We start from the raw sequence: 44,112 nt of genomic DNA, 5'->3' as shown, positions 1-44,112 counted from the left end.
GTGGGCACCCGCAGCGAGGAGGTCGGCCGGGCCCGGCTGCGCAAGTACGTCGTCACCGAGAACGTCTCCGAGACCGTGCCGGTGTCGCGCGAGGAGGTCCGGGTCGAGCGCGAGCCGATCACCGACGCCAACGTCGGCAACGCCATGGACGGCCCGGCGATCTCCGAGGAGGAGCACGAGGTCACCCTGCGCGCCGAGCGCCCGGTGGTGGAGAAGGAGGCCGTGCCGGTCGAGCGGATCCGCCTGAACAAGGAGACCGTCACCGACCAGGAGCGGGTGTCGGCCGACGTCCGCAAGGAGGAGATCGAGGTCGACGGCGCCCGGGACACCGACCGCCGCAGCTGAGCAAGGCCCTCCTCCCTCCCCGCCCCTCGCAGGCTCAGGGCGGGCCCCTGGGAGGGGGCCGACAACGACGAGGCCCCGCCGGCGCGCTGCGCCGGCGGGGCCTCGTCGTGTCTGCGGGGTGGCTCAGGTCCCGGTCGGGGTGACGCCGAACATCAGCACCCGGCGCTCGATGTCGTAGTGCACCGTCGCGGTGTTGGCCAGCAGGTCCTGCAGGTTGTCCGCATCGTCGGGGTCGAGGGTGAGGACCTCCTCCCACGCTCCCTGGTCCAGCACGAGCTGCAGCGTGTAGGTGCCGGGCTGCCCGGGCTCCCCCGCGATCCAGCTGAACTGGTAGTGGCTGAGCTGGCGGACCTTGACGCTGTTGTCGGTGACCGGCTGCGGTACCTCGGGCACGGCATCTCCCCTCCGTCTGGGCTGCGCGGTGGTGCGCGGCCGCTGCGAGGCGGGGGTACCCGCGACGGCGGGCGGCACCCCTTCGCCCGGCGTGTCCGGGGGATGAGGGCGCGCTCACCGGCGTCTCACGGCGTCGTCACCGGCGCGGTCCAGCGTTCCCGGGTGACCGTTCCCCTCCTGCTCTCCCCCGTCCCGGCACTGCGGCGCGACTGGCCGCCGTCCCTCCACCTGCTCCTGGGCGAGGCCGCGGGCGACGTCTGGACGACGGTGCTCGACGCCGCCGGCGGCCGGCTGCGCGGCCTGCGCGTCACCTCGGCCGGCCTGCAGCCCGACGGGGCGGCGGTGGTGCAGTACGCCGCCGAGGTCGGGTGGGACGACGGCCGGGAGGTCGTCCCCGCCGTCCCCGCCGTCCCCGCCGTCGTCCTCGTCGTCATCCGCGTCATTGTCCGGCAAGGGCGGCGGCGGGACGACATGCGCGGGACCGGAAGCGGGACCCGGACCGGGACCGGGGTCGGCGGCGCGGGGGCGGGCGGCTGCGGATCCGGCTGCGGTGACGAGCCGGGGACCTCGACGATCCGGATGGGCTCCGGAAGGGAGTCGCGCTCGCTGGCGGCGGGGCGCAGGGCCACCCAGCTCGCCACGACGACGGCGACCAGCGCGGCTGCCGCGAGGAGCGACAGCAGGGCCGCGTGCCGGCGCAGTCGGGTTCGCACACCTGCACGCTCCCCGTCGCGCTGCACCCGGCGGTGAGAGCCGCATGAGAGTTCCCTCATCGGTGCCCGGCCTCACCCGACGTGGTGAGGGTGGGCAGCCCGGGCTGCGCCGCGCGTGCTCCGCTGCCGATGCGGACGAGGTGTCCGTGTCCCTGCCCGAGCGCACCGCCGTGGCACCGTGCGAGTGGGATGCCCGGCTGGCCGCGGTCTTCGCCGACCCCTCGCTGCTGCGCCTGGTCTACCAGCCGATCGTCGACCTGCAGCGGGGCACGATCGCCGGCTACGAGACCTTGGCCCGTTTCAGCACGCCGGACGGCCGGCCCAGCAGCGAGACGCCGGACCGGTGGTTCGCCGCCGCGGACGCCACCGGGCGCGGGGCCGAGCTGGAGGCGATCGTCGTCCGCCAGGCCCTGGCCGTGCTGCCCACGCTGCCGGCGGACTGCTTCCTGACCGTCAACGTCAGCCCCCACCTGCTCACCCAGCGCGAGCTGGCCGAACCGCTGCTGGCCGTGGACGACCTGGCGCCGCTGGTGCTCGAGCTGACCGAGCACCAGGCGGTGGGCGACCTGCGGCCGCTCATCGACCTGCGCGACCGGCTGCGGGCCAAGGGGGCGCTGCTCGCCCTGGACGACGCGGGGTCGGGCTACTCGGGACTGCAGCAGATGACCCAGTTCCGGCCGCAGCTGATCAAGCTGGACCGGGCGCTGGTCACCGGTGTGGACGGCGACGAGGTGAAGCTGGCCCTCGTCGAGATGCTGGGCGAGTTCGGCGGGCGGATCGACGCCTGGCTGCTCGCCGAGGGCATCGAGACCTGGGGTGAGCTGCAGGCGTTCCTGCGGCTGCGGGTGCCGCTCGGCCAGGGCTGGCTGCTGGGGCGGCCCGGACCGCCGTGGGTGCAGCTGGAGCCCGCGGTGCGGGACCGGCTGCGGCGCCAGGCCGCGCAGGCGCTGCTGACCGAGCACGTGGCCGGGCTGGCCGAGCCGGTCCTGATCGTCGAGGACGGCGTCGCGCCGGACGGGGCGGTCGGCGTCGAGGTCGACGAGTACGGGCACGCGTGGTACCTGCTGCTGCCGAACCGCCGCGGCGGCGACCCGCCCGGCCACCGCCGCGCGCCGGTGAGCCTGCGCGTCCCCGCGTCCGCGGGGCTCAGCGAGGTCGCCCAGCGGGTGGCCGCGCGCCCCGAGGAGACCCGGTTCGACCCGATCGTGTGCGTGGACGCACACGGCGCCGCCCTCGGCATCGTCCGCGTCGAACGGCTGCTGGTGCAGCTGGCCGCGGCGCACGCCGGCTGACGGACCCCCGCCGTCCGCCGGACGGCGGTCTCTCCCCACCCCCGGAGGTACCCGTGAAGCAGTTCGCCTGTGGCGACGTCGTCCCCTCGTGCGGCCGGACGTTCACCGCGCCGACCGACGACGACATCCTCGCCGCCGTCGCCGGTCACGCCCATGACGACCACGGCCTCAGCGACATCCCGGCGAGCCTGATCGGCCAGGTCCGCGCCGCCATCCGCAACGCCTGAGCCTCGCGGCACGCCGGGCACCTGCTGGTCCGTCCACGACGAGCCCCGACCCCGTCCGGGTCGGGGCTCGTCGTGTCTGCACGTCCGGCGCAGGGCGTCGTCGGGTCAATAGGGGGGTGGGTCGGTGACCGCGACCAACCCGCTGGGAGCGGTGACGGTCAGGGTGCCGTCGGGAGCCAGGGCGTAGCTCCAGCCGGGCGCCTGGTGCTTGCCGCGGTGGTCGGCCGTGCAGAAGCCGGCCAGGTTGGCCGCGGCGGTCGGCCCGTCGGGATACCGCTCGACGTGGTCGAGCTCCCCGGCCTTGGGGATGCGGCGGCGGCAGCCGGGGAAGCGGCAGCGCCGGTCGCGGGCGCGGGTGAAGCGGTCCAGTGCCGCGGCCGGCCGGTAACCGTCGGTGGCGGGCGGAGCGCCCAGGCCGGGGCGGCCGGTGAGGTCGTGGCCGCAGGTCTCGGGCCGGCGTCGGCAGGCGGGACGCCCACAGGCGCCGACCCGGCGCAGCTCGGGCAGGTCGGTGAGGGCCAGCAGGGCGCCGCTGACGGCGTCGGTGACCGCGATGCGGGGCCGGTCGGCCAACCCACCGCCGGCGGTCGCCGACAGCAGGGCGGCGAGGTCCTCGCGCTGGCTGTCGGCGGCGGCGGCCAGCGCGGCCAGCGCGTCACCGGCCGCGGCGACCCGCCCGGCGGTGCCGGCCCGCCAGGCGGCCTCGTCGGCGGCGTCGGCCCGCTGCGCGGTGCGCACCGACTGCTGCGCGGCGCCCAGCGCCAGGCGAGCGGCGTGCACCGCCGCGCCGGCGTCCTCCACCGCGCGGTCGGCGGCGGCCCACCAGCCGTCACCGGCGGTGCCCACGGGCGTGTCCGGAACAGATAGCAGCGGGTCGCCGTCGTCGCCGCCCGGCGGATCCGGATCGTGGGCGTCGAGCCACTCGCCGGGATCGTGCCAGCCGCCGACGTCCCACCCGTCGGCCTCCGGGGGCCGGCCCGGCTCACCCGGTGCGGGAGCGTCGCCGAACGCGTCGCGCACCAGCTCGTCCAGCCACCGATCGAAGTCCGCGGCACGCAGCTCGGCGACGGCCCGCTCGATCGGGCCGCCCGCCACGTCCACCGGCTCGGGAGCGCCGCCGACGAGGGAGGACACGTCGGGTGTCGCGTCCACGGCGGCCCGGTCCGGGCTGGTGGTGGCGCCGGCAAGCGTGGCGCCGTCGGCAGGTTGTGCTGCCGGGTCGGCGACGGGGTCGAGGCCGGCGAAGGCGCGGGCCAGCTGGCGGGCCATCTCGGCGGGCACCGCGTGCCCGTCGACCTCACCGGGCTGGTCCCCACCCAGCGCGGTGTGCACCGAGGTGACGACGGTGAGCAGCGCCTGCACCGGCGGCAGCCCGGCCTCCCCCGGCCGCAGCACCAGGTCCAGCAGGCAGTCCACGAGCCGCTGCCCGCGCGTGCGCCCGTCCCCCGGCTCGGCGTCGAGGGCGTCGACACAGGCGGACAGCGCCCGGTAGAACGCCTGCCCCTCCGGTGTGCTGCACACCACCGTCACCACCGACATCCCCGGCGTGCGGTCCGCCCGCAGCGACACCCCCCGCTCGGCCAGCGCGCGGGCCAGGTCCCGCGCCGCCTCCCGGGCGTTCAGCCGGGTGACCACCCGCCGCACCCGGTCGGCCAACGCCGCCGGGGTGGTCACCCGGTTGCGGGCGGCCAGCCACGCCAGCAGGTCCGCCTCGACCGTCGCACGCAGCGCGTCGTCGGCGATCGGTGCGACGTGCTCGAGCAGGCACCACAGGTGATCCGGGTGCAGCAGGCCGCGCTCCAGCGCGTCGAGCACCCGCGGCAGCCGGGTCACCAGCGTCAGCGACCGCGCCAGCTCCGCCTCGGCCTTCGCCACGCTCACGTCCAGCGCGATCGACAGCTCCTGGGCGGCCCACTCGCTCACCGGCCGCAGCACCTCCGGCCGCGCCGCCCACCGCTCGGCGCTCATCGCGCCGCGCTCGCCCTGCGCCCGGTCCGTGCTCGCCGGGCGGGTCGCGGCGAACGCCGCCACCGCGCGGGCCCGCAGCGCGGTCTGCCGCGAGATCTCCCTCGCCGCGGCCTGCACCGCCCCCAACGGCCCGGACGCCCACCCGACGGAAGGCGCGCCAGCACCACGAGTGCCGGTCCGCGCCCCGCCGTCCATGCATTCGATCGTATGTTCGAACGCGCCCGCACCGCAAGAGCTAAGACGCAGGTCAAGGCGGCAGAACTCGTTCCCGGTCGGCGACGGGACGGGAGGGACGAACGCGGGCCGGCCGGGCCCGAGAAGGGCGACATCGACAGGAGCGGCACCGGAGCCGTCCCGAGCGGCAACGCGACGAGCCCGGTAGTCCGGGCCGGCGTACCGGCCCCGATCACCGGGCTCGTCCGAGGTGCTCCGCGTCAGCGGCCGTTGACCCCCAGGGAGGCCGGCAGGGTCAGCCGGAGGGTGTCCGGGACCTCCTCCGCGGTGCGCCGCGGGCTGGGCAGCAGGTCGATGACCAGACGGGTGGGCGCGAACGCCTCCGCGTAGCCGATCCGGGCCTGGGCGCCCCAGTGCCGGGCCGAGGCCACGACCGCGTCGGGTTCCACCATCGCCGACATCTCCACCTGCGAGGCGTGCGCGCCCAGGGCGGCGAGCTTGCCGGAGAGGTAGGCGGTCACGTCGACGAAGGTCGTCGGGTGGAAGGTGAGCGTGGACGGGCTCTGGTAGTGCATGACCCGCGACAGCCGGCGGGCGGCCGACAGCGTCGCGGCGGCGACGGCGCGGTGGTCCTGGTGGCTGTCGTCGGGCGCGTGCACGTACACGACGTCGGCGTCGGTCTCCTTGATCGCCCGCTCGACGACGGCGACCGTGGCGGCGTCGGGCGTCACGGTGCAGTCGACCTGGCCGCCCCACAGCAGCCTGGCGCCCAGGGTGCGCGCGGCCTGCTCCTGCTCGAGACGCCGGCCGGTGATCACCGCGTCGTCCCCGGGGCCGTTCTCGCCACCGGTCATGACCAGCATGGTGACGGCGTCGCCGGCCGCCGAGTGGGCCAGCAGGGTGGCGCCGCAGCCGAGCTCGATGTCGTCGGGATGGGCCCCGACCGCGAGGACCCTACGCATCGTCGCGTCCCGCAGCGGCCAGCGCCCGCTTGCGCGCCCGGTGCACGAGGGCGGCGCCGACGACGCCGGCAGCCACCAGCCCGATGGCCGGACCGGTGCCGTTGCCCTCCTCCGGCAGCTCCGTCGACGCCGGGCAGACCCGGGACGCGCCCGCTGCCGCCCGGTAGTCGAGCGTAAAGCCGTCGAGCACCCAGCGGGCGCCGGCGTTCAGGTCGGCCTGGCTCACCGTGGTGGTGAACGCGCCGTTGACCGTGCCGGGCTCGAACGACGTCGGCGGCAGGGACGCGAACTTCGACGGGGCGGCCTGGTTGTCGGCGCCGCGCGGGATCGTGACGGTGCTCGACGAGGCGTTCACGTAGCCGACGACGACGGTCCAGGACTTGTTGCTGTTCTCCTTGTAGCAGTTCAGCACCGGCTCGACCGTGTACGTGCCCGCCGCCGAGGCCGTCCCCGGCGAGGCGACGAGCCCCACCAGGCCGATGACAGCGACCAGGGCCGCGCGGGAGGCACGCGCGCGCAGGCGACGTGCCCTCGAAGACCTCAAGAGGCCGTCCATGACGTGAGTCCTCGTGTCCGGGGCGGCGGACCCGCCCGACGGGGTCTCATCGGCAGGTCCTGCCCGTTCCCGTAGCCCCAGCTGCCCCCTCTCACCCCAAGGGGTGGGACGGCACTCGTGCACCGTCCCGCGCCGCGACCTCCAGGGCGCGCGCCCGCCGGCCGGCCCGCCGGACCAGGACGACGCCCAGCACGCCGGCACCGGCCAGGGCGATCACCACGCCGGTGCTGTTGCCCTCCGCCGGCAGCTCCGTGGGCGACGGGCAGGCCGTCGCCGAGCCGAGGCGGGCGGCGAGGTTGGTGCCGTCCAGGTGCCACATCGGCCCGGCACCACGGGCGACGGTGACCGTGAAGACGCCGCGGTGGGTCCCCGGCCGGAAGGTGGTCGGCTGGGGGACGCCGTAGGTGACCGGCGTGACCTTGTTCCGGGGTCCCGACGGGATGCTCACCGCGGAGCCGGACGTGTTGCGGTAGCCGAACACGGCCGTCCAGGTGCGGTCGCCGTTGGTCAGGACGCAGTCCAGCAGGGGCACCACCGTGCCCTTGGCCGAGGCTGCGCCGGGTGTGGCGATGAGGGCCACGACGGCGACGACCGCCACCAGGGCGGCACGCCGGAGGAAGCCGCGGGCGCGCGGCGACGGTGGTCTGCTGTCCATGACCGGGTCCTCGTGTCCGGGGGCGGTCGGCCCGCCCGTCGTCCGGCGCATCGGCACGACGACTCCGGCACTGGAGCGTTCCGGACGAGGACCACCCGGTCGGGGGACGTCAGCCATGCGTCAGCGCCCCGATCAGGTCCAGGGCGAGTTCCGCGGCCTCGGGGAAGGTGTCGACGACGGCCTCGGCCCGCGGCTCGTCCGGCGCGGCGGCGTACTCCCCCTGCCGCACGCGGATCGACCGCGCGCCCACGGCCGCCGCCACGGCGACGTCCTTGCCCGGCCGGTCGCCGATGACGAGCAGCCGCCCGGGCGGCAGGCCGAGCCGCCCGGCGACGGCGAGCAGGCCGGCGGGGTGCGGCTTGCGGACAGCGCGACCGCCGAGCGAGTCGCTGACGACGACGACCGGCAGCAGCGGCCCGAGCCCGGTCGCGGCCACCTTCGCCGCCTGGATGGCCGGGTTGCCGTCGGTCAGGCAGGCCAGCGGGGCGGCCGCCACCAACTGCCGGAGCGACTCCTCCACCCCCGGATAGGGCGACAGCCGCGGCGGCGAGTGCAGCGTGAACGCCGCCACGAGCGGCGGCACCACCTCGGCCAGCGCCGACGCCGGGACGCCGACGGCGAGCAGTGCCCGGTCGATCGTCCCGCCGGCGTCGGAGCCGGCGGCCAGCTCGGACCGCAGCGCGGCGTGCACCGCGGCGCCGTCCAGCCCCGCGGAACCGGCCGCCACCCCGACCGCCGCCGCGGCGGAGGCGAGGTAGTCGGCCTGCGGGTAGAGCGTGTCGTCGAGGTCGACGACCACGCCCAGCGGCGCGGGTCCGCTCACCACGGCAGGCGGCCGTCGGTGAAGTCCGGCTCGTCGAGGGCCAGCAGGGCGTCGGTCCGCTCGTCGGCGAGGACGGCGGCCACCTGCGGCCCCGTCGTCCCGTCGCCGTAGGGGCACGGCACGGTCGCGGCCCGCTCCTGCCCCTCGGCGCTGGTGTGTCCGGCCGCGGCGGCCAGCACGGCGGCCGCCGCGCGGTCGTCGGCCAGACCGGCGAGCGTCGTCGTCCCGGCCTCCACGCCCTCCCAGCGCGGCGTCGAGCCGCGCAGCACCACCACCGGGACGCCGAGGTACGCCGCCTCCTCCTGGATGCCGCCGGAGTCGGTGACCGCCAGCCGCGCCGAGGCCAGCGCGGCCAGCAGGACGTCGTAGCCGACCGGGCCGGTGAAGGTGATGCGCCGGTCCACCAGCTGCGCGCCGAGCCCGGTGGCCTCGAGGCGCGCCGCGGTGCGCGGGTGCACCGGGAAGGTGACCGGCCCGACCCGCTCGGCCAGCGCCCGCACCACGCCGACGAGGCGGGCGAGACGGACCGGGTCGTCGACGTTGGTCGGCCGGTGCGCGGTCACCAGCACGCCGGCGCGCTCGGCGACCGGCACCCGCCGCACGCCGCGGGCCACGAGCGTGTCGATGACGGGGTTGCCGACGACGAACACCCGCTCGGCGGGGACGCCCTCGTCGGCGAGGAAGGCCGCAGCCCGCTTGGTCGGCGCGAAGTGCAGCTGCGCGGTGGCCGCGGCGACCCGCCGGTTGACCTCCTCGACGCTGCGCGGGTTGAGGCTGCGCAACCCGGCCTCGAGGTGCGCGAACGGCACCCCCGCGGCGCGGGCAGCCAGCGCGTAGGCCGGCACGGTGTTCGTGTCGCCGAGCGCGAGCACCAGGTCCGGCGCCACGAGGCGCAGCGCGCGGGACGCGTCGGCGTGCAGCGCGCCGGTCCGCTCGGCCGGGTCGGCCGGCAGCGCGAAGCGGTGCCCGGGGGTCAGCCCCAGCGCCGCCTGCAGCTGCGACCCCATCTCCGGGTCGGTGTGCTGGCCGGTGTCGACGACGCTGACCCGGTGCCCGGCGTCGGTCAGCGCGCGGACGACCGGGGCCAGCTTCACCACCTCGGGCCGGGTGCCGAACGGCACCAGCACGTGCCGCGAGCGCGTCATGCCGTCACCGCCAGCGGGGTGCACGGGTCGACGACGGGGCTGCCGTCGTCGCTGCTGTAGGTCTCGGCGAAGTAGCGGCTCATCGCGACGCCGGGCCGGAAGGAGAGCTCCGGCAGCGGCTCGCCGCGGACGCCGGCCAGGTACGCGCCGACGACGTCCGCCCCGGCCGCGAGGGTCAGCGGCAGACCGCCCGAGAACCGCGGGTTGATCTCCACGACGGTCGCGCTGCCGTCGTCGGTGACGAAACCCTGCACGTTGGCCGGCCCGGTCAGCCCCACCGCGGCCAGCGCGGCGGTGGCGACCCGGGTGACCGCGTCGGAGGCGAAGGTGCGGCCCTTGACCGAGATCCCGGCCTTCGTCTCCTCGCGCCAGCGCGGCACGACCACGCGGACGGCGCCGTCCCGGTCGACCAGGGCGTCGGCGGTGAACTCGCGGCCGGCCAGCCGGGTCTGGGCGATCAGGCCGTCGTCCGCACCGAGCACCGCCACCACGTCGTCCCGTTCGTCGAGCAGCCGCACGCCACGGCTGCCGCGCCCGGCCAGCGGCTTGACCACCCACGGGCCGGGGACGCTCGCGACCTCGCCGGGGGACGCCGCGGTCGCCGGGTGCGGTACGCCCGCGGCAGCCATGGCCCGGGCGAAGGCAGCCTTGTCGCAGCACACGTCGACGGCGGCGGCGTCCGGCAGCCAGGTGGCGACGCCGGCGGCGGCCAGCCGGCCGGCACCGGCGGCCAGGTACGGCAGCTCCTCGGCGACCGTGCTGATGAGCGCGTCGACGCCGTGCACGGTGCACACACCGACTACGGCCTCGACGAAGCGCGGGTGGTCGCCGCGCGGCAGGGTGACCGCCTCGTCGGCGAGGGCGCCACCGGCAGCGGCGCTGTCGGCGTCGCCGGCGACGACCCGGTGGCCCAGGGCGACCAGCCGGCGGACGACGGCCACGCCGGCGGGGCCACCGGAACCGGTGACGAGCACGGCGGCGTCGCCGCGGATCGGGGCGGTGGCCGGCGGGCGGGGCTGGGGCAGCGAGGGGGTCATCGGTCGTCCTGGCTCGTCGGGGCGGGAACGGGAGGTCCAGGGCGCAGCTGCGCCGGCACGGGAGGGCGCAGGTCGGCGCGGACGGGCAGCCGCGGCAGCCGTTCGGTCGGCGGCTCGTCGTCCGGACCGACCACGGGCACGGGCACCGGCACGGGTACGGGCCTGGGCGCGGGCACCCGCGCCATCGGCGGCAGGGGCGGCACGGGCCCGGGCACCCGCGCCATCGGCGGCAGGGGCGGCACGGGCGGGGCCACGGGCACCGGTCCGGGCCCGGTCTCGGGCACGGGCACGGACCCGGGTGCCGGCGGGGGCTCCGCGGCGGACGCCGGAACGACGTCGCGCTCCGGGTGCTGGAGCAGCCAGCCGCGCGCCCAGAGCCGCAGCGCGGCGACCCGGTGGTCGGTCACCGGCTCCCACTGGCGCGCGGCGATCGAGGTGGCGAGCGCGTCGAGGACGGCCGGTTCGTCGTCGTAGGTCGCCACCGCGACGAGGGATGCCGCGTGCGCGCCCAGGCCGTCGTCGGCCAGCGCGCGGACCCGGGCAGCCCGCTCCGCCGGGGGGAGGTGACCGATCCGGTAGTCGATGCGCGCGGCCTCGCGGCGCGCGCCCATCCACCGGGCGACCTGCCCGGGCAGCACGTACCGGTACATCAGGCCGGTGAGGTTGGTGCGCCGGGAGGCGCGGCGGACGTCGTCGTCGTCGAGCCGGTAGCCCAGGCCGGGGCGCGCCCAGCTGTCGGGACGGCGGGCGGTGTGCCGCCCGGCGACGTCCTGCTCGGCGCGCTCGGCGGTCGGCAGCGTGATGCACACCATGAGGAGGAAGCCGCCGAGGGTGGCGGCGAGGTTCCACACGGTGCCGACCCAGTCGTGGAACAGCACCAGCGCCGGCGTCCCCCACACGAGGCCGGCGAGGGTGGAGCCGACCAGCCGCAGGTGGTTGAGCGCCAGCAGCGCGGCGACGGCGACCACGAGCCCCGCGACGGCGTGCTGCCGGCGGCCGCGCAGGACGACGGCGGTCAGCGCGGTCAGGCCGAGCACCGACAGGATCGAGGAGCAGGACTCGGTGACCTCGGCCAGGATGATCTCGCCGTCGGGGCGGAACACCAGGACGTGCCGCTCCAGGGACGCCGACACCGAGTCGACGCCGAACAGGTTGAGCACGTCGGCCGCCCAGCGGGCCTCGTGCACCTGCAGGAAGCCGGCGCCGTAGCGGAAGCCGACGGCGCAGATGACCACCGCCAGCAGCAGGTCGAGCAGCACGGGGACCAGCCGCCGGCTGCTGCCCAGAGGACGTCGTCCCTGCCGGCGCCGGATCCGCTCGTCGACCGCCGCGGGCGCGGCCATCAGGAGCCCGCCCCGGCCGCCACCACCGGCGGGTCGACCCGCACCGTCGACGTCGCGCCCGACCGGGAGGTCTTCACCCAGGTGTAGGGGCGGCCCAGCATGCCGTCGACGTAGGCCCGCGTGGTGATCCAGATCGACAGCGCGAAGGCCGGCAGGAAGCCCAGCAGCCGCCACGCCGACCGCCGCTCCACCCGGCCGATCAGCAGGCCGACCGAGAGCTCGGCCAGGGGGCCGACGAACAGGAGCATCGACAGCGGCAGCAGCGCGACGATCGGCAGGTCGCCGATGCCGAAGGCGCGCAGCACGGTCAGCAGCAGGCCGATCCCGCTGAGCAGCGGCACGTGGTAGACGAGCAGGAAGAGCGTCGTCTCGACCTTCTCGACGAGGCTCAGGTGCGGCGAGCGCATCAGCGGGCGCCAGTAGTCGCGGAAGCACTTCTGGTGGCCGCGGGCCCACCGGTACCGCTGCTTCCAGAACCGCTGCGCGCTGACCACCGCCTCCTCGAAGTCGACGGCGGAGAGGTCGTAGCGCACCCGCTGGCCGGCCATGAGCACACGCAGCGTGAGGTCGGTGTCCTCGGTGACGGTGTGCGGGTTCCAGCCGCCGAGGCCGCGCAGCGTGGACATGCGGACGGCGCAGTTCGCGCCCCCGTACGCGGGCAGCTCGAACAGCGCCTGCCGGCCGTACTCGTTGACGAGGTAGCCGGAGAGGAAGTCGACGAAGACGGTCGAGGCCATCTGCGAGTCGCGGCCGTTGCGGATGACGCAGCGGCCCATCACCGCGCCGACCACCGGGTCGCGGAAGTGCCGGACCAGCCGCCGCAGCGCCGTGGGGTCGGGTTCGTGGTCGGCGTCGAAGACGACCGCGATCTCGGCGTCCACCAGGTGCAGCGCGTCGTTGAGCGCGCCGGACTTGCCGCCGCCGGAGCCCGGCGGGCGGTGCAGCACGCGCAGCCGCGGCTCGCGGGCGGCCCAGGCGTCGAGCCGGGCGCCGGTGGTGTCGTCGGAGCCGTCGTCGACGACGACGAGGGTCAGCCGGTCGGCCGGGTAGTCCAGCGCCAGCAGCGCGGTGACCATCCCGTCGACGACGAGCTCCTCGTTCTTGCAGCCGACGAAGACGGCGACCGAGGGCGTGTAGCTGTGCAGCCCCACGTCGGCGGCCAGCATGTCGTGCTCGGCCCAGCGCGCGGCGGCGACGGCGAAGCCGAGGTGCCGGCAGAAGTAGACGCCGAAGGCGACGTTGAGCACCCCGCCGATGACGCCGAGGGTCTCGTCGAGGCCGTGGAAGAGGGCGGCCAGGGTGAAGCCGCAGGCGTAGGCGAGCAGCACCAGGGGCCGCCCCTCCGGCCGGGCGGCGTGCGGGTCCCCCGGGGCCGCTGCGGGGACGGCTGCGGCCGGCGGGAGCGTGGTGCCGAGCGTGGTCGTGCCGCGGACCGCCCTCACCCCCCGCCCCTGTCACCTGCGGTGGAGGCGGACTCCACCGTTCAGCTCCATCGGCAGCCGGAGGGCGCAGGTTGAGCCGAAGGGCGCCGGGCCGGCCGGGGCGCGACCGCCCCGCCCGGGTGAGGACTCCCCGGGCGGCTCAAGGTCCCCGGCGTCGGTGCCGTTGGGCGGGGACGTCGGCCGAGGCGGACGGCGATCACCGGGGACGACACGTGGAGGGACCGATGGTGGTGAACCGGTCGGAGGCGCTCGCCCCACTGCGGTCGGCCGTGGCGCGCGAGGCGGCCGTGGTGGCGGTGCTGACAGTCCTCGTCGCGGTGTCCAGCGGGATGTGGGACCTGCCCGGACGGATCACCGACTGGTCCCGGTCGGCCGTCGGCCCCCTCGACGACGTCGTCCTGCTGCTGGCCGCGTCACACCTGTTCATGGCCGTCTTCGGGTCGCGCCGGGCCCGGGAGCTGAAGGCCCAGTACGCCCGCCGCGTGCAGGCGGAGGACGAGCTGCGCGCACGCGCCCGGACCGATCCGCTGACCGGGCTGCTCAACCGCGCCGGGCTGGCCGAGGAGCTGCGCTCGGCGGTCGAGGGCGCGGCCGGCGGCGGCTCGCCGCCCGCCGTGGTCATGCTGGACCTCGACCGGTTCAAGGAGGTCAACGACACCCTCGGGCACGCCGTCGGGGACGCCCTGCTGTGCGCCGTCGCCGAGCGGCTGACCGGGGAGCTGCGCCGGGACGACGTGCTCGCGCGGCTGGGCGGGGACGAGTTCGTCCTGGTGCTGCGCGACGCCGACCCGGACACCGTCGAGCACACCACCCGCAGGGTCCTGGCCGCGTTGCGGCGGCCCTTCGAGGTCGACGGTCTGGCGCTCGAGGTCGACGGCAGCCTGGGGGTGGCCACCTCCGGTACCGGCCCGACCGAACTGCTGCGTGCCGCTGACGTGGCCATGTACGCGGCCAAGGCCGACCGCAGCGGGGTCGTCGTCCACTCCCCCGACCTGGACCGGCACGACCCCGCGCAGCTGGGCCTCTTCGGGGACCTGCGCCGCGGCATCCGCGACGGTGAGCTCCGGGTCCACTACCAGCCCAAAGCCACGCTGGCCGACGGGCGGGTGATCGGGGTGGAGGCCCTGGTCCGCTGGGACCACCCCCAGCGGGGCCTGCTCCCCCCGTCGGAGTTCATCGGCGTGGCCGAGACGACCGGGCTGATCCGCACGCTCACCGACGTCGTCCTCGGCCGGGCGCTCGGGGACTGCCGCCGTTGGCGGGCGGAGGGTGCGGCGCTCAGCGTGGCGGTGAACCTCTCCGCCCGCGTCCTGCTCGACACCGCCCTGCCCGACCGGATCTCAGGCCTGCTCGCCGAGCACGGCCTGCCGGCGGACTGCCTGGAGCTGGAGGTCACCGAGAGCGCGGCGATGCAGGACCCCGGACAGGCCCTCGACGTGCTGCAACGGCTGCGCGCGCTCGGCATCACGCTGTCGGTGGACGACTACGGCACCGGGCACGCCTCGCTGTCCTACCTCAGCCGCCTGCCGGTGAGCACGCTGAAGATCGACCGCTCGTTCGTGTCGACCATGGAGGTCGACGGCACCGATCAGGTCATCGTGCGCAGCACCATCGAGCTGGCCCACGCCCTGGGGCTGCGGGTGGTTGCCGAGGGCGTCGAGACCCGGGGCACGTGGGAGCGGCTCGTCGCACTCGGCTGCGACGAGGCGCAGGGCTACTGGCTGGGCCGGCCGGGACCGGCCGAGGACGTGCTCGCGCGGGTCGCTGCGATCGAGGCCTCGACGTCCGGCGGGGTCGTCCTGTCCGCCGGCGCCTGACCGCCCGCCGTCGGGCGGTCCGGCACCGGGGGCAGGGCACCGAGGGTCAGACCGACGGGTCCAGGACGCGCAGGTCGCGGACGTAGACGGCGGTGCCGTGACCGAAGCCCGACACCAGCGGCTGCACGCGGGGCGCGACGGCCGCGACCAGGCCGCGCGGCGTCACGGGCACCCGGAGCGCGTCCCCGGCGACCGACAGCACCAGGACGCCGGCGACCAGCGCCAGCAGCGGCACCGTGGCCAGCGCCGCGGCCAGCCCGGCGTGCTCGGCGAGCAGGCCGATCAGCGGGGGTCCGCCCAGCAGCCCGGTGTAGCCGACCGTGGTGGCCAGCGCGATGCCACGCGCACCGCCGAGGACGCCGGCCCGCGAGATCGCCAGCGGGAAGACGTTGGCCAGGCCGAGCCCGACCAGCACGAACCCGCCCAGAGCCGTCGACACCGAGGTCGCCGTCACCGCTGCTGCGCCCCCGGCGGCCGCCAGCACGGCGCCGCCGGCGAGCAGCCGCCGCTCCCCCAGCGCCGCCACCAGCCGGCCTCCCGCGAGGCGGCCGCAGGCCATGGCGAGCGAGAAGCCGGCGTACCCGGCGGCGGCCAGCGAGGTCGTCGCGCCGAGCTCGTCGCGCAGGTGCAGCGCGCCCCAGTCGGAGAGCGCGCCTTCGCCGAAGGCGGTGCACCCGGCGATGGCGCCGAGGACGACGAGCACCGCGGTCGGCCGCGGCCCGCCGTCCGCGCCGGCGGGCCCGGGTGCCGCGGACCGTGGGCCGTCGGCGCGCACGAGGGCCCGCGCGGCCCAGGCGGTGACGAGCAGGCCGAGGGCGCCGACGAACACCAGGTGGGCGGCGACGCCGGCCACGGTCGCCAGCAGCCCGCCCAGCAGCGCGCCGGCCAGGCCGCCGAAGCTGAAGCCGGCGTGCAGACCGGACAGCAGCGGCCGGCCGAGCCGCCGCTCGACGGTGACGCCGACCGCGTTGGCCGCGACGTTGACCATGCCGGTGGCGCCGCCGAAGACGAGCAGCGCGGCGCACAGTGCCGGCAGCGACGTCGCCAGGCCGGGCAGCACCAGGGAGACGCAGAGCAGCAACGACGCGGCGGCCGTTACGACGCCCGCGCCGAGCCGGGCGCACAGCGCGCCGGTGACCTGCATGGCCGCCAACGCACCGATGGACAGGCACAGCAGGGCGACGCCGAGCGCGCTGTGCCCGATGCCCACGCCGGCGGCGACGTCGGGCACGCGGGCGGCCCAGCTGCCGAAGACGGCGCCGTCCAGCGCGAAGACGGCGGCGACGGCAACCTGCAGGCGGGGCAACGTCGGGACGGTCGGTACGGCCGCGGACACCGGGGTCCGGACACGCGAGAGCAGGGGTGAGGTGGACACGGGGACCTCGCAGGAGGGAGACACGGGCCACCGCACCGGGTGGCCGCTCGAGGGGCGGGGAGAGCACACGACCTCGGGCACCCACGTCCACGGTGGCAGCTCGCGCCGCGTCCCGCCGTCAGCACGTCTGTGCAGGTGGCCACACCACCGGCTCAAACGTCACGGTGGTCACCTCCCGCCCCGCCGGGGTGAGGTCCACGGCACGTTCGTCTCAACAAGACCGGTCGCGCAGCCGATGGTCGGGCACGACAGATCGGCTCGACGCGGGGACGGAGACCACGATGCGAACCAGCCTGCGCCGGAGGGTGGGGGTCGTCCTCGGCGTCACCCTGCTGCTGACCGGCGGCGGCGTCGCGGTCGCGTCCTGGCTCGCCTCCGGCACCGGCCAGGGGTCCGCGCGCGCCGCGAGCGTCACCGGGCTCGTCGTGAGCGCCGGCAGCCCGGTCGGCGCCCTCTACCCGCTGCCCGGGGGCACGACGCCGGCGACGGGCTACGGCTCGGGCACCGTCGGGTCGGTCGCCACCACGGTGAGCAACCCCAACCCGTTCCCGGTGACGATCACCTCGGCCGTCGTCGGCTCGGCGACGGCCAGCCCGGTGGGCGGCCGGACCTGCGCCGCCGGCAGCGTGCTGCCCGCCACGACAGCGCCGATCTCCCTGGACCCCCCGGTGACCCTGGCGGCGGGCTCCGCGCCCACCCCGGTGACCGTCCCCGGCGCGGTCTACATGGTGGCGACGGCCGAGGACGGCTGCCAGGGCGCCTCCTTCAGCGTCCCCGTCACGGTCACCGGCGCCTCCGCCTGACCGCTCGTGCGCGACCGCCTGCCCGCCGTCCTCGCGCTGCTCGCGCTCGCGAGCGGCCTGCTGTCCCCGCCCCCGGAGGCGGCCGCGGCCTGGACCGTCGCCGGCGGGGCGGTGCTCCCCGCCCAGGCCGCCCAGATGCCGGCCGGGGACACCACGGCGCCGTCGGTGACCGCGGAAGGCACCTACCAGTCGGCTCGCACCTTCACCGTCACCTGGCCCACTGTCCGGCCGTTCGGGGGCCGGCCGGCGACCGGGTACGTGCTGACGCGGACCACCACCCTCAGCAACCCGCCCATGGACACCGGCAGCTGCTCGGGCGTGGTCGCAGACGGCGTTCCCGGCGTCTACGTCCCGGCCGACCCCGGAGCGGCCACCCAGGCCTGCACCGACACCACGCGACGCTATCTGGGCAGCGTGCAGTACACCGTCGCCCCGGTCTGGGGCCGCTGGGTCGGCAACCCCTCACCGGCCTCGACTGCGGTGCTCTGACCGGCGTCCCGGCGCCCGGCCGGCGGGTCAGCCGGCCGGTGCCGTGGAGAGGTGGACCGTGGCCCGCCGGCCTCGACGGCCTGCAGCGTGCGCAGGTGCAGCAGCGCTGGCTGGCCGGCCACCATCCGGGCGGCGTTGGCCAGCGTGCGGGTCGCCGCGGCCCCCGTGCGCCGGCCGGAGGCGGTGGCGTCAGGCGGCCGACGCCGACTGCTGGTCAGCGGCGACCAGGTGGCACCCGCTCGTCCCGACCGGCGTGACGGGGAAGCCCATCGCGGTGAGGACGTCGGCGACCGCAGCGTTCATCGTCCGCTCCACCGCCGCCTCGACCACCTCGCCCCGGACCCGCTCCAGGCTCATCCGGTCGTGCTGGCGCCAGGTGACGAGGATGCCGCGGCGTGCCGGGTCGGGAGTCAGGCACACGCCGCCGGCCGGGCTGTCCCCCGCGGCGTCGTGCAGGCTGAGCCCGGCCTCTACCAGCGCCGCGCTCACCTCCACCAGGAGCGTCGTCAGCGCGTCGGCGTCCGACAGCAGCTCGTCCCAGTCGTCGGCCAGCCGGTCCAGCTGGCTGCCCAGCTCGGTCAGCCAGGCGCGCTCCTGCGGCGACTGACGCCGGACCAGCGAGCCGTCGGCCCGGCGGGCGCCGTGGACCACCTGCACCGTCGCGGGGAACCCGCCGGAGACCGCGGCCCAGTCCGCCTCCATCCGGCCGGGGAAGGGGCCGGCCAGGACGACCGTGCCCGCTCGGTCCTGCGGCTCGTCGACCAGCCACCACGCCGCCGTCCCGCGGCCGGCCGGGTGCGCCGTCCCCTCGCCCTCGGCACGCTCCCGCCCGGTGGGGGCCGCGGCGTCGGCCGCCTGCTGCCGAGCACGGTGCGCCCGCTCGGCCTCGTAGCGGGCCGTCGAGCTCCTGCCCAGGGCGACGACCAGCACGAGCAGCGCGAGGAGGGCCAGCAGGGCCTCTCCCAGCTCCAGCATCACGACTCCACACCTCCGCAGTGCGATCCGGCCGCCGCGCGGGCGGCGGACCGGCTGGTCATCGACGTCGACCGGGGACCGCGCTCACCAGGCACGCCAGGCCCCCTGTGGTCCCGCGCCCCAGAGGGCCGCCCGCCGCACCCAGTCCCGCAGCCGCGCGCGGCCCCCCGGCCGCTGCCGGTCGGCCGCCCGGGGCGCGGGCTCCGCTGCGGAACCGAGCGCGAACAGGTCCAGGAGGAGGGCGAGCCCGTCGTCGGCCGGGAGGTCCTCGGTCCCGGTCGGGGTGCGGGGGATGGTGGTGCTGGGCGTGCTCACGCAGGTCTCCTCGGGCGGGTCCCGCCGCGGCCGGGGAAGGGCCGCGCGCAGCCGGAAAACTAGGGCTCGCGGGGCCGCGGACCACCCGCCCGGACACCCCGCTCCCGGCCCCGTCACCGCATCGTTGTGGAGGCCGTGCGCGGGGGTCGGCGACCCCTCGCTGCGGACGCCGTCTTGTCGACAAGCGCCCTGTCCACGAGCGTGGGACGGCCGCTGCGGCACGCGGTCACGCCCGGACGCCGGTGCGACACCCGCGTGTCGCGAACGGCCGCCGTCACCCGGACGGGCGCGCGGCACCCCGACTGACACCCCCATCCGGTAGACAGCGGACCGTCGCCGCGAGTGCGGGGACGGCCGCTCGACAGAGGGAGTTCCGATGAGCACGGCCACGGGGCCCGGCACGCAGTCGTCCGCCCAGCATGCCGCCGACAGCCACGACCTGATCCGCGTCCACGGCGCGCGCGTGAACAACCTCAAGGACGTCAGCGTCGAGATCCCGAAGCGCCGGCTCACGGCGTTCACCGGCGTCTCCGGCTCGGGCAAGAGCTCCCTGGTGTTCAGCACCATCGCCGCGGAGTCGCAGCGGCTGATCAACGAGACCTACAGCGCGTTCCTGCAGGGCTTCATGCCGACGCTGTCGCGGCCCGAGGTCGACCTCCTGGAGGGGCTGACGACGGCGATCATCGTCGACCAGGAGCGGATGGGCGCCAACCCGCGTTCCACCGTCGGCACCGCCACCGACGCCAACGCGATGCTGCGGATCCTCTTCAGCCGGCTCGGGCAGCCCTACATCGGCCCGCCGACCGCCTTCGCGTTCAACGTGCCGACGCGCAAGGCGAGCGGCGTCATGAGCACCGAGAAGGGCGGCCGGGTCGAGAAGAACGTGGTGCGGGAGGCCGTCTACCAGGGCGGGATGTGTCCGCGGTGCGAGGGCATGGGCGCGCTCAACGACTTCGACCTGACGGCGCTCTACGACGGGTCGAAGTCGCTGAACGAGGGCGGCCTGATGGTGCCGGGCTACAGCATGGACGGGTGGTACGGCCGCCTCTTCCAGGGCATCGGCCTCGACCTGGACAAGCCGATCGGCAGGTACACGAAGAAGGAGATGCAGGACCTCCTCTACAAGGAGCCCACCAAGATCAAGGTCGAGGGCATCAACCTCACGTACGAGGGCGTGATCCCGAAGGTCCAGAAGTCGATGCTCTCCAAGGACGTCGACGCGCTGCAGCCGCACGTCCGGCGCTTCGTGGAGCGGGTGGTGACGTTCACGACCTGCCCCGAGTGTGACGGCACCCGCCTCAGCAGGGAGGCCCGGTCGTCGACGATCGGCGGGAAGAGCATCGCCGACGTCTGCACCATGCAGATCAGCGATCTCGCCGACTGGGTGCGGGGGCTCGACGCGCCGTCGGTCGCACCGCTGGTCGCCGGGCTGCAGCACCTGCTCGACTCGTTCGAGGAGATCGGTCTGGGGTACCTCTCGCTCGACCGGCCCGCGGGCACCCTGTCGGGCGGCGAGGCGCAGCGCACGAAGATGATCCGGCACCTCGGCTCGTCCCTCACCGACGTCACCTACGTGTTCGACGAGCCGACGATCGGCCTGCACCCCCACGACATCGAGCGGATGAACCGGCTGCTGCTGCAGCTGCGCGACAAGGGCAACACCGTGCTGGTCGTCGAGCACAAGCCGGAGGCGATCGCGATCGCCGACCACGTCGTCGACCTCGGCCCCGGCGCCGGCACGGCCGGCGGCGAGGTCGTGTTCGAGGGCACGGTCGACGGGCTGCGGGCCAGCGACACCGTCACCGGCCGGCACCTGGACGACCGCGCGTCGCTCAAGTCCGACGTGCGGACGCCGTCCGGTGCGCTGGAGGTGCGCGGCGCGCGCACGCACAACCTGCAGGACGTCGACGTCGACATCCCGCTCGGTGTCCTCGTGGTGCTCACGGGTGTGGCCGGGTCGGGGAAGAGCTCACTGGTCCAGGGTTCCGTCGCGGACCGGGAGGGCGTGGTGGTGGTCGACCAGGGCGCGATCCGCGGCTCCCGGCGGAGCAACCCGGCGACGTACACCGGGCTGCTCGAGCCGATCCGCAAGGCGTTCGCGAAGGCCAACGGCGTGAAGCCGGCGCTGTTCAGCTCGAACTCCGAGGGCGCCTGCCCCACCTGCAACGGCGCGGGCGTCATCTACACCGAGCTGGGCGTCATGGCCACCGTCGAGTCCACCTGCGAGGAGTGCGAGGGCAAGCGCTTCCAGGCGTCGGTGCTCGAGTACACGCTGGGCGGTCGCGACATCGCCGAGGTGCTCGCGATGTCGGTGACCGAGGCCGAGGAGTTCTTCGGCGACGGGGAGGCCAGGACGCCGGCCGCCCACGCGATCCTCGACCGGCTCGCCGACGTGGGACTCGGCTACCTCACGCTCGGCCAGCCGCTGAGCACGCTCTCCGGTGGTGAGCGGCAGCGGATCAAGCTGGCCGCGCAGATGGCCGAGAAGGGCGACGTCTACGTCCTCGACGAGCCGACCACCGGCCTGCACCTCGCCGACGTGGAGAACCTGCTGGGGCTGCTGGACCGGCTGGTCGACTCGGGCAGGTCGGTCGTCGTCATCGAGCACCACCAGGCGGTCATGGCGCACGCCGACTGGATCATCGACCTCGGCCCCGGCGCCGGGCACGACGGCGGGCGGGTCGTCTTCGAGGGCACCCCCGCCGACCTGGTCGCCGCCCGCTCCATCCTGACCGGTGAGCACCTCGCGGCCTACGTCGGCGCCTGACGTCAGCGGCGGGACGCCGTCCCCAGGGGCACACTCGCGCTGGCACGCTTGCCGGCATGGACGGACGAGGCGCGCGGGAGATCGTCGAGGAGATGCTCCGGCGTCAGCAGGCAGGCGACGACACCTTCCTCGACGAGTTCGTCGCCGTCGACATGGTCAACCACGCGGCCGGCCCCCAGGGCCGCGATGGGCTGGCCCGGATCCTGCGCACCCTCGACCACGACCTCGGGCCGGTCACCCTCGAGCAACACCACCTCATCGGGAACGGCGACATCGTGGCGCAGCACCTCACTCTGCGCGGCACCCATCGGGAGTCGACGATGCCGCTGCTCGCCGACGTGCCCCCGTCGGGTCGTCCCATCGCGTGGACGTTCATCCACATCTGGCGCGTCGCCGACGGGCTGATCGTCGAGCACTGGGCGTGCCGGGACGACATGGGCCTGCTCGAGCAGGTGCGCGGCTGATCGCGTCAGTTCGGGCCGGGACTGCCGCTGCCCTTCCTCGCGCCCGTCGAGGAGCACCACAGCTCCGGTGCTGTCACGACCAGTCAGCCGCGGTGAGACCGTCGGGATGGCCGGCAGGCCACTGGACCAGCTCGATCCGGTTGCCGTCGGGGTCCGTGATCCAGGTCGTCAGGAAGTCCGCTGAACCATCGGGCGACTCGGGCTCGGCGACCTCGATGCCTTTTGTCCTGAGGTCGGCGATCGTGGCGTCCATCGACTCCACCTGGATGACGAGGTGGCTGAGGCCGGTGCCCCGATCCCTGTGGGCCGCACTGGGGTCGAAGACGAGCTCGACGCTGACCACGTCGTCGTCGGGCAGTTTGAGCATCGTCAGCTGTCCGGCCGGGGTCTCCGGCACCCGTCCGACCACCTCGTAGCCGACGGCCGTGTAGAACGCGACCGCTCGATCGGGATCAGCGACCCGGAGGCCGACGTGCAACGTCCTCATCGGTTGTCTCCCGCGTCCTGGGTGGGTGGCGGCCGCTGTACGCGGTAGCGAAGGTGCAGGACCCGGTGCACGGGGTCGGCATCCGCAGCGTTCAACTCGCGGGTCAGCTCGAGCTCGGTCGGCTCGGCGGGCAGGTGGTCGAACAGCCGTCGCCCCCGTCCGAGGAGGACGGGGACGACGTGCAGTTCCATCTCGTCGAGCTCCCCGGCCCGGAGCAGGGCCTGAGCGGCCCCGGCGCCCAGGACCAGCACATCGGCGTCGCCGGCGGCGGCACGGGCCGACTCCGCGCAGGTGCGGACGTCGGTGACGTACTGCACGCTGCCCGGCGGAGGCTCCTCCGGCACCCGGTGGGTGAGCACGAAGACCGGGACGCCGTCGTGGTGGTCGCCCTGCCAGCGGTTCGCGTGCTCGTAGGTGCGGCGGCCCGAGATGACGGCCCGGGTCGCGGTGGCCTCGGCGAACACCTGACCGTTCGGTCCCGGGTCGTGGCGGTGGTCCAGCCAGTTGAACAGCCGGAACCCGCCGGTGCCCATCGGCTCCTCCGTGCTGTCCTGCGGCCCGACGACGAAACCGTCGAGGGACATGGTCATGTCCAGCCGGATCGCTTGGGTCCCGACGCTCATGTGGTCCTGACCAGCGACGATCACGGAACTCATCGGCCTCCGCACCACGCCGGCTGCGGATCGCGATGGACGTGCTCCACGAGCGAGCTCTCGACCAGCACTCTCGGGTGGGCCCCGTGGGGATCGAACCCACAACCCGCGGATTAAAAGTCCCAACCCGGGCATGCCGGGCGAGGCCACATGATGCCGTCCACGCTGGTCAGGGCGGCGTAGGGTGCCAGCGCCTACCGACAAACCTCTCCGGGTAGCGGGCAGTCCGCGACCACAACGCGACCACAAACGTTGGACCTACGGCAGGTCACGGGCGTGACCCTCGCGCGGATCTGTTTGCGGCTCGTCCCCTCGCAGGCGCGCGCTGATGAGGTCATCGGCCGGGGTAACGTCCAACGTCGTGGTGTAGCTCGTCGCGTGTAGCTCTGCGGTGGTGCCAACTCTGCCGTCGGCAAGGTGGGCTGATCGATCACCTCGTCGGCGTCGCTGCGGCGGGTGTCCAGGGCGGTCGGCGCGGGCGGGGTGAGCAAGGCCATCGGGGCCTCGGAGAGGTAGCGGCGGTCGGAGACCTGCCATTCGTCATGGCCTCGATCAGTACGCAGCCGGCCAGCGGCGGCAGCGCGGTGTCATCCGAGAAGATGCCGACGACGTCAGTGCGCCGCTCGACCTCCTTGTTCAGCCACTCCCACGAATTCGTCGACCAGATTATCCAGGGCCACGGTCAGTCCACTCGACAGCGGGCGGAGAGCGTTAACCGCGCGCCGTCGACAGGTCCGTCGACAGCGTGATACGGCCGTTCATCCGGTGCGCCCGGACGAGCCCCTCGCATCAGCACGAGGTCACCCGGACGCGACAGCCATTGCTGGACGGTGGGCCCAGCACGGGTACGGCAGATGCGAAAGTTCGCCCGCCCGTACAAAGTGAGCACCGCAACAAGACCGATGTAGCGCACACTGTCGCGGTGTGCCGTTATATGTGCCGATGTCCCGACGTATCTGTTCAGTGTAAACTCGTTAGGCTCCCACGATTGGAATCCGACCAGAACCGCTTGTTCGTGTAGCAATTGAGCGCACCGCTCGAGGGGTACTATGTCGCTGGGCCGGTCTAGTACGGCCTCATCCTTGTGCTGGCGCACTGGTCCGTCGATGAGCGGGCACGCTCGCCAGGAAGCGGTCGCAGCCAGCCCTGAGAGGTCGTTTAGGATGTTCGCTGGCACGAAGCCCCTCACTAGAGCGTAGTGGTGGCGCCTGAACTCCGCTGCGGCCGCCCTGTGCAATGTCATGGTGTGCCACCCGCTTTGCGCGCGATCGCGACCAGCGCGTCGATGGCACGCTGGAGGTCCGGATCGCCATTGCTGGGCGTGTCTTGGACGCTTTCGGCCGGGAGGTGCCCTAGCGCGGCCATCACCAGCAACTCCCCGGCGAATCTGTCCCCTGACGCCAAGTAGGTCAGATGCTGACGCACGGCGTCTGCGAGGTGGTCGTCACCATCAGGTGACCGGACATCCCATTCGTGGCTGGCGCGCAGAATAGAAGCAATCAAGACCGGTTCGTAGAATCGGCCCAGAAGATACAGGTCGGGGTCCAGCACCTTAGACACCGGCGACCGGAAGCGGGTGTCCAGCCGCGGCTCGACGGGCGTCCGACCGTCGTCGGTCGTCTTGGCCCTCAACCCGTGAATCGCTGCAGCGACGCTGGTCATCAGGTCCGCACCCTGCACCTCTCCGAACACCGAACCGGGATTCAATTCCCAGAAGCGGTCGGCAAACTTCGCTGACGCATCGTCGGAACTCCCTGCGACCTTCCACGCCTCCTCGGTGATCGGAGCGGGCCCATCCGGCCCGCCTCCGGCGTGCGGCCACGGGAAGAAAATATCCTCGAGCCCCCCTGAGCTGCGCAGCGCGTCGAGCCGCGCGGCGATAAGCGGATGCTGTCTGACATCGCTGCGCAGCCTTTCCAGGACGGCCTGCTCCCGGCACCAGGGGCACTGCCGCTTGTCCCAGTTCGGGAGGTACAACGTCTCGACCGCAGCGAAGGTGTGCCAGCGCTTCGGGTCGTGATGAACGAAGTCGGCCGAGCCCTTAAGAGCCCTCGCGTCGCGAGCGCGAGCGACGCCGACGAGGCACCCTAGGTTGACCTCCCCGGAGTCGCCGCCGTTGCGCCGAAGGGTGATCAACTGCTGGCGGTAGCCCTCTAGCCGCCGCCCTGTGATCACCACGTCGTCCACAACCAGCACGTCCGATGCCTCCCGCAGCAGTTGACGCTGGCGTTGCTGGAGCTGGGGGAGTCCGCGCTCAATCGTAGACACCACGCATACTTGATCCAGATTCAATAGATCGGCGACACTGCCGGCCAGCCGCGCCGCCGCCTCGGTGGGCGGGTGCAGGATTACCTGCGGCCTGATGTCTCTGAGGCTTGAGACCGCCTCCGATAGGCCTCTAGCGAAGCGTTCGGTGTCAAGCATAGGAAGCAGGTCGACGTAGAATGCATGGTGCCTGCCGTCGACGTGATCCCGATGGAGACTGAACGCGCCTAGGCCCTTGTATGCCTCGACAATCTTTGTTGAGCGGGCCGTGTCGGCCCTTGTGATCGCCGTTTGCTGGGTGTAGGCCGCGAGCCTCATTAGGTAGGTGTCACGGTCAATTGGGATCACAGTCCGCTTGACTTCGCAGTAAGCGCAACTATCCGCGTTGTAGCGCCTATAGGTGTTGTCGAGCTGGCTCAGCGACCGGACGGGTGCGGTCGACCCGGGCGGCGCGGTCGCCAAGGCCACAACAATAGCCCCTACCTGATCTGCCTGCTCCAGCGCGGGCAGAACTACTTGGTGGGCCATCCGTCCGGAGCTGTTGACTGACAGCAGAAAAAGCGCCTGTTTGACTGTCGGCTCCGGAAAAGCCCGGCGCAGGCGCGCGGTGAGCGTGTTCGGGTCCTCGTAGCCATGCAGGGGCTCGACGAAGATCTGTTTGTCTCGATCAAAGAATCGGTTCGCATAAGCGATCGCGTGGTGCCCGGTCGCGAGCATCGACCAGTGATCGACGACTATGTTCGATCGGTCGCGCAGGTCGGCTAGCAGCCAGAATGCAATACGGTCTAGCGCGCTGGTGGTCGTCAACGCAAAACCGGGTCGCAGGAATGCGCCGTAGTGGTGACCGTTTGGACCCTCGTAGTGCAGCATACTCGTGGCAGGAAGATGTCCCCCTCCATGCTGCAGCAACGTCAGTAGATCCGCTTGCCGTAGCCCCTCCACTAGGGCGTCCTCGTCTAGACCATTGATAGGCGTCCCACGAGTATGCCGCAGCTGGGGCCAGCCTTCGCGGTCGTGCGCGAGCAAGTACAGCGGTGCGTCAGGGACTCGGCTAGCGATGTCGTCAAGAGCGTCGTCGGTGACGTCCTGCATGCGCCACGGATGCACGCCAAGGACCGTCATGTGATTACGGAGGGCCCAGGGGGGCAGGTCTACAACAGAGTTGTCCGCCAGAGCCGGAGGTATTGCTGCAGGAAGCGGAATGTAGAGAATGCTCGCGGTGTCTTCGAGACCGCGGATTTGCTTGATATGGCTGCTTGCAGTCGAGTCGTCCGTCGATTCGAGATCAGCGACAGTCAGTCTCACCCACGACCCTTTAATCGCGATCCGGGGCGCTCAAACAAATCAATGTTGGGGAACATCAGGGAGGTTGTGGTGCCCGCCATCATTGGAACCTCGTCGTCAGCCCCTTCGAGGTTGAAGGCTGAGCTATCCCGACCGACGAAGTCCTGCTGCTGGACCGTACCGTCCTCACGCAGGTATGTCCGATGCAAGGCCAAGCGGCCCGTGCGGATTTCAAACAGTCCGTCAAGTCTGTGACATGCGCGCATCATCTTTTTCAACCCTGCGCCGCGTCCTGGTTCGCCGGGTGGCTTCGTTGTGCCTTCTGGCAGCACTGCTTCCTGCACCAGCTTGAACTCGAAGTGCCGGTCGCCGCCATAAGCCTCGAAGCCGTTATTCATCCGAGCCGCCAAACCCACGCCGCCGTCCGCGACAGTCACCGATAGGAGTTGCATCCGGGAGGCGTCGCCGCCGGTTCGTGCTGTGCGGAGTTCTAGTCGTCGCAGGTACTGTGCTAATGGGCTTGACTCGACTGGCGCAAGCTTCTCAATCGGTACGGCACCGGCCCCGGTTCCCACTTGGAAACGCTCGACGCTAACGAAGCGAACCTGACGGATCCGGCGGCCGTCGAAGTCAAGCCGCGCATGGTCGAAAGTGTTCTCGGTCGCCTGATAGACAAACTCAACGAGCTGCTCCATCTTCCCGATACGGCCGCGCGGGTGGTACTTGGGGGACCCCAACAGCTGCAGCAGCAACGACTCAAGGTTCTTTTGTCGGTCGTCTGGGAGTAACGCCAAGCGGACACGGTCGTCGCTCGCTCCAAGAACCGCTAGGACTCGGTCCTTGCCGTGACCAAAAATGGTCCGGTTGGCTGCGAGAAGATTAGCCTGCAGCCATCGAATCCGCTCTAGGCGTCCTTCGTCACCATCCGCGTCGCACAACTGAGCCAGGATGAGGCCGGGGAGCCGAGATGAGAGCGTTTTCTCTGCCTCGGTGTGCGGTTCTTCATCCAGCTCCAGACGGTGCTCCCGTTGCACGACGCTTGCAGGCTCGAACAGTTTGTCCCCGCGGCCGTCCTTGAAGGTCAGCGTTGGGAACGACAGCCGCGTCATGACCCCCCTGCGGTGCAGCAGGCACAGCGAGGACTGCAGAGCGGCGCTCGCGCCCGGAGCCGCGACACACCCGTGCTGACCGAGGTGCACTGTCACGGCTGTCGCCGTGCTCGGCACCCTCCCAAGCCACTCCTCGACGTCCTCGCGTCGCAGACGCCGAGGAAGTTCCCACCGCACGGTGGGCGCTGACGGGGCGAGGGGCATCGAACTCCCACAATGACTTCTGACACGGACACCAACAGCGTCGCCTCAGTCCTTGAGTCTATACGGACAGCAGTCAGGCCACGCGAGCTTGCATCTGTGTGCTGGCGGCGGCAGGGGACGCTTGCGACGACACGCTGGCCGTATCGACCTGCCACCGGATGGCGCCAGGACCGGTGGCCTCGGGGGTAGCTGTGTGACGTCGCGCTGCACCCAAGGCCCAGGAGACAGGCTGAAGGCTCAGACTCAAGTGATTTCAGCCGCTCCAGAAGGAGCCCGCGGCTCAACCGGCAGCGCGAAGCTCTTCCTTCGCTGCAAGCCGACGTTCAGCGACGCGCTTGATTTCTTCCTTGACGGCGCTCTGGGCGATCTTGTCGATGGCTTCGAAGTAGTCGTCCGCGTTCACCCTGCCGGCCAAGTACTCCTCGGCTAGACGAGCGACTTGCAACGCCAAATCGTCCTCCGCCCCGGAGCCTCGCACCTCAGCACCGGCATCCGTGATGGTCATGCGCGCCCGCGCCCCCCAGAGTTGTCCCCATCCTGTCCAGGGATCACGACACTGTAGCCGCGAACCCTGACGATCGCCTACCACCCTGCAGCGTGTCCCTCGGTTGAGGCTTTCCCGCAAGCCCGCACCTCGGCCGCAGCCAGTCCGGCCCCGAGCATCCCGGCCAGCAGGTTCATCGCATCCTTGTCGTGGTCGGTGAAATTCCCTGGAACCGGGGAATCCACACACAGCAGCCCCATGCGGTGAGTGCCAGCGGCGACACGCACTGTGAGGAAGCTTCGGTAACTGGCCTCTGCCGGGTCACCGAAGCCCTCCGGGGGGCGCTCCCTCACGTCTGGGAAGTCCTGGAAGGGAGGCCAGTCACGCGAGAGGAACTCGAGCATGGTGCGGCCAAGGGACTGCTCCACCGTTCGCTGCAGTCGCTGCCTCCGCGGTGGCCGCTCGCGTCCGGACCACGCTGTTGGGTCGCACACCAGCGTGTCTGAGTCAACAAGCCTGTAGAAGACGGCCCGGTTCTGCACGGGCTTTGTGCCAACCCGCCTGCGGGCGGCGTCCAGGACCCGAGCCACCAGGACAGCTCGAGCATCCTTATCCGCTCCTGCGCAGATGTTGCCCAGCGTGATTACCAGGGGCAGCCCCGCTCCCATGAACGTGGCCAGAATCTGCGCCGCAAGGTCTTGGCCATCCTTCGCCTCCTGAGCAGACGTTGCAGCAGCCTGAGCCGCTCGTTCCTTATCCCTGCGGTTAACGCGGTCCCTTGCCCAGGCGATGGTTCCGCCAAGACCAGCGCAGAGGAGCCCACCCACAATGGAAAGCCACAAAAACCCCCCGCTGGACTTGCCGACGCCGAAGCTGAAGGCTGCAAGCCCCATCGTAGAAAGGATGATGAAGCGCCACCGCAGCAGGGACTTAGCATGGCCGTCTAGCCAGTCGTCAACCGTCTGGGACACGCGTCACGCTCCCCCGAGTACGCACGCGTAATCTCGCGTCTGCTGCATCACACCCTAGCCAGATAGGGCGCCACCAGCACGCCTAGCCATCATCTAGCGTCACCCGAGCGCTGAGGCGGCACCTGTCGCAGACTTGCCTTGGCGGTTCAAGCTGCTGGTCACGCGACCCGGGGCGAGATCGTGCTGGACCTGGCAACCTCGTTGGCGATTCGCGGGGACCGCTTGGCCCGACGCCAGTTGCGGCCCATCGGGAGGGCTGGCTCGGTCGCCCCGACCCGATTGAGTCCTGGCTCGTCGCCACTACCCACGCCAACTCGGTCGCGGCACTAGCCGCGATGCACGCCGCTCGCGCAGCGGCTCGCGGCCGAGTCAACAGGTGCGAGCCGGCTGACACGCTCCCCGATCTCCGAGGTCGACACCGCGGCCGTTCGTCATCGCCGCGCCGACGTTCAAGCGCGGATTCGGATTCCGCTGTGGGGTTCGCCAACCACCGCTGCACGGGCACCGACGTGGGGCTGTAGGCAGGGCCCGTGCAAAGTCAGCTTTGCGTGGCCTGACCTGCGGCTATGGCGGCCAGCGGCCCGAGGTCGAGCTTCCTGAGCCGCCGCTGCGCCCCCCACCTGCATGGTGAGCACTGACTCGAGCCCAGGTCAGAGCGAGTTGGCGGTCGGTCTCTCGATGCGACGGCCCGGAGTCGGCACCGGATCGCAGCCTCTCTACGCCAGCATCCGCGCAGGTAAACCGCGTGTCTAACAACTTTGCACGAGCCCTGGGGCTGTAGGTCCCGCCGCAAGCGAAGTTACGTCGGGCGCTCACTGCTCTTCGCGGTCTATCCGAGCCAGACGCGCAGGGGCATCAATCACAGCCTGGACTCGGCACCGGCATGTACCGCGCGACCACACCGCGACCACAAGCGGGCAAGACACAGGTCAGCGCTACTGTGCGCGGATACTTAATCCGCAGCGTGAGGCTCTGGCGTACGCCGCCCGCGGCAGTCTCTCGACAGCTCTCGATGTCGAGTGCCTTGACGGCCTCGAATCCCGGCGTTGAGCCGGGGGCCACGCCGAGCACCATCACCGCGTGCCCACCGAAGTAGCGGGCAGCGACGTCGGGCATCCGGTTGGCCGCCCCCAGGATGAACTTCGCGACCTTGGAGATCCCGTCCTTGCTCTTGAGGTCGATCGAGCTCTTGACCTCCAGGCAGTGACGCTCGACGCGGTCATCCGCTTGAGCTACGGCCTCCACCAGGGCGCGAGCCGCGAGCTCGCCCCGGGGCACGCGCGAGAGGTCGATCTCCACGGCCTCCACCCACTCCTCTCGGCTTCGGGCTGCTGCCGGGGGCGCCCCTGCCCGGCCACCGCAGCGTAGGGCAGGCCACCCGCGCAAATGACGTGCACAGTGGAGGCACTGTTCCTACCAGCCCGCCTCCCGCGGGACTGGGTACACGACTTCGAGGACGAGGGCGGAGACCCCGCACCCCTAGGTTCGTGCTCGTGACGGTCACACCCGGAGACACCGGCTCAGCAGCCGGCCACGACCTCGATCAAGCCACAGGCCTCTTCTGGATTGATGGCGAACAGCAGGTTCAGGGAACGATTCACTGGGCGGACGCCGAGTTACGGGTGGTCACCGACGGCATGGCCCGGCAGCCGAAGTACTACCGCTTCGGCAAGGGCGATGGGTACTGGTGGAGGCCGACGAGCAGCGGACGCCGCCGAGGGCCTCGTGCCCGCCCGTGCCGACCGCCTGGCGCCACCAGCTGCGCCCACATCGCGCCCACGAAGCCGCAGAGACGACACTGCGGGCCCTCCCCAAGAGGAGAACCCGCAGGTCGGTGTCTCAACCAGACGTGCACCCGAAGGGATTCGAACCCCTAACCTTCTGATCCGTAGTCAGATCGAGGAAGTGCCGGACGATGGTCCCGCGTGAGGCGGCGTGCCGAATGGGCAGCTCAACGCGGCGTCGCCGCGCATTGGAACGCCTCCCAATGCCGTCCCGTGCTCGCACGTTCGCGCCCACGGTGCGCCCACGAGACCCATGTGCCGACCGGTCAGGCCGCGGCGGCGAGACGCCGTAGCCGTGGCCCACGGCCTGAATGTCACTGCCCTCGCCGACAATGAATCGGAGCCGTGCGGCACGTCAGCGGGACGGGGGGAAGCGCCTTGTCGGTGGTCGTGGACATCGTTGTGGCGATGTGTTGTCTGCTCGCCTTCAGCGTCGTGGGGGCGCTCATCATCGGGGTCTCCTGCACCTATTGCGATGACGACTACCGCATCCGCGCCCGGCGGCTCGTCGCCGAGGCCCTGTCTGACCGCACCGCGCTAGAGGCAGCGTTCCTTTGGCAGTACCAGCGGCAGCGGGTGACCCGCCTTCTGGAGAGCTACCGCCGGGCCGTCGCTGGGAGAAGCACGGCCGTCATCGATCCGGCCCTGTTCACCGCGCACCTGGCGGGACTGGCCGAGGAGTCCCGCGTGGCGGCGTCGGTAATGCGCCTGTCGGACGCCCCGGCCATCGACCTCAACAGCATCGTCGCGACCAGAGCAAAACTTCAGGAGGACGCGCTCCGCCGCATCTCGCAGGCCGTCACACTTCCCGTCGCCACCCTTGCGACGCTCTCGGCGAACGCCTCGCTGGCCCTGACCCGGGAGGAGGCAAGGCTTCGCCTGCGAGCGCTTCGCGACTTCGCTCCCCGGGTGATCTTCTCGGCGGCATGGATCGTCGGCGGTCACGTGTCCACCTTCACCGTGCTCGGACTGCTGGTTGGCTCGGTCGTCGGGGTGGTGTCGGGCTCCTTGGGCGACGCCCAGCCGCCGAACTACCACGTGGCAGAGGCGGCCAACATTGGCATCATCGTCGGGGTCGTAGTCGGCTGCGGCAGCCTGGTGCACCGCGCCCACCGGCTCAACGCGGCCGAGCCGGTCCGGACGTCGCGCCGGGACAAGGTCCTCCTTATCGCGGCCGTCCTTGTCAGCCTCGCCAACGCGGCCGTGGTCCTCGCCACCGACTGGCTCCAGCGGTGGCTTGTCTACTCCACGACGGAGGCGCAGGAGTTGTCGCGGACGGCGCTGGCTTCCGACGCTGGCGGCCGGGTCCTCTTCGCCGCGGTGACCATCGGCTGTCTCTACGGCTCCTATCGGGCGGTGAAGAGCCAGTGGCTGAACTTTTCCGTGCCCCGTCTTGACCTCCCCGACCGCCTTGAGAGGCTCGCCGCGACGGCCTTCCTCCTCCCCATCGCCCTTATGGGAGGCCTGATGACCGCGCAAGCCGCGATCGATCCCTCGTGGCGGGACGCCTCGCCCGGAGAGCCGCCACTAGGCGCAGTAGCGGACGCGGTCGACTGGACCTGGCTGGGTCTGCTTGGGGTGTCAGCGATCGCCTGGCTCGGTGCCGTAGTCGTCCGGGCGCACCGCCGACGCGCGATCATGCGCATCTGCCGCAGTGCGGGCCTGCGGCCGAGATACATGCTGCATCCCGGGTTGATCGTCCTATTGGCCGTCGGATCCATGGCGGTGCTCGGAACGCTGATCTGGTTGCTAGTCCCGGCGGCACAGCTCACAACCGCCGAGATGCGTCACGCCGACCCGGTGCAGGCGCTGGTCGTCCTGCTCTTCCCGTTGGGCGCGCCCTTGGTGGTGCTCGGCGCGTGCGTCTTCGCGGCCGTCCAGGTGCGGAGGCGCCGCAAGCAGGACCAGGTGCTCGCGGCTGCACTGACTCAGGGACCGGGGCAGGCCTAGTGCGGCCGGTACCCGTCCGCTCGAAGAAGCTCGTCGAGTTGCGGACGAGAAGGAGCGGCGTGAGGCAATGGCCCGGGCTGTCGGCGGGTGAGTCCCGTGGGGATCTAACCCACAACCCGCAGATCAAGAGTCTTAAACCGGGCGTGACGGACGGTTCTGCGAAATGCCGTCTGCGCTGGTCAAGGTCGCACGGCGTGCCACGGGCTGCTGTCGTCACTCGACCGCTGTCGCGCAGTCCGCGACCACACGGCCATACGGTCCCTCGGGCCTGGCCGCGTGCTCAAGCAGCGCGCCAAGGGTGCAGAGCACCGGCTCGTTAAGCGCCGAGTCGAGACGCGATGCCCAGTCGTTCTGAATCCAGCAACTACGACGAGGCCCCCTCCGCCACACACGGAGAGGGCCTCGTCGGATGGTGCTCGAGGTGCCGGTAACGCTCGCAGGGGCCTCGCCCCTCCATTGGTGCCGGTCCCGTCGGTCGTACATCTGGCGAGCCCCGCGGCGGTGGAGCTATGTGTCATCCGCGCGTCGCTCGTCGACCTCGGGCACGAGCCGTCCTCGCCGGGGGTGTAGCGGATGGTGGCCACTCGACTGCGGGCCCTGGCCAGTGCGGCCTAGTACCCGACGATGCCCGTGCACGTTGAGCACGCCGCACGCTCGGCCGGCGGCCAGTACTCCTCGTTGTCGCGGCGGCGGATCCACGCTCCACATTCCGCCTGACTTCGCCCCTCGGGACCTGCCTTGACGGCGTGCAGTGGCGGGCGCTCGCTCCCGTCATCGAGCCCTGGCATGAAGGGCCTGCCGTTGTCCACAGGTGGTGCGGCGAGGTAGACGACATCGGTCACCGGAACAGCATCCCCGCTGTGCGCTGACCCCGCCCCGCCACACGGCGGGGTTTCATCGGTGGGTCAGCCCAGTGACCGGTAAGGACGCGGACGGGCAGGTCGAGCACTGTGCTTGGACACGACGGCGAACTCCAGAGGCGACACGGGGCGCGATGGATGCATGGTCGAGCAGGCATGGAGAACCAACTTCGGCCTACCAGGATCCTCGCGCTGAGCTAGGCCGGCTCGTAGAGGGGAGTCGTACCGGCCGATAAAGACGCGCAACGGCTAGTAGTCCACTCGGTAGCGCAGCTCACGAGCAAGCAGGGCCCGGCGTAGCGCCAGCTGCGGCTTGGTGTCCTGCTGCCAGATGACCTGCATCCGCGCGGTCCTCCGGCGACGATGCCACTGGCCTGGGGATGCCTTTTTCATCTTGTCCCTCGGCGACCTCCGTGCAAGCTGGCGTCCTGCCAACCCGGTTACTGTGCGCCCGCTCGGGCGCGGAACAGCGAGAGGTCGAAGCCCGAGCCGGTGAGGCTGCTCGTGATCGCCTGGCCCGACGCGTCCCGGTAGATCAACGCGGTCAGGTGCTCGTTAGAGACGAAGGCCCCCTCCACCGGGTAGCTGTTGCCGTCTCGCTTGATGCGCCCAGACAGCTCGCGGGCCAGGTACTGGGCCAGGCTGCTCTGCGCTCCAGCCCCTCGGCCTCCTACGGTGACCCCGCCGAGCGCCGCCGCGATTTCGGGATGTGCGGCCTGGACTGCGATCGCCAGCTGGTAAGCGGTGACGTATGGACGGCCAAAGTGATGACCGCCCGCGTTGTTGAGATGGACCGCGTGCAGCGCCTCGAGAACCGCTGCCTCAACCCCTTGCTCTTCCCAAACTGACATGCGGTGACCGTCGCTGCTCGCAGCGTGGTCGTCAAGGCCACCCCGGCAAGAGGGGCAGAGGTCGAAGATTGCTTACCTGGAAGGGGCTCCAAGAAGTTGGTGCGACGCCAGGCCCTCTCCATGCTGTGGGAGGACTGAGTCACCGCAGCCGGTCGCTCCTGTGCCCGCAGGGGGGCGGATTGCCGCCATCTCGACGCTCGCTGAAGTGACGAGCGCTGCAGTGACCGGCCACTGCAGGCGGTTCAGCCAGGTATGCCGCAGCCTTGTGGCTGAGGCCCGAACCGATGCCGGGGGAGACTGACCGCATGTCGTCCGAGATCCTCACCGAACAGGACGCCGACTTCCTTTTTGTACAGGTCATCCGGCAGAGCCACCGGGCTGACCGCGGCGACGAGGGCCTCTTCAGACCGCCTGTCGGTGTCCTCTTCTTCGATGGGCCGGGGGGTGACGAAGAGGACGCCTTCGTCCGTACGGCCAGCGGGGTCGTCGTACGCATTGCTCCTGCTGGGCGCAAGGCTGCCGCCATCCTCGCCAGAAGGCTGCGCGCCCATCTTGGTCTCGCCACTGGAGCGTCCGACGATGATCTACTCGCCGAGGTGCTGCGCCTTAGTTGCTCCGTCATAGACGGCACAATCTCGCCCAAGACGAAGAACCTCGGGCGTCTCCTGCTCGATCAGACCGCCCGGCGCCTTGCCCGCAGCGTCGTGGTGCTTCCCCTCACCGGCATCAATCTCGGGCCGGCTGCTGACGGGTCTTGCTCACCGATGGCCCTGTCTCCGCGCCTGCTTCTGGGCCATGTCAATGAGGAGACTGAAGCAGCTATCTCAGCCCTGGCAAAGCGCGGAGTTGGAGCCGCTTTTCGGTTCTCGGAGGGCGCCTGGTGGACCGAGGACTACAACGGCCGCCGTCGCGATCCCGAGTCATACGAGGAAGAACCGCTAGACGAGTCAGTGACCGTCCTCGCCGTCGTTGTCGACGCGGTGGACATGACAGCCACGCTGCGGGCACGCCAACTTGCCGAAGGTTTGTTAGGCGCGCTCTGGCTCGTGGACCAACGCGACGCGCAATGGCCGTGCATGCCACCGACACTGCTCGGCGCGCCGACCGCGGCCGAAAATCCGCGAAGCCCTGGGCTCGAACCCGATCGCGCCCTCCCCATCGCCACGCTGCAAGCGGATACTCGAGATAGGGGAACGAAGGCCGTGCCCCTCTTCGTCCGAGCGCCTGCAGTAAATGCCCGCGCTGCTGTGGAGGCGCAAGCAGAGCTGTTTGATCTCGTCTCTCAGGCTGAAACCCCGGGCGGGCGACAACGACTCGCCAGGCGCGTGCTCGCCGCATGCCGCCTCGCGGCCCTTGCTGAACCCCAAGGCGCCTTTGACTTGCAGATTCTGCACATGGTCGTCGCCCTCGAAGCACTCATCAGCGACCACGAAGCTTCCAGTGGAGTCACGGACCGCTTCGTGCGCCGCCTTCTAGGGCTTCTTGACTCAGCCGCTCCCACGCAAGGTCAACTTGAGGCGCTCTACGACGCGCGGAGTCAAGTCGGACACCAGGGTTTCAGCCCCTCTCCCCTCGCACACCTAGCGGACACTGCCTCGTTCGCTCTCGACCTCGTGCGGAAGGCAGTCCTATCGATAGCCGTCACGTCTGCAACCCTCCAACTGCAGGACGATCAGGCCCTTCTGCGATGGCTCGATCTTGCCGCGCCGATCAGTGAGCCTCCGTCCGGAACCGGCTCTGGGAATCGTGCCACTCGGCGGTGACCAATCCGCCCAAGTCGACCTTGGGTAGCAGCGGTGCGCCCGGTGAGCCAGGGCCACTGTGGCAGTGATACCCACAGCCGAGACCTGGAGGACTGGAGGGGCCCGCCTCGTCAACGTTTGCTCGTGGAGGCGGTCCCACCAGCCGTGGGATCCCGGTTGCCCCGATCACCGAAGGCGGGCACCGCCCTGTCGTGCAACGCTCCAAGGCATGCCGTCCCTCGCCGAGATTCGCACCGCGCTGGCCGACAGCTCGCCCTACGACTGGAACCGCATCGCGGGCTGGGGGGCGAACGCCGCTCCCGTCGGGCCAGCGCTCACCAGCGTGATGAGCACCGGCGAGTACGGCGAAGTCGAGGGCTGGTATTCACGGAACTACTCTGACCTACTTGTTTGGGAGCGCGACGTCGTCCTGAGCATCGGTTACGGACTCAAGGTCGACCCCGAGGAGAAGCGGCGACTCCACTTCGACTGGGCTGAGAAGCGCAACTGGGAGGTCACGAACTCGTTCGCCGACATTCGCTGGCACGGCCAGGTCGTCGACCGCATGACCATGTGGTCCATCGACAAGGGCAGCGCCCTCGTGCCCATCGGCGACTTCGTGCCCGAGGGGCAGCCGCGGTACATCGAGCCATGGCAGTACGCCGTTGCCTTCGCGATCGCCGTCGCCCACGGCAACGACAGCCAACTCGACTACTACCTCAGCGCGAGCGAGCAGTCAGTCCGCATGCAGCAGTAGGACTCGACTCGAGCTCAACAGGAGATAGTGACTTTCCGTCCAACTCCGCTCGGTGGCCGGCCACATCGACCCAATCAATGTCCGTCCGCGCTAGGGCCTCGCCACCACGCGTCATGCGATGGAGCGGCCACACGGCCCGCCGCTCAGATGAACTGCAGAGCACCGGTCACTTGTCCCCGCAGCGGGCCGGAGCCTTGAGTGTCAGGCGGGACGACTGCTCGGGTTCGTGCCGCTGTCACGAGCGGCCTGCTCCACCGCGTCGGCCACGCTGTCGTCGATGACCACCCTCACCTGCAGCTGCGCCCAGGAGACGTGGCCTTCGTCCGCTGCGTTGGACAGCTCCATGAGAAGGCGGCGCACGGCGTCACGGGTGCCCTCGTCCCCCATGCTCGTCACCAGACTGAACGCGATCTCCCGCTCCGCCGTTCTCGGCTCAGGACCGGGGCCAGGACCGGGACCGGGACCGGGACCGGGACCGGGACCGGGACCGGGACCGGGACCGGGACCAGGACCAGGACCAGGACCAGGACCAGGACCAGGCACAACTTCTTGCGGCGGCGCGAGCCTCAGTCCGGACGAACCGACGGCGATATCACCGGGTCTGGTCACGACCCGGTCCTGACCGTCGGCACCGACAAGCCGGAGCTGCTCAGCGGTAACGGCTTCGTAGATCGCCTTCTGCAGGTCCGCGTCACCGCCAGGCAGGAGGGGCATCCGCGGAGTGCTCCAGAAGAGGTCACGTACCTCGTCGAGCGGCTTACCAAAGTCCTTGACGTCGAGGTTATGCAGCAGGGCCTTGGCTGTCAGAGCGGAGACGTCGAAGGCCTTACCTTGGCCGACCAGGGCCTTCCATACGGCGCTGCCGTCGAGCGATGTCAGATTGCTGTCGGGCTCAAACGCGTGAGTCCGGTCCACGCGGGGCTCGTCTTCCCGATCTCCCTCAGCCAAGTAGATGAAATGCCGGTAGGCACGGCGGACCGCGCTGTCCAGGTTGCGACGAGCGTCGGCCCGCTCGCTTCGGGCCTGCTCCGAGAGCTCGTCGTCCGCCCGCACGGCGTCCATGACAGCGACGCGGTCCCAGGCAAGGTAGGCGGCTGCCGCACCGCGAGCAGCAGCTCGGCCCTGCGTGTTGACGCATGAGAACACGGCGCTTGACGCCCACTGCACGGGAACCTTATTCGGCCCTAGGCCCATGACGGCGCGAATAGCATCGCGGGTGTCCTTGTCGATGCCGTTGAGCAAGCTGAACTGACGGGGGTCAAGTACGACGAGCCGGGTGCTGCGGGCGTCGTCAATACCAGCCGCGGTGAGCACGGCGATCGGATCACGGTCAGGGTCAGCTCTCACGAACAGCTTCGCCTTGAAGGGACCGGTGCCCGATAGGCGTTCGGCGGACTTGGCAAGCTCTTCGTCACGGTCCTCATCAGTGACGCTGGTGCGCGCTGCCTTCACGAGCATGTTGAGCGTACGTCGGGTCGACATGAACAATCGAGGGGCCTGGCCGCCCTTACCGGCCAGGTGTTCAACGCTCGATAGTCCGCCACCTTCGACGTCCATCAGCTCCGCGAGTACGGTGTCCGCCTCGCCCACCGAATAGTTCACGTCAGGGACAAACACAGCGGCCTTGAGTTCGGCCTCGGTCGCACCCTGGCGCCCTCCCGCGCGGGCGCCGATAACCGAGCAGAGGAACAGGCACGTGGCGGCGCGCTCCGCGGCGCGGGGATTGAGCGGTCCAATAATGCCGTCGGTGCGGGAGCGATCTAGCTCGCGCGCCGCTCCCTTAAGATCGTCGGCGGCGACGATGTCGGCGCTAGCGATTTGCCGATAGTTGGCTTGCGTCCGCGTGTCAACGATGAGGCCGCTGTTGATGACGGCTTCGCGCACCGTCGGGTCGGACAGCGGCAGGTCCCCAGGCCCCACCAAGAGCGGGGCCCACCGGCCGCTCCTGCCCCGCTGGTACTGCGAGTGCGCCGTCGCGGCGAAGATGCGGATGGTTGACCGAACTCGCTGAAAGCCGGCCAGCTTGGCCCACTCCTGCTCGGCCATCGTCATGAGTTGGGGATGGAAGGGGTAGCAGCGCGCTACCTCCTCGGGGAACTCCACGTTCGCGGCGGCAGGGACGAAGTCGAACACCTTGGCGCGCCAAGGACCTGTCATCCGCGAGGTGAATGCGGTCGCTGTCGCCTTGAGCACCTCGGCAGGCGGCGTCCCGTCGAAGAGCCGCCGCCGAAGGATCTCGGCAAAATCGGTGTTGTCATTGATGGTCGCCGTCTCGCCGTTGCGGATCAGCAAGTCGTCCAACTCAGCTCGACGCTTCTGACCAGCCTCGTCCAAGTCGATATTGTCGGCCTCCGACGCGATCATGACAACCACTGCCGCAACATTCGGGACGTCGTTAACGCTGTCGAGCAGTGCTCGCAGGAACGCCATGTCCTTGATTGCGAGATCAGCGTTCTCCGTCAGCGAGAGCTGACGGACGTAGTCCATGATTTCGTCGATCAGGATGAGCACCGGCCGCCCAACTGCCGTGAGTGCCTCGACTATGCGGTGCTTGTCGGCATAGCCGTCGCGGTAGCGCAGATAGAGGTTGTTGTCGCCGCCAAATAGTCGCCACAAGAAGCGCTCATGAAGCGTCTGCGCCGGACCGTCGAATTCGGCGCTGCCCTTGCCAGCGGTCATGTTATCGGCGGCCAAAACAACGACGACCGGGTTGTTTAGATCGGCGGGAGGCTGACCGTCGAGTATCAGCGCCGCCTTAGCCCAGGCGGCCTTCCCGACGTCCGTCTGCGCAAGGGCTGCCGGGTGCGCCGCTAGGTGCCACAGACCGATGAGGCCATGGGACTTGCCGCCGCCCATCGCCTGATCCAGCCGCCATAGTGCTCGGGCACGGGTGTGCTTGCTGCCGCCGCCGAGGCGCACGGCGACCTTCGCCATGAGGTCGGTGAATAGCGGACTTGGGTGCGTGATGTCGCCGTAGTAGCTGGGCTCTGCGTACGGCGGCCGGTCCTGCGGCGTGCCGTGAACGGCCTGGAACAGTGACATCTGTACGTCATCAATCGACCCCGAGGCGTGGACGACCTCATCCCTCAGCTTGAGGACCTCCCACCACGGGGTCACGCGGCTGCTCACGACGTCTCTCCCACCATCTCAATGTCGAACAGGCTGCCTTGGCGCGCCTTCGCCTCGTCGGCCTCTCGCTGAGCCGAGACGACACCGCGAGCGACGTTCCCGATGCCGCGACGCGCTCTCACGAGCGAGGACCATGCGACGGCGTCCGGGTCCGCTTCAGGTAGCAGCGACGCCAAGTAGCTCAGCGTTGCCCAGAGATATGCGTCTTCCTCGTCTCGCCCAGCAGCGGCCACGACCTGCGCAACCTCGTCGAGCCCACCAGCCCATGCCTTCGCCATCGCCATCGCTACGTCGATGACCGAGGATGATCCTGAGACTGTCCCCTTCCAATCGTGGGAGGGAGCGAATCGAACGCCCTTGTCAGCCTCAGACAACACTCCCTTCAGCTCGTCCATCGTCAGGTCAGTCGTCATAGCCTCCCAGCGAGCCTCCGACTTCGGAGCGACAGACCGGCGGTAGAGCCGGACCCACGACAGCGCGAAGCGGGTCCTGTTATCAAAGGTGTCTAGCGGCAGACTCTCGATCGGCATGGAAGTTGCGTCGCTGACTGCCTTTCGGGCCACAACCAAGTAGTGCGAGGGGTCCACCGGTTCGCCTAGGTGATTCAGCACCTGCGCATACCGCCCCACGGCCTCCATGGCTGGTCCAGCCGACGCCATGCGCTGGTCGGTCGGTGCAAGGCCGGCCGCGTCCCACAGCGGGATGCGCGACTGTACTTCCCGCCGGACCTCAACTTCCACGAGGTTCGCGCGGCCGATTGGCCGACCTTCGGGTGCAGGTCGGCACGACATCGTCAGTGTCGTGACGATGTTGGCCTTGCCCTGTTGCCCGCCCGCCTCGGTTTTTGCGGGCCAAGACCCCGTGAGCACGAGTCCAGCCTTGGCGATGGCCCCGAGGAGTCGATGCCAGACCTCCGGCTCCCCATGACCGAACACCACCGTCACAACCCCGTCGGGGGCGACAAGCTCACGTGCCTGACGGAACGCGGTAGCGATCCCGTTGTCGTAGTGCTCGCGAGTCCGGTGCTCGCCAGGCGCGATGCCGTGTTCCTTGACAAGCAACTCTTCGATTCGCTCTTGGAGACCGCGCGGGTCAGCTGTGAAGTCGAATTCAGGAAACACGTCCGGCGGCAGCGCCCGCTTGAGCCAAACGTAGAAGAAGTCCGAGCTGTCCGTGTAATAAACCATCGAGTCGTAGGGCGGATCCGTGACCACGGCAGACATAGACCCCGGACGGAAAGGGAGGGCACGCGCGGTACCACGGGCGATCCTTACCGGCCGCCCCTTGCGCGAGGTCCGCTGCGTCCTTAACACCGACAGGGTGTCTGCTGTAAATGAGGGCCATGTTCCCGGCCCGTCGCCGAGGCCAGTCTCAAAGAAGTCGTACGAAAAGCCGAGGCTACCCTCATTAACAAAGACGCCCGCGATCAGTCCTGCGCCAGGCGTGTTGCGTAGCCAGGACCCGCGGCTGCTGTAGCGAAGCTTGCGCACCAGCACCGCACCGGCGTAGCCGAGTAAGGCTCGCTTGTAGTCGTAGGAGGCCCCGAGTGACGCCAACTCCCCGCCCAGTTCCCGGATAATTCGACTCAAACGGATCAATCCAAGGGTCTGACGGTCATTGCACAGATCGCCGTAGCTCACTGCGCCGTACAACTGAGGACGGATCGTGGCGCCGTTGTTCTCAGGGATGCGCTCGTGCGGACGCGCTGGGAGGCCTGCAGCGAACGCCGGTTCGCCCAACAGTGCTTGACTCGCCGCAACTACCTGGGCGAGCTCAGATTCCGTCGGAGCTCGGAAGGCCCTTCCCCAACGGTCGTGCGGCTCAGCTACGACAAGCAGGGCATCCCTGCCCTGGCCCTCCGCTGCTAGCCGCGTGTGCAGATCCTTCGGGTGTACGTGGCCACAGAACGAGCAGATAGCTGCCTTTCCACGCACCGCCTTCCCCGCCTTCAGTGGCGCCTGAAGGGTTGGTGAGCCTGTCGGCTCACCGTCGTGGACTATGGCTCGGAACGTGCCTGCAGACGAGTCGACATGAATATCGTAGCTCTGTCCTAAGTCGTTCTTTCGCAGGTTGGGGCGCCGTAGGACAAGCGAACCCGTTAGGGGGAACCGCCGGTGGCATTCCTGACAAGGGAGGGTGACAGCCCACAGGTATCCGAGCGGCGCGACGCCACCGATAGCCTCGTAGTAGGGCGCCATGTCGGCTTCATAGCGGCGGCCAATCTCAGCAAGAACGGCATCCGCGGCATCTAGCAGCTTGTCCGTGCTGAGCAGGCTTGACTGCCAGGGCAGGTCCGGCTCTTCCGACCAGTCTCGCACTGGGTAGTCAGTGAGAAGGGATCCCGCGAGGACCGCGACCGGACTGTTGTCGATCCCGTGCGCCTCAACGCCGTAGCGCCCAGCCTCCATCGGAATCATGCCGCGGCCAGCGAACGGATCGAGCATCCGCGCTCCTGCCGGGTACCAACGCGCCAGCTCGGCGGTCACTTCTGCGTTCGCGCCGTCGCGAGCGCTCATGGCTCGACGGACCAAGTCTTGAAGCCGCGCCTGCTCCGCTTCGTCTTCCGGCCACGGGAGGAGACTGGTCAGCACGGCTGCTTTCGCCTGCGCCAGAGGCCGCGCAGCGAACCAGGTAAACAGCCGCTTTTCGGCGGCGCCGCTACCCCAACCGCTGCCGGACGCCTCGCTGACTTCGGCGCAAGGAAACCAGCGCTCGATCATGCGCACGGGGCGTGCTCCTCGCTTTCTCTGGCTGCCTTCAGGGCGCTACCAGGTAAGTGAACGATCACTTGAGTCTTGGACAGGTCGCCAAAGGTCCGGACGGGGTCTTGGTAGACGCCGAAGACTGCGCCGCTCCCGTCGTGGCACTGGTCGACGACGTATAGCCAGTAGTCCTTGCCTTGCTGGGTCGCGATGAGAACCTCGTTGGCCGTCAGACTGACGCCCTGGCTGCTCGCGGCGCGCCAGACCCCCTTGACCTCGACGAGGCGCTGCTCCCGGCCTCGGCTGGCGTGGAGGTCGTAGCCGCGCTGCTCCGTGTGGACGTCGCTGACGGCGTAGCCCTGCGCGCGGAGCTGATTGGCCACCAGATGGCTACTGATTCGCTCGCTATCGGCCTCGGTCGGATCGATGGGCGGAGCAGCCGCTGAGACGCGAGCCCACGCCAGCCGGCGGGGCTCGCCGATGGTGACCTCGCTCATCTGGCGGAGGTCGGCCAACCGCTGGGTCGTCATGTTCTTGAGGCGGGTGCGCTCAGCGATGCGGGCCGCGCGGTCGCCGATGTCGTCGGTCAGCTCGTTAGGAAGCACGTCAAGCTCTCGCTGGGCAACGCGGAGCCAGTCGTCGAGGGCGCGGGAGCGGCGCTCTTGCTCGTCTCCCGCCTCCATGACGGCGCGAGCGGCGGCGTCGTGCGCGCGCGCTGGGTGCGGCTCTCCGGCCGGTGAGTCGGCGGGGGTGAGGTTGGCGAGCATCTCCCATCGGACGGGCCGGGCGCCCGCGCTGTC

36 protein-coding genes, 1 tRNA gene and 1 pseudogene (1 of these 38 running past the window's edge) are annotated in these 44,112 nt (G+C 71.0%); 12 read left to right on the top strand and 26 right to left on the bottom strand.

The annotated features are described in order from the left end of the window. The coding region (locus tag BLW63_RS15210; RefSeq protein ID WP_139263572.1) for a YsnF/AvaK domain-containing protein at nt 1-345 on the top strand (345 nt) is incomplete at its 5' end. A gap of 123 nt (nt 346-468) precedes the next feature. Here BLW63_RS15210 and BLW63_RS15205 read toward each other — a convergent pair. Then, complete coding sequence (locus BLW63_RS15205; RefSeq protein WP_091157947.1) at nt 469-738, bottom strand: hypothetical protein; 270 nt, start codon at nt 736-738, stop codon at nt 469-471. 162 nt (nt 739-900) lie between these two features. Here BLW63_RS15205 and BLW63_RS15200 point away from each other — a divergent pair, with 162 nt between their 5' ends. The 3 genes from BLW63_RS15200 to BLW63_RS15190 all read left to right on the top strand — a co-directional run bounded on the left by BLW63_RS15200 (nt 901) and on the right by BLW63_RS15190 (nt 2,970). Next, nucleotides 901-1,488 (top strand): hypothetical protein, encoded by a 588-nt coding sequence (locus tag BLW63_RS15200; protein WP_091157946.1) that lies wholly within the window; start codon nt 901-903, stop codon nt 1,486-1,488. A gap of 109 nt (nt 1,489-1,597) precedes the next feature. Next, complete coding sequence (locus BLW63_RS15195) at nt 1,598-2,743, top strand: EAL domain-containing protein (RefSeq protein ID WP_244522592.1); 1,146 nt, start codon at nt 1,598-1,600, stop codon at nt 2,741-2,743. A gap of 53 nt (nt 2,744-2,796) precedes the next feature. After that, nucleotides 2,797-2,970 (top strand): DUF1059 domain-containing protein, encoded by a 174-nt coding sequence (locus tag BLW63_RS15190; RefSeq protein ID WP_091157944.1) that lies wholly within the window; start codon nt 2,797-2,799, stop codon nt 2,968-2,970. Nucleotides 2,971-3,075: 105 nt separating this feature from the next. Here the strand turns inward: BLW63_RS15190 and BLW63_RS15185 are convergent, their stop codons facing one another. From BLW63_RS15185 to BLW63_RS15145, 9 genes are all read right to left on the bottom strand, one after another. After that, complete coding sequence (locus tag BLW63_RS15185; RefSeq protein ID WP_091157943.1) at nt 3,076-5,133, bottom strand: HNH endonuclease signature motif containing protein; 2,058 nt, start codon at nt 5,131-5,133, stop codon at nt 3,076-3,078. 239 nt (nt 5,134-5,372) lie between these two features. Then, entirely contained in the window at nt 5,373-6,074 is a 702-nt protein-coding gene (locus tag BLW63_RS15180; protein ID WP_091157942.1) for a PIG-L deacetylase family protein, read from the bottom strand. Next, nucleotides 6,067-6,630: a hypothetical protein gene (locus tag BLW63_RS15175; RefSeq protein ID WP_139263570.1), complete on the bottom strand. Its 564-nt coding sequence runs from the start codon at nt 6,628-6,630 to the stop codon at nt 6,067-6,069. Before BLW63_RS15175 ends, BLW63_RS15180 begins: the two co-directional genes overlap by 8 nt. 91 nt (nt 6,631-6,721) lie before the next feature. After that, the gene (locus BLW63_RS15170; protein ID WP_139263568.1) at nt 6,722-7,285 is read right to left on the bottom strand and encodes a hypothetical protein; all 564 of its coding nucleotides are present in this window, start codon (nt 7,283-7,285) and stop codon (nt 6,722-6,724) included. Nucleotides 7,286-7,394: 109 nt separating this feature from the next. Further along, a complete protein-coding gene (locus tag BLW63_RS15165) occupies nt 7,395-8,108 on the bottom strand; it encodes an HAD family hydrolase (RefSeq protein WP_091158022.1) in 714 nt (237 codons plus the stop codon). Next, nucleotides 8,105-9,253: a non-hydrolyzing UDP-N-acetylglucosamine 2-epimerase gene (gene wecB / locus BLW63_RS15160; protein WP_091158019.1), complete on the bottom strand. Its 1,149-nt coding sequence runs from the start codon at nt 9,251-9,253 to the stop codon at nt 8,105-8,107. The genes BLW63_RS15165 and wecB overlap by 4 nt, the downstream gene beginning before the upstream one ends. After that, a complete protein-coding gene (locus tag BLW63_RS15155; RefSeq protein WP_091157939.1) occupies nt 9,250-10,290 on the bottom strand; it encodes an ATP-grasp domain-containing protein in 1,041 nt (346 codons plus the stop codon). Before BLW63_RS15155 ends, wecB begins: the two co-directional genes overlap by 4 nt. After that, complete coding sequence (locus tag BLW63_RS15150) at nt 10,287-11,633, bottom strand: exosortase/archaeosortase family protein (RefSeq protein ID WP_091157938.1); 1,347 nt, start codon at nt 11,631-11,633, stop codon at nt 10,287-10,289. The genes BLW63_RS15155 and BLW63_RS15150 overlap by 4 nt, the downstream gene beginning before the upstream one ends. Further along, nucleotides 11,633-13,075 (bottom strand): glycosyltransferase family 2 protein, encoded by a 1,443-nt coding sequence (locus BLW63_RS15145; protein ID WP_244522591.1) that lies wholly within the window; start codon nt 13,073-13,075, stop codon nt 11,633-11,635. The genes BLW63_RS15150 and BLW63_RS15145 overlap by 1 nt, the downstream gene beginning before the upstream one ends. Before the next feature lie 224 nt (nt 13,076-13,299). Here BLW63_RS15145 and BLW63_RS15140 point away from each other — a divergent pair, with 224 nt between their 5' ends. Next, on the top strand, nt 13,300-14,892 hold the full coding sequence (locus BLW63_RS15140; RefSeq protein WP_091157937.1) for a putative bifunctional diguanylate cyclase/phosphodiesterase: 1,593 nt from the start codon (nt 13,300-13,302) through the stop codon (nt 14,890-14,892). A 46-nt stretch (nt 14,893-14,938) separates the two neighbouring features. Here BLW63_RS15140 and BLW63_RS15135 read toward each other — a convergent pair whose 3' ends face one another. Then, nucleotides 14,939-16,198, bottom strand: a complete 1,260-nt coding sequence (locus BLW63_RS15135) for an MFS transporter (protein ID WP_244522590.1) — start codon at nt 16,196-16,198, stop codon at nt 14,939-14,941. A 350-nt stretch (nt 16,199-16,548) separates the two neighbouring features. Between BLW63_RS15135 and BLW63_RS15130 the strand changes: the two genes are divergently transcribed. After that, nucleotides 16,549-17,070, top strand: coding sequence for a hypothetical protein (locus BLW63_RS15130; protein WP_091157936.1), 522 nt, complete (start codon nt 16,549-16,551; stop codon nt 17,068-17,070). Nucleotides 17,071-17,076: 6 nt separating this feature from the next. Continuing rightward, the gene (locus BLW63_RS15125) at nt 17,077-17,559 is read left to right on the top strand and encodes a hypothetical protein (protein ID WP_091157935.1); all 483 of its coding nucleotides are present in this window, start codon (nt 17,077-17,079) and stop codon (nt 17,557-17,559) included. Nucleotides 17,560-17,748: 189 nt separating this feature from the next. Here the strand turns inward: BLW63_RS15125 and BLW63_RS15115 are convergent, their stop codons facing one another. Further along, nucleotides 17,749-18,534, bottom strand: coding sequence for a hypothetical protein (locus tag BLW63_RS15115; protein ID WP_091158013.1), 786 nt, complete (start codon nt 18,532-18,534; stop codon nt 17,749-17,751). Between the two features lie 84 nt (nt 18,535-18,618). Further along, entirely contained in the window at nt 18,619-18,849 is a 231-nt protein-coding gene (locus BLW63_RS15110) for a hypothetical protein (protein WP_091157930.1), read from the bottom strand. A 376-nt stretch (nt 18,850-19,225) separates the two neighbouring features. Between BLW63_RS15110 and BLW63_RS15105 the strand changes: the two genes are divergently transcribed. Beyond that, the gene (locus BLW63_RS15105) at nt 19,226-21,616 is read left to right on the top strand and encodes an ATP-binding cassette domain-containing protein (RefSeq protein WP_091157927.1); all 2,391 of its coding nucleotides are present in this window, start codon (nt 19,226-19,228) and stop codon (nt 21,614-21,616) included. Between the two features lie 56 nt (nt 21,617-21,672). After that, complete coding sequence (locus BLW63_RS15100; protein WP_091157925.1) at nt 21,673-22,080, top strand: ester cyclase; 408 nt, start codon at nt 21,673-21,675, stop codon at nt 22,078-22,080. A 73-nt stretch (nt 22,081-22,153) separates the two neighbouring features. Here BLW63_RS15100 and BLW63_RS15095 read toward each other — a convergent pair whose 3' ends face one another. The 9 genes and pseudogenes from BLW63_RS15095 to BLW63_RS26885 form a co-directional block, all read right to left on the bottom strand. Beyond that, a complete protein-coding gene (locus BLW63_RS15095) occupies nt 22,154-22,567 on the bottom strand; it encodes a VOC family protein (protein WP_091157923.1) in 414 nt (137 codons plus the stop codon). Further along, on the bottom strand, nt 22,564-23,223 hold the full coding sequence (locus BLW63_RS15090; protein ID WP_091157921.1) for a dihydrofolate reductase family protein: 660 nt from the start codon (nt 23,221-23,223) through the stop codon (nt 22,564-22,566). Before BLW63_RS15090 ends, BLW63_RS15095 begins: the two co-directional genes overlap by 4 nt. Before the next feature lie 506 nt (nt 23,224-23,729). Continuing rightward, a pseudogene (locus BLW63_RS15085) lies at nt 23,730-23,887 on the bottom strand (transposase); the annotation flags it as partial. Between the two features lie 572 nt (nt 23,888-24,459). Beyond that, on the bottom strand, nt 24,460-26,790 hold the full coding sequence (locus BLW63_RS15080; protein ID WP_139263566.1) for a hypothetical protein: 2,331 nt from the start codon (nt 26,788-26,790) through the stop codon (nt 24,460-24,462). After that, entirely contained in the window at nt 26,787-27,878 is a 1,092-nt protein-coding gene (locus tag BLW63_RS15075; RefSeq protein ID WP_139263564.1) for a hypothetical protein, read from the bottom strand. The genes BLW63_RS15080 and BLW63_RS15075 overlap by 4 nt, the downstream gene beginning before the upstream one ends. Before the next feature lie 484 nt (nt 27,879-28,362). Then, nucleotides 28,363-28,587 carry a hypothetical protein gene (locus BLW63_RS15070; RefSeq protein ID WP_091157914.1) on the bottom strand — a complete coding sequence of 75 codons (225 nt, stop codon included), beginning with the start codon at nt 28,585-28,587 and terminating at the stop codon, nt 28,363-28,365. Nucleotides 28,588-28,664: 77 nt separating this feature from the next. Then, nucleotides 28,665-29,537: a hypothetical protein gene (locus BLW63_RS15065; RefSeq protein ID WP_091157912.1), complete on the bottom strand. Its 873-nt coding sequence runs from the start codon at nt 29,535-29,537 to the stop codon at nt 28,665-28,667. A gap of 855 nt (nt 29,538-30,392) precedes the next feature. Continuing rightward, nucleotides 30,393-30,836: a hypothetical protein gene (locus BLW63_RS15060; RefSeq protein ID WP_139263562.1), complete on the bottom strand. Its 444-nt coding sequence runs from the start codon at nt 30,834-30,836 to the stop codon at nt 30,393-30,395. A gap of 551 nt (nt 30,837-31,387) precedes the next feature. Beyond that, nucleotides 31,388-31,495, bottom strand: a tRNA-Ser gene (locus BLW63_RS26885). 210 nt (nt 31,496-31,705) lie between these two features. Between BLW63_RS26885 and BLW63_RS15055 the strand changes: the two genes are divergently transcribed. Further along, the gene (locus tag BLW63_RS15055) at nt 31,706-33,271 is read left to right on the top strand and encodes a hypothetical protein (RefSeq protein ID WP_139263560.1); all 1,566 of its coding nucleotides are present in this window, start codon (nt 31,706-31,708) and stop codon (nt 33,269-33,271) included. Between the two features lie 1,300 nt (nt 33,272-34,571). Here the strand turns inward: BLW63_RS15055 and BLW63_RS15050 are convergent. Continuing rightward, complete coding sequence (locus BLW63_RS15050; RefSeq protein WP_091157906.1) at nt 34,572-34,982, bottom strand: hypothetical protein; 411 nt, start codon at nt 34,980-34,982, stop codon at nt 34,572-34,574. Between the two features lie 305 nt (nt 34,983-35,287). On the opposite strand from BLW63_RS15050, the gene BLW63_RS26165 reads away from it, so the two are divergent. Together BLW63_RS26165 and BLW63_RS15040 are read left to right on the top strand one after the other, a co-directional pair. Then, the gene (locus tag BLW63_RS26165) at nt 35,288-36,745 is read left to right on the top strand and encodes a hypothetical protein (RefSeq protein ID WP_139263556.1); all 1,458 of its coding nucleotides are present in this window, start codon (nt 35,288-35,290) and stop codon (nt 36,743-36,745) included. Nucleotides 36,746-36,953: 208 nt separating this feature from the next. Continuing rightward, nucleotides 36,954-37,481 carry a hypothetical protein gene (locus tag BLW63_RS15040; protein ID WP_091157901.1) on the top strand — a complete coding sequence of 176 codons (528 nt, stop codon included), beginning with the start codon at nt 36,954-36,956 and terminating at the stop codon, nt 37,479-37,481. A 201-nt stretch (nt 37,482-37,682) separates the two neighbouring features. Here the strand turns inward: BLW63_RS15040 and BLW63_RS26160 are convergent, their stop codons facing one another. The 3 genes in view from BLW63_RS26160 to BLW63_RS15025 are tightly spaced (each overlapping or abutting the next) and all read right to left on the bottom strand, a layout consistent with a single transcriptional unit that may run on beyond the window. After that, entirely contained in the window at nt 37,683-40,610 is a 2,928-nt protein-coding gene (locus BLW63_RS26160) for a DUF499 domain-containing protein (RefSeq protein WP_139263554.1), read from the bottom strand. Beyond that, a complete protein-coding gene (locus BLW63_RS15030) occupies nt 40,607-43,336 on the bottom strand; it encodes a DUF1156 domain-containing protein (protein WP_211517123.1) in 2,730 nt (909 codons plus the stop codon). The genes BLW63_RS26160 and BLW63_RS15030 overlap by 4 nt, the downstream gene beginning before the upstream one ends. Beyond that, nucleotides 43,327-44,112: the final stretch of a helicase-related protein gene (locus BLW63_RS15025; protein WP_091157899.1), read on the bottom strand. The gene runs 2,463 nt beyond the window's last position; 786 of the gene's 3,249 nt are visible here — the last part of the coding sequence; its start codon lies beyond the right edge, outside the window — the gene reads right to left on this strand; the stop codon is at nt 43,327-43,329. The genes BLW63_RS15030 and BLW63_RS15025 overlap by 10 nt, the downstream gene beginning before the upstream one ends.

The sequence above is a fragment of the Geodermatophilus africanus genome (assembly GCF_900107105.1).
Taxonomy (GTDB): domain Bacteria; phylum Actinomycetota; class Actinomycetes; order Mycobacteriales; family Geodermatophilaceae; genus Geodermatophilus; species Geodermatophilus africanus.
The sequence above is the reverse complement of the archived record's forward strand: the minus strand, read 5'-3'. Positions and strand labels throughout refer to the sequence as shown.

What these genes read in the sequence shown, in the direction of transcription:
- BLW63_RS15050 (WP_091157906.1), bottom strand. Translation starts at nt 34,982, where the DNA reads ATGTCAGTTTGGGAAGAGCAAGGGGTTGAGGCAGCGGTTCTCGAGGCG.
- BLW63_RS15090 (WP_091157921.1), bottom strand. Translation starts at nt 23,223, where the DNA reads ATGAGTTCCGTGATCGTCGCTGGTCAGGACCACATGAGCGTCGGGACC.
- BLW63_RS15040 (WP_091157901.1), top strand. Translation starts at nt 36,954, where the DNA reads ATGCCGTCCCTCGCCGAGATTCGCACCGCGCTGGCCGACAGCTCGCCC.
- BLW63_RS15180 (WP_091157942.1), bottom strand. Translation starts at nt 6,074, where the DNA reads ATGCGTAGGGTCCTCGCGGTCGGGGCCCATCCCGACGACATCGAGCTC.
- BLW63_RS15130 (WP_091157936.1), top strand. Translation starts at nt 16,549, where the DNA reads ATGCGAACCAGCCTGCGCCGGAGGGTGGGGGTCGTCCTCGGCGTCACC.
- BLW63_RS15185 (WP_091157943.1), bottom strand. Translation starts at nt 5,133, where the DNA reads ATGGACGGCGGGGCGCGGACCGGCACTCGTGGTGCTGGCGCGCCTTCC.
- BLW63_RS15070 (WP_091157914.1), bottom strand. Translation starts at nt 28,587, where the DNA reads ATGACCATCACGGATGCCGGTGCTGAGGTGCGAGGCTCCGGGGCGGAG.
- BLW63_RS15140 (WP_091157937.1), top strand. Translation starts at nt 13,300, where the DNA reads ATGGTGGTGAACCGGTCGGAGGCGCTCGCCCCACTGCGGTCGGCCGTG.
- BLW63_RS15100 (WP_091157925.1), top strand. Translation starts at nt 21,673, where the DNA reads ATGGACGGACGAGGCGCGCGGGAGATCGTCGAGGAGATGCTCCGGCGT.
- BLW63_RS15115 (WP_091158013.1), bottom strand. Translation starts at nt 18,534, where the DNA reads ATGCTGGAGCTGGGAGAGGCCCTGCTGGCCCTCCTCGCGCTGCTCGTG.
- wecB (WP_091158019.1), bottom strand. Translation starts at nt 9,253, where the DNA reads ATGACGCGCTCGCGGCACGTGCTGGTGCCGTTCGGCACCCGGCCCGAG.
- BLW63_RS15095 (WP_091157923.1), bottom strand. Translation starts at nt 22,567, where the DNA reads ATGAGGACGTTGCACGTCGGCCTCCGGGTCGCTGATCCCGATCGAGCG.
- BLW63_RS15175 (WP_139263570.1), bottom strand. Translation starts at nt 6,630, where the DNA reads ATGGACGGCCTCTTGAGGTCTTCGAGGGCACGTCGCCTGCGCGCGCGT.
- BLW63_RS15155 (WP_091157939.1), bottom strand. Translation starts at nt 10,290, where the DNA reads ATGACCCCCTCGCTGCCCCAGCCCCGCCCGCCGGCCACCGCCCCGATC.
- BLW63_RS15105 (WP_091157927.1), top strand. Translation starts at nt 19,226, where the DNA reads ATGAGCACGGCCACGGGGCCCGGCACGCAGTCGTCCGCCCAGCATGCC.
- BLW63_RS15150 (WP_091157938.1), bottom strand. Translation starts at nt 11,633, where the DNA reads ATGGCCGCGCCCGCGGCGGTCGACGAGCGGATCCGGCGCCGGCAGGGA.
- BLW63_RS15170 (WP_139263568.1), bottom strand. Translation starts at nt 7,285, where the DNA reads ATGGACAGCAGACCACCGTCGCCGCGCGCCCGCGGCTTCCTCCGGCGT.
- BLW63_RS26165 (WP_139263556.1), top strand. Translation starts at nt 35,288, where the DNA reads ATGTCGTCCGAGATCCTCACCGAACAGGACGCCGACTTCCTTTTTGTA.
- BLW63_RS15075 (WP_139263564.1), bottom strand. Translation starts at nt 27,878, where the DNA reads ATGACGCGGCTGTCGTTCCCAACGCTGACCTTCAAGGACGGCCGCGGG.